The 55,670-nt window shown below is 68.2% G+C and carries 53 protein-coding genes and 1 tRNA gene (2 of these 54 cut by a window edge); 14 read left to right on the top strand and 40 right to left on the bottom strand.

All coding sequences use genetic code 11. The annotated features are described in order from the left end of the window. The 3 genes in view from thrC to Q0599_RS07395 are tightly spaced (at most 11 nt apart) and all read right to left on the bottom strand, a layout consistent with a single transcriptional unit that may run on beyond the window. On the bottom strand, nt 1-260 hold the 5' portion of the coding sequence (gene thrC / locus Q0599_RS07405; protein ID WP_298827803.1) for a threonine synthase. It extends 1,147 nt beyond the left edge of the window; the window shows 260 of its 1,407 coding nt (coding positions 1-260); the start codon lies at nt 258-260; its stop codon lies off the left edge, out of view. Continuing rightward, nucleotides 257-1,567 (bottom strand): homoserine dehydrogenase, encoded by a 1,311-nt coding sequence (locus tag Q0599_RS07400; RefSeq protein WP_298827800.1) that lies wholly within the window; start codon nt 1,565-1,567, stop codon nt 257-259. The genes thrC and Q0599_RS07400 overlap by 4 nt, the downstream gene beginning before the upstream one ends. An 11-nt stretch (nt 1,568-1,578) precedes the next feature. After that, a complete protein-coding gene (locus Q0599_RS07395; RefSeq protein WP_298827797.1) occupies nt 1,579-2,805 on the bottom strand; it encodes a pyridoxal phosphate-dependent aminotransferase in 1,227 nt (408 codons plus the stop codon). A gap of 46 nt (nt 2,806-2,851) precedes the next feature. On the opposite strand from Q0599_RS07395, the gene Q0599_RS07390 reads away from it, so the two are divergent. The 3 genes from Q0599_RS07390 (at nt 2,852) to Q0599_RS07380 (ending at nt 5,623) form a co-directional block, all read left to right on the top strand. After that, a complete protein-coding gene (locus Q0599_RS07390) occupies nt 2,852-3,232 on the top strand; it encodes an Mth938-like domain-containing protein (protein ID WP_298827793.1) in 381 nt (126 codons plus the stop codon). A gap of 94 nt (nt 3,233-3,326) precedes the next feature. Then, nucleotides 3,327-3,794 carry a peroxiredoxin gene (locus Q0599_RS07385; RefSeq protein WP_298827791.1) on the top strand — a complete coding sequence of 156 codons (468 nt, stop codon included), beginning with the start codon at nt 3,327-3,329 and terminating at the stop codon, nt 3,792-3,794. 167 nt (nt 3,795-3,961) lie between these two features. Then, nucleotides 3,962-5,623, top strand: coding sequence for a PhoH family protein (locus tag Q0599_RS07380; protein ID WP_298827789.1), 1,662 nt, complete (start codon nt 3,962-3,964; stop codon nt 5,621-5,623). 183 nt (nt 5,624-5,806) lie between these two features. Here the strand turns inward: Q0599_RS07380 and Q0599_RS07375 are convergent, their stop codons facing one another. Beyond that, nucleotides 5,807-7,744 carry a propionate--CoA ligase gene (locus Q0599_RS07375; RefSeq protein ID WP_298827834.1) on the bottom strand — a complete coding sequence of 646 codons (1,938 nt, stop codon included), beginning with the start codon at nt 7,742-7,744 and terminating at the stop codon, nt 5,807-5,809. A gap of 32 nt (nt 7,745-7,776) precedes the next feature. Beyond that, nucleotides 7,777-8,757, bottom strand: coding sequence for an MDR family oxidoreductase (locus tag Q0599_RS07370; RefSeq protein ID WP_298827787.1), 981 nt, complete (start codon nt 8,755-8,757; stop codon nt 7,777-7,779). 128 nt (nt 8,758-8,885) lie between these two features. Between Q0599_RS07370 and Q0599_RS07365 the strand changes: the two genes are divergently transcribed. The 6 genes from Q0599_RS07365 (at nt 8,886) to panC (ending at nt 14,379) form a co-directional block, all read left to right on the top strand. Continuing rightward, complete coding sequence (locus tag Q0599_RS07365) at nt 8,886-9,554, top strand: C40 family peptidase (RefSeq protein WP_298827784.1); 669 nt, start codon at nt 8,886-8,888, stop codon at nt 9,552-9,554. A gap of 75 nt (nt 9,555-9,629) precedes the next feature. Continuing rightward, the gene (gene moaA, locus Q0599_RS07360; protein WP_298827782.1) at nt 9,630-10,754 is read left to right on the top strand and encodes a GTP 3',8-cyclase MoaA; all 1,125 of its coding nucleotides are present in this window, start codon (nt 9,630-9,632) and stop codon (nt 10,752-10,754) included. A gap of 61 nt (nt 10,755-10,815) precedes the next feature. Continuing rightward, on the top strand, nt 10,816-11,352 hold the full coding sequence (gene mobA / locus Q0599_RS07355) for a molybdenum cofactor guanylyltransferase MobA (RefSeq protein ID WP_298827831.1): 537 nt from the start codon (nt 10,816-10,818) through the stop codon (nt 11,350-11,352). A 40-nt stretch (nt 11,353-11,392) separates the two neighbouring features. After that, complete coding sequence (gene glp, locus Q0599_RS07350; protein ID WP_298827780.1) at nt 11,393-12,679, top strand: gephyrin-like molybdotransferase Glp; 1,287 nt, start codon at nt 11,393-11,395, stop codon at nt 12,677-12,679. Continuing rightward, nucleotides 12,666-13,517, top strand: a complete 852-nt coding sequence (gene panB, locus Q0599_RS07345; protein WP_298827778.1) for a 3-methyl-2-oxobutanoate hydroxymethyltransferase — start codon at nt 12,666-12,668, stop codon at nt 13,515-13,517. The genes glp and panB overlap by 14 nt, the downstream gene beginning before the upstream one ends. 25 nt (nt 13,518-13,542) lie before the next feature. Beyond that, a complete protein-coding gene (gene panC, locus Q0599_RS07340; protein WP_298827776.1) occupies nt 13,543-14,379 on the top strand; it encodes a pantoate--beta-alanine ligase in 837 nt (278 codons plus the stop codon). A 7-nt stretch (nt 14,380-14,386) separates the two neighbouring features. Here panC and ppsA read toward each other — a convergent pair whose 3' ends face one another. Continuing rightward, on the bottom strand, nt 14,387-16,795 hold the full coding sequence (gene ppsA, locus Q0599_RS07335; protein ID WP_298827774.1) for a phosphoenolpyruvate synthase: 2,409 nt from the start codon (nt 16,793-16,795) through the stop codon (nt 14,387-14,389). A gap of 228 nt (nt 16,796-17,023) precedes the next feature. On the opposite strand from ppsA, the gene Q0599_RS07330 reads away from it, so the two are divergent. After that, nucleotides 17,024-17,842: a pyruvate, water dikinase regulatory protein gene (locus tag Q0599_RS07330; protein WP_298827773.1), complete on the top strand. Its 819-nt coding sequence runs from the start codon at nt 17,024-17,026 to the stop codon at nt 17,840-17,842. Here the strand turns inward: Q0599_RS07330 and Q0599_RS07325 are convergent. The 16 genes from Q0599_RS07325 to rpsB all read right to left on the bottom strand — a co-directional run bounded on the left by Q0599_RS07325 (nt 17,839) and on the right by rpsB (nt 32,856). After that, nucleotides 17,839-18,615, bottom strand: a complete 777-nt coding sequence (locus Q0599_RS07325) for an RNA methyltransferase (RefSeq protein ID WP_298827771.1) — start codon at nt 18,613-18,615, stop codon at nt 17,839-17,841. The genes Q0599_RS07330 and Q0599_RS07325 overlap by 4 nt on opposite strands. Before the next feature lie 3 nt (nt 18,616-18,618). Further along, nucleotides 18,619-19,239 (bottom strand): ribonuclease HII, encoded by a 621-nt coding sequence (gene rnhB, locus Q0599_RS07320; protein WP_298827769.1) that lies wholly within the window; start codon nt 19,237-19,239, stop codon nt 18,619-18,621. Next, complete coding sequence (lpxB, locus tag Q0599_RS07315; protein ID WP_298827767.1) at nt 19,211-20,353, bottom strand: lipid-A-disaccharide synthase; 1,143 nt, start codon at nt 20,351-20,353, stop codon at nt 19,211-19,213. The genes rnhB and lpxB overlap by 29 nt, the downstream gene beginning before the upstream one ends. Before the next feature lie 8 nt (nt 20,354-20,361). Then, nucleotides 20,362-21,150 carry an acyl-ACP--UDP-N-acetylglucosamine O-acyltransferase gene (gene lpxA / locus Q0599_RS07310; protein WP_298827764.1) on the bottom strand — a complete coding sequence of 263 codons (789 nt, stop codon included), beginning with the start codon at nt 21,148-21,150 and terminating at the stop codon, nt 20,362-20,364. A gap of 24 nt (nt 21,151-21,174) precedes the next feature. Continuing rightward, on the bottom strand, nt 21,175-21,612 hold the full coding sequence (gene fabZ / locus Q0599_RS07305; RefSeq protein WP_298827828.1) for a 3-hydroxyacyl-ACP dehydratase FabZ: 438 nt from the start codon (nt 21,610-21,612) through the stop codon (nt 21,175-21,177). 2 nt (nt 21,613-21,614) lie between these two features. Continuing rightward, a complete protein-coding gene (gene lpxD, locus Q0599_RS07300) occupies nt 21,615-22,655 on the bottom strand; it encodes a UDP-3-O-(3-hydroxymyristoyl)glucosamine N-acyltransferase (RefSeq protein WP_298827761.1) in 1,041 nt (346 codons plus the stop codon). A 17-nt stretch (nt 22,656-22,672) separates the two neighbouring features. Continuing rightward, nucleotides 22,673-23,194 carry an OmpH family outer membrane protein gene (locus tag Q0599_RS07295; protein ID WP_298827758.1) on the bottom strand — a complete coding sequence of 174 codons (522 nt, stop codon included), beginning with the start codon at nt 23,192-23,194 and terminating at the stop codon, nt 22,673-22,675. Next, entirely contained in the window at nt 23,194-25,497 is a 2,304-nt protein-coding gene (bamA, locus tag Q0599_RS07290; RefSeq protein ID WP_298827753.1) for an outer membrane protein assembly factor BamA, read from the bottom strand. Before bamA ends, Q0599_RS07295 begins: the two co-directional genes overlap by 1 nt. Nucleotides 25,498-25,506: 9 nt before the next feature. Next, a complete protein-coding gene (rseP, locus tag Q0599_RS07285; RefSeq protein WP_298827750.1) occupies nt 25,507-26,874 on the bottom strand; it encodes an RIP metalloprotease RseP in 1,368 nt (455 codons plus the stop codon). Then, complete coding sequence (gene ispC, locus Q0599_RS07280) at nt 26,871-28,070, bottom strand: 1-deoxy-D-xylulose-5-phosphate reductoisomerase (RefSeq protein WP_298827747.1); 1,200 nt, start codon at nt 28,068-28,070, stop codon at nt 26,871-26,873. The genes rseP and ispC overlap by 4 nt, the downstream gene beginning before the upstream one ends. Before the next feature lie 7 nt (nt 28,071-28,077). Continuing rightward, complete coding sequence (locus Q0599_RS07275; protein ID WP_298827744.1) at nt 28,078-28,914, bottom strand: phosphatidate cytidylyltransferase; 837 nt, start codon at nt 28,912-28,914, stop codon at nt 28,078-28,080. 2 nt (nt 28,915-28,916) lie between these two features. Beyond that, nucleotides 28,917-29,651: a polyprenyl diphosphate synthase gene (gene uppS / locus Q0599_RS07270; RefSeq protein WP_298827742.1), complete on the bottom strand. Its 735-nt coding sequence runs from the start codon at nt 29,649-29,651 to the stop codon at nt 28,917-28,919. 56 nt (nt 29,652-29,707) lie between these two features. After that, nucleotides 29,708-30,268 (bottom strand): ribosome recycling factor, encoded by a 561-nt coding sequence (frr, locus tag Q0599_RS07265; protein ID WP_298827739.1) that lies wholly within the window; start codon nt 30,266-30,268, stop codon nt 29,708-29,710. Nucleotides 30,269-30,293: 25 nt separating this feature from the next. Further along, on the bottom strand, nt 30,294-31,004 hold the full coding sequence (gene pyrH, locus Q0599_RS07260; protein WP_298827736.1) for a UMP kinase: 711 nt from the start codon (nt 31,002-31,004) through the stop codon (nt 30,294-30,296). An 82-nt stretch (nt 31,005-31,086) separates the two neighbouring features. Continuing rightward, nucleotides 31,087-31,983 carry a translation elongation factor Ts gene (gene tsf, locus Q0599_RS07255; RefSeq protein ID WP_298827733.1) on the bottom strand — a complete coding sequence of 299 codons (897 nt, stop codon included), beginning with the start codon at nt 31,981-31,983 and terminating at the stop codon, nt 31,087-31,089. A 129-nt stretch (nt 31,984-32,112) separates the two neighbouring features. Beyond that, complete coding sequence (rpsB, locus tag Q0599_RS07250) at nt 32,113-32,856, bottom strand: 30S ribosomal protein S2 (RefSeq protein WP_298827730.1); 744 nt, start codon at nt 32,854-32,856, stop codon at nt 32,113-32,115. Between the two features lie 161 nt (nt 32,857-33,017). Between rpsB and Q0599_RS07245 the strand changes: the two genes are divergently transcribed. Genes Q0599_RS07245 through Q0599_RS07235 form a run of 3 tightly spaced genes read left to right on the top strand, consistent with a single transcriptional unit; the run spans nt 33,018 to nt 37,209 of the window. After that, entirely contained in the window at nt 33,018-34,352 is a 1,335-nt protein-coding gene (locus tag Q0599_RS07245) for an amidase (protein WP_298827727.1), read from the top strand. A gap of 2 nt (nt 34,353-34,354) precedes the next feature. Then, entirely contained in the window at nt 34,355-35,698 is a 1,344-nt protein-coding gene (locus Q0599_RS07240) for an FAD-dependent oxidoreductase (protein ID WP_298827724.1), read from the top strand. 14 nt (nt 35,699-35,712) lie between these two features. Continuing rightward, entirely contained in the window at nt 35,713-37,209 is a 1,497-nt protein-coding gene (locus tag Q0599_RS07235) for an NAD(P)H-hydrate dehydratase (RefSeq protein ID WP_298827722.1), read from the top strand. Nucleotides 37,210-37,216: 7 nt separating this feature from the next. Here Q0599_RS07235 and rnr read toward each other — a convergent pair whose 3' ends face one another. Continuing rightward, on the bottom strand, nt 37,217-39,496 hold the full coding sequence (rnr, locus tag Q0599_RS07230; RefSeq protein WP_298827719.1) for a ribonuclease R: 2,280 nt from the start codon (nt 39,494-39,496) through the stop codon (nt 37,217-37,219). Between the two features lie 13 nt (nt 39,497-39,509). On the opposite strand from rnr, the gene Q0599_RS07225 reads away from it, so the two are divergent. Next, nucleotides 39,510-39,594: transfer RNA gene (locus Q0599_RS07225), tRNA-Leu, on the top strand. A 77-nt stretch (nt 39,595-39,671) separates the two neighbouring features. Here Q0599_RS07225 and Q0599_RS07220 read toward each other — a convergent pair. The 17 genes from Q0599_RS07220 to ndk all read right to left on the bottom strand — a co-directional run. Next, the gene (locus Q0599_RS07220) at nt 39,672-40,193 is read right to left on the bottom strand and encodes a phosphoribosyltransferase (RefSeq protein ID WP_298827716.1); all 522 of its coding nucleotides are present in this window, start codon (nt 40,191-40,193) and stop codon (nt 39,672-39,674) included. 42 nt (nt 40,194-40,235) lie between these two features. Continuing rightward, nucleotides 40,236-41,576, bottom strand: coding sequence for an adenylosuccinate synthase (locus Q0599_RS07215; RefSeq protein WP_298827712.1), 1,341 nt, complete (start codon nt 41,574-41,576; stop codon nt 40,236-40,238). Between the two features lie 43 nt (nt 41,577-41,619). Next, nucleotides 41,620-42,777, bottom strand: a complete 1,158-nt coding sequence (locus Q0599_RS07210) for an ATP phosphoribosyltransferase regulatory subunit (protein ID WP_298827710.1) — start codon at nt 42,775-42,777, stop codon at nt 41,620-41,622. A gap of 64 nt (nt 42,778-42,841) precedes the next feature. Beyond that, nucleotides 42,842-43,042 (bottom strand): DUF2065 domain-containing protein, encoded by a 201-nt coding sequence (locus Q0599_RS07205; RefSeq protein ID WP_298827707.1) that lies wholly within the window; start codon nt 43,040-43,042, stop codon nt 42,842-42,844. A 6-nt stretch (nt 43,043-43,048) separates the two neighbouring features. Further along, nucleotides 43,049-43,942 carry a protease modulator HflC gene (gene hflC / locus Q0599_RS07200; RefSeq protein ID WP_298827704.1) on the bottom strand — a complete coding sequence of 298 codons (894 nt, stop codon included), beginning with the start codon at nt 43,940-43,942 and terminating at the stop codon, nt 43,049-43,051. A 19-nt stretch (nt 43,943-43,961) separates the two neighbouring features. Further along, nucleotides 43,962-45,293: an FtsH protease activity modulator HflK gene (gene hflK, locus Q0599_RS07195; RefSeq protein ID WP_298827702.1), complete on the bottom strand. Its 1,332-nt coding sequence runs from the start codon at nt 45,291-45,293 to the stop codon at nt 43,962-43,964. After that, on the bottom strand, nt 45,290-46,540 hold the full coding sequence (gene hflX / locus Q0599_RS07190) for a GTPase HflX (protein WP_298827700.1): 1,251 nt from the start codon (nt 46,538-46,540) through the stop codon (nt 45,290-45,292). Before hflX ends, hflK begins: the two co-directional genes overlap by 4 nt. Further along, complete coding sequence (gene hfq, locus Q0599_RS07185; RefSeq protein ID WP_298827698.1) at nt 46,537-46,779, bottom strand: RNA chaperone Hfq; 243 nt, start codon at nt 46,777-46,779, stop codon at nt 46,537-46,539. Before hfq ends, hflX begins: the two co-directional genes overlap by 4 nt. Before the next feature lie 100 nt (nt 46,780-46,879). Beyond that, nucleotides 46,880-48,211 (bottom strand): ribosome biogenesis GTPase Der, encoded by a 1,332-nt coding sequence (gene der / locus Q0599_RS07180; protein ID WP_298827696.1) that lies wholly within the window; start codon nt 48,209-48,211, stop codon nt 46,880-46,882. A 16-nt stretch (nt 48,212-48,227) separates the two neighbouring features. Beyond that, nucleotides 48,228-49,358 (bottom strand): outer membrane protein assembly factor BamB, encoded by a 1,131-nt coding sequence (gene bamB / locus Q0599_RS07175; RefSeq protein WP_298827693.1) that lies wholly within the window; start codon nt 49,356-49,358, stop codon nt 48,228-48,230. Then, complete coding sequence (locus tag Q0599_RS07170) at nt 49,355-50,032, bottom strand: tetratricopeptide repeat protein (RefSeq protein WP_298827689.1); 678 nt, start codon at nt 50,030-50,032, stop codon at nt 49,355-49,357. Before Q0599_RS07170 ends, bamB begins: the two co-directional genes overlap by 4 nt. Before the next feature lie 37 nt (nt 50,033-50,069). Continuing rightward, complete coding sequence (hisS, locus tag Q0599_RS07165) at nt 50,070-51,353, bottom strand: histidine--tRNA ligase (RefSeq protein ID WP_298827688.1); 1,284 nt, start codon at nt 51,351-51,353, stop codon at nt 50,070-50,072. A 65-nt stretch (nt 51,354-51,418) separates the two neighbouring features. Next, on the bottom strand, nt 51,419-52,699 hold the full coding sequence (ispG, locus tag Q0599_RS07160; protein ID WP_298827686.1) for a flavodoxin-dependent (E)-4-hydroxy-3-methylbut-2-enyl-diphosphate synthase: 1,281 nt from the start codon (nt 52,697-52,699) through the stop codon (nt 51,419-51,421). Nucleotides 52,700-52,709: 10 nt separating this feature from the next. Then, nucleotides 52,710-53,576 (bottom strand): helix-turn-helix domain-containing protein, encoded by an 867-nt coding sequence (locus tag Q0599_RS07155; RefSeq protein ID WP_298827684.1) that lies wholly within the window; start codon nt 53,574-53,576, stop codon nt 52,710-52,712. Further along, nucleotides 53,569-54,381 (bottom strand): type IV pilus biogenesis/stability protein PilW, encoded by an 813-nt coding sequence (gene pilW / locus Q0599_RS07150; RefSeq protein ID WP_298827681.1) that lies wholly within the window; start codon nt 54,379-54,381, stop codon nt 53,569-53,571. Before pilW ends, Q0599_RS07155 begins: the two co-directional genes overlap by 8 nt. Next, the gene (rlmN, locus tag Q0599_RS07145; protein WP_298827678.1) at nt 54,378-55,523 is read right to left on the bottom strand and encodes a 23S rRNA (adenine(2503)-C(2))-methyltransferase RlmN; all 1,146 of its coding nucleotides are present in this window, start codon (nt 55,521-55,523) and stop codon (nt 54,378-54,380) included. Before rlmN ends, pilW begins: the two co-directional genes overlap by 4 nt. A gap of 10 nt (nt 55,524-55,533) precedes the next feature. Beyond that, nucleotides 55,534-55,670, bottom strand: the 3' end of a protein-coding gene (gene ndk / locus Q0599_RS07140) for a nucleoside-diphosphate kinase (RefSeq protein WP_298827675.1). It continues 289 nt past the right edge of the window; only the last 137 of its 426 coding nucleotides appear in the window; its start codon lies beyond the right edge, outside the window — the gene reads right to left on this strand; the stop codon is at nt 55,534-55,536.

The following is a 55,670-nucleotide window of genomic DNA, read 5'->3' as shown; positions in this document are numbered from 1 at the left end:
CGGGTGCCGAACACCTGCTCGGTGTAGGTCTGAGAGACCAGCCGCTTCAGGTCGGCCGCCGGGATGTCGTCGATGTAGAGCGACAGGATCTCGAAGGCCAGTTCCGCATAGGACAGGCCGCGCCAGCGCGACAGCACCGCGGCATCGACCTTCGGGTAGTGTGTCGGCAGGTACAGGCCTCCGTCCGGCGCCAGGCCCTCGAGCAGGATCTCGGAGAAACCGCGCGGCGTGTCGTCGCCGCGGGTGCTGATGTACTTCACTTCAGTTCTTCTTTCCTGATCCGCACGATCGGCGCCAGCACCGTCGGCAGCGCCTGCATCTGCGCCAGCGCCTCGTCCATCTTGCCCTCGACGGTGTCGTGGGTGAGGATGATCAGGTCGGTCTGCGCCTCGCCCTCGGCGGATTCGCGCTGCAGCACCGCATCGATCGAGATGCCGTGGTCGGCGAGGATGCCGGTGATGCGCGCCAGCACGCCGGTCTGGTCGGCCACCTGCAGCCGCAGGTAGAACGAGGTCACCACGTCGGCCATCGGCAGGATCGGCGTGTCCTGCATGGCGCCGGGCTGGAAGGCGAGATGCGGCACGCGGTGGTCGGGATCGGCGGTGTGCAGCCGGGTGATGTCGACGAGATCGGCGATCACCGCCGAGGCCGTGGGCTCCGCGCCGGCTCCCTTGCCGTAGTAGAGCGTCGTGCCCACGGCGTCGCCATGCACGACGACGGCGTTCATGGCGCCCTCGACGTTGGCAATCAGCCTCGTGGACGGGATCAGCGTCGGGTGCACGCGCAACTCGATGCCCTTTTCCCGGCGTTTGGTGATGCCCAGCAGCTTGATGCGGTAGCCGAGCTGCTCGGCGTAGCGGATGTCGGCCGCCTGCAGCCGGGTGATGCCCTCGACGTAGGCCCTGTCGAACTGCACCGGAATGCCGAAGGCGATCGCGCTCATGATCGTCGCCTTGTGCGCTGCGTCGATGCCTTCGATGTCGAAGGTGGGATCGGCCTCGGCGTAGCCCAGCCGCTGAGCCTCCTTCAGCACGACACCGAAATCCAGCCCCTTGGAGCGCATCTCGGAGAGGATGAAGTTGGTGGTGCCGTTGATGATGCCCGCCACCCACTCGATGCGGTTGGCGGTCAGGCCCTCGCGCAGCGCCTTGATGATCGGAATGCCGCCGGCCACCGCGGCTTCGAAGGCGACGACGACGCCCTTCTCGCGCGCGGCCGCGAAGATCTCGGTGCCGTGCACCGCCAGCAGCGCCTTGTTGGCCGTGACCACATGCTTGCCGGCGGCGATGGCCTCGAGCACCAGCGTCCTGGCAATGCTGTAGCCGCCGATGAGCTCGACGACGATGTCGATCGCGGGGTTGGCGATCACCTGGCGGGCATCGTTCACCACCTCGGCAGCATCGCCGACGATCTTGCGTGCCCGCTCGACGTCGAGATCCGCCACCATGCTGATGCGGATCTCGCGGCCGGCCCGGCGCCGGATCTCTTCCTGGTTGCGTTGCAGCACGGCGAAGGTGCCGCCGCCGACGGTGCCGATGCCGAGCAGGCCGACTTGGATGGGTTGCATGATCGTATGACTCAATGGGAATGCCGTTTGCGATAGTGATCAAGGAAGCGCGCGATGCGCCCGATCGCCTCGGCAAGGTCGTCGACGTTGGGCAGGAAGACGAGGCGGAAGTGATCCGGTGTCGGCCAGTTGAATCCGGTGCCCTGCACGATCAGCACCTTCTCCTCGGCCAGGAGTTCGTACGCGAACTGCTGGTCGTCCTCGATCGGATAGACCTTCGGATCGAGCTTCGGGAACATGTACAGGGCCGCCTTCGGCTTGACGACGCTCACGCCCGGAATCTGCATCAGCAGGTCGTACGCCAGGTCGCGCTGCCGGCACAGCCGCCCGCCGGGCGCCACCAAGTCCTTGATGCTCTGGTAGCCGCCGAGGGCCGTCTGGATCGCGAGTTGCCCCGGCGTGTTCGAGCACAGCCGCATCGATGCCAGCATGTTCAGACCTTCGATGTAGTCCCTCGCGTGCCGTTTCTCGCCCGAAACCACCATCCAGCCGGCGCGATAGCCGCAGGAACGGTAGTTCTTCGACAAGCCGTTGAAGGTCAGGCACAGCACGTCGTCGGCCAGTGAGGCAATGCTGGTATGGGTGTTGCCGTCATAGAGCGTCTTGTCGTAGATCTCGTCGGCCAGGATGATCAACTGGTGCGCACGCGCGACCTCGACGATCTGCTGCAGCACGCTGTCCGGGTAGAGCGCGCCGGTCGGATTGTTCGGGTTGATGACGACGATCGCCTTGGTGTTGCTCGTCACCTTGCGCCGGATGTCCTCGATGTCGGGCATCCAGTCCGACGACTCGTCGCAGAGATAGTGCACCGGCGTGCCGCCGGACAGCGCCACCGAGGCGGTGTACAGAGGGTAGTCGGGCGCCGGGATGAGGACCTCGTCGCCGGTATTGAGCATGGCGTTCAGGCTCATCGTGATCAGTTCGGAGGCCCCGTTGCCGAGGTAGACATCGTCCACCGTGACGCCGCGGATGTTCTTCTCCTGCGTGTAGTGCACCACCGCCTTGCGCGGCGCGAACAGGCCCTTGCTGTCGGTGTAGCCTGCTGTGTGGGGCATGTTGCGGATCATGTCCTGCACGATCTCGTCGGGCGGCTCGAGCCCGAACACCGCGAGGTTGCCGATGTTCAGCTGGATGATCTTGTGGCCCTCTTCCTGCATCTGCCGGGCCTTGTCGAGCACGGGCCCGCGGATGTCGTAGCAGACATTGGCCAACTTGCTCGACTTGGCGATGGGTTTCAAGGCGTCTCCCGGGGCGCTGCTGCGCTGCAAAACGTAGAATTTAACCATGAAGATGCAGGCCGACCGCGCGGAGGGAACGAATGCGATCACCCGCCACGCCCCCGAGGGCGTGATCGTCGGCGGCGTCGAACACCGCGCGAGCGTGATCGTTCCGTGGCGGGGCGAGGTGCTTCGCTGGCCGGTGGACAGCTTCGAGGCGTTGGACGAAGCGAGCTTCGACGCCGTCCTGGCGCTCGCACCCGAACTCGTGATCCTCGGCAGCGGCAGTCGCCTGCGCTTCCCGAAGCCGGGGCTGCTCAGGGCGCTGATGGCCCGCCGCATCGGCTTCGAGACGATGGACACGCCGGCCGCCTGCCGCACCTACAACGTGCTGCTGGCCGAGGGCCGTTCGGTCGTGGCCGCGCTGATCTTCGAACGTGGGGGTTGAGCCGGCGGGACAGGTGGCCCATCCGGGGGCGGCGGTCGCAAGCCTTATAATTTCGGGCTACGCCTGCCAGGGCGCAACCGAGCAGCATAACTCCATGACGCCAGCCCTCAACAAACCCCTTCCGGACTTTGAAGCGCTTGCCACGGGAGGCGTGAAGTTCACGCCGCAGGCCTTTGCCGGCAAGACCGTCGTGCTGTATTTCTACCCCAAGGACAACACCCCCGGCTGCACGACCGAGGCGATGCAGTTCCGCGATCACCACAAGGACTTCGTCAAGGCCGGCGCGGTGGTGTTCGGCGTGTCGCGCGACAACATGGCTTCGCACGAAAAGTTCAAGCAGAACCTCGAACTGCCTTTCGAACTCATCGCCGACACCGAAGAAAAGCTCTGCCACATGTTCGGCGTGGTCAAGAACAAGATCATGTACGGGAAGAAGGTCAAGGGCATCGAGCGCAGCACCTTCCTGATCGATGGCAGCGGCACGCTGCGTGCCGAGTGGCGCGGCCTGAAGGTCGCCGGCCACGTCGAGGAAGTGCTCAAGGCGGTCAAGTCCTTGAAGTGAAGGGGCGCCCGTCGCATCTCGTTTCCAGTCCGGCCGGCGCGTCGTTGAAGCGCCCGCCATCTTGTGCATAATATTTTCATGCACGTGAGTCGCGAGACACGTTCACCCGGAAAGCCGCACAGCCGACTGTGCGGCTTTTTTGTTTTCCAGCCGCACTGACCGCCTCCATGCCACTTCCGAAGCCGCCTGCCAAACGAGCCGCCCTCCTCACCCCCGCAGACTTCGAAGCGCAGGCCGCGCCTAAACCCGGCAAACGCACCGCCCCCCTCCGGACCGCCGCCGAGCCCGCCTCGCCGGCGGTGATGGATCTCTTCGACGGCACCGCACAGGCCTCTCCGGTGGTCGCCCGCGCCACGCCGACCACCGCCGCCACTCCGAAGCCGGTCCGTCCCGCGACACAGTCGCGCCCGCGGACACCGCGCGGCAGCGGCCCGGCCAGCCTGTTCGTGCTCGACACCAACGTGCTGATGCACGATCCGACCTCGCTGTTCCGCTTCGAGGAACACGACGTCTACCTGCCGATGATCACGCTGGAGGAACTCGACAGCCACAAGAAGGGCATGACCGAGGTCGCCCGCAACGCCCGCCAGGTCAGCCGCGACCTCGACGCATTGGCCGCCAGCATGCCCTCGCGCGACGCATCGGGCATGTCCACCGGCTTGCCGCTGAACGCGACCGGGCATCGCGAGGCCGGCGGCAAGCTGTTCTTTCAGACCAACCTGGTCGAGGTCAGCCTGCCTGCCGGTCTGCCGCAGGGCAAGGCCGACAACCAGATCCTCGGCGTCGTGCAGGCGCTGCGCCAGCAGCAGCCGGGACGCGAGGTGGTGCTGGTGTCCAAGGACATCAACATGCGCATCAAGGCGCGTGCGCTGGGTCTGCCGGCGGAGGACTACTTCAACGACAAGACGCTGGACGACGGCGACCTGCTCTACACCGGCGTTCTGCCGCTGCCGTCCGACTTCTGGGAGCGTCATGGCAAGACAATGGAGAGCTGGCAGCAAGGCGGCCTGACCTACTACCGCATCAGCGGTCCGATGGTGCCCGTGCTGCTCGTCAACCAGTTCGTCTACCTGGAGGCGCCGGGGGCAGCGCCGCTGTACGCCAAGGTCACCGAGATCACCGGCAAGACCGCCGTGCTGCGCACGCTGCGCGAGTACACCCACACGAAGAATGCGGTGTGGGGCGTGACGGCGCGCAACCGCGAGCAGAACTTCGCGCTCAACCTGCTGATGGACCCGGAGTGCGACTTCATCACGCTGACCGGCACCGCCGGCACCGGCAAGACACTGATGACGCTGGCCGCCGGCCTTTCGCAGGTGATGGACGACCGTCGCTACACCGAGATCATCGTGACGCGCGTGACCGTGCCGGTGGGAGAGGACATCGGCTTCCTGCCCGGCACCGAGGAGGAGAAGATGGGCCCGTGGATGGGCGCCCTCGACGACAACCTCGAGGTGCTGTCGCGCACCGACGGCGGCGCCGGGGAGTGGGGCCGCGCTGCCACGAACGACCTGGTGCGCAGCAAGATCAAGATCAAGAGCCTGAACTTCATGCGCGGGCGCACCTTCCTCAATAAGTTCGTCATCATCGACGAGGCGCAGAACCTCACCCCGAAGCAGATGAAGACACTGATCACCCGCGCCGGGCCGGGCACGAAGATCGTCTGCCTGGGCAACCTGGCCCAGATCGACACCCCCTACCTCACCGAGGGCAGTTCGGGTCTGACCTACGCGGTGGACCGATTCAAGGGCTGGCCGCACAGCGGCCACATCATGCTCGCCCGCGGGGAGCGCTCACGGCTGGCAGATTTCGCCTCCGAAGTGCTCTGAGTCACCGGACATTCGGACATCGGGACGCACGCGCGGCGAGTTCGCGCAGTGCGGCGCGGTCCGTTGGGGGACCGAAGGAGGATGTCGCTGGCAATGCTGCGCCGCTAGGACGCCGCCGCGCGCGGCAGCCAGGGCCGGATCCTACGCGTCACCCCGCCCCCTTCCGGGGTCCGTGCCATCGCATCACTTCGGTGTGACGAGGTCACGAACTTGCTGCAACGCCGTCGGGTCGTCCATCGTCGTCAGGTCACCCGGATCGCGCTGTTCGCACACCGCCTGGATCGCACGGCGCAGCATCTTGCCCGAGCGGGTCTTCGGCAGCAGCGTGACGAAATGGATGCGCGCCGGCCGCGCCACGGCGCCGAGTTGGCTGTCGACCGTCTTCATCACCTCGCCCTCGAGTTTCAGGCGCGCGGCCGGATCGGCCGCGAGGCTCGCGTCCTTCAGCACCGCGAAGGCCATGGCCACCTGGCCCTTCAGAGCGTCGGCCACGCCGACCACGGCCACTTCGGCCACCGCAGGGTGGCTGGAGATGCTCTCCTCGATTTCGCGCGTGCCCAGGCGATGGCCGGCGACGTTGATGACGTCGTCGGTGCGCCCGAGAATGAAAAAGTAGCCGTCCTCGTCCTTGATGCCCCAGTCGAAGGTGCTGTAGAGCATCTGGCCGGGGATGCTCTGCCAGTAGGTCTTCACGAAGCGGGCGTCGTCTCGCCACACGGTCTGCATGCAGCCCGGAGGCAGCGGGCCGGCGATCGCCACCACGCCCTTCTGGTTCGGTGCCTTGACCTCCTCACCGGTGGTCTCGTCGATCAGCCTCACGTCGTAGCCGTACATCGCCACCCCAGGACTGCCGAACTTGCTCGGAGCCTTCTCGACGCCGTTGGCAATGGTCAGGATCGGCCAGCCGGTCTCGGTCTGCCAGTAGTTGTCGATGATCGGCTTGCCCAGGCTCTCGGCGATCCACTTTGCCGTCGGCTCGTCCAGCGGCTCGCCGGCGAGGAACAGCGCCCGCAGGCTCGACAGGTCGTACTTGGCCAGGAAGGCCGGATCCTGCTTCTTCAAGACGCGCACCGCCGTGGGTGCGCTGAACATCGCCGTCACCTTGTACTTCTCGACCAGGCTCCACCAGATGCCGGCGTCGGGGCGTGTCGGCAGGCCCTCGTACATGATGGTGGCCATGCCTGCGATCAGCGGGCCGTAGATGATGTAGCTGTGGCCGACCACCCAGCCGATGTCGCTGGTGGAGAAGTAGGTCTCGCCGGCGTTGCCGCAGAAGATGTGCTTCATCGAAGCGGCCAGCGCCACCGCATAGCCGCCGGTGTCACGTTGCACGCCCTTCGGCTTGCCGGTGGTGCCGCTGGTGTACAGCGTGTAGCTCGGATGCGTGGAGTCGACCCACACGCAGGGCACGACGGTGTTCAGGTGCTTCTCGCGCAGCGCGGCATAGTCGACGTCGCGTCCGGCCGACTTCTCCATCGGGCTCAGGCCACGGTCGACCAGCAGCACCTTGGCAGGCTTGTGGTTGGCAAGCTTGATCGCCTCGTCGAGCAGCGGCTTGTATGCCACCACCTTGCCCGAGCGCATGCCGGCGTCGGCGCTGACGATCACCGTCGGCTCGGCGTCGTCGATGCGGCTGGCCAGGCTCACGCTCGCGAAGCCGCCGAACACCACCGAGTGGATCGCGCCGATGCGCGCGCAGGCCAGCATCGCGAAGGCTGCCTCGGCGATCATCGGCATGTAGATCAGCACGCGGTCGCCCTGCTTCACGCCCAGGTCCTGCAGCACTGCCGCCATGCGCTGGACCTCGGCGTGCAGTTCGCGGAAGCTGTACGCCTTCTCCTGCTCGGTCTCGGTGGAGACGAAGATCAGCGCGTTCTGTTCTGCACGCGTCGCCAGATGGCGGTCCACGGCGTTGTGACAGAGGTTGGTCCTGCCGCCGACAAACCAGCGCGCGAACGGCGGGTTGCTGTAGTCGCAGACCTTCTCGAAGGGCTGCTGCCAGTCGATCAGCCGGGCCTGCTCGGCCCAGAAGCCGTCGCGGTCGCTGATCGAGCGCTGGTGGAAGTCGGCGTAGCGCGTCATGGCATGTCTCCTGGTTTTTGTCGTCCGCTGGCGACGGATTTCAAGCGCAGGCTCTTACGAGGGTCTGACGCTCAGCCGATGGTGACCACGATGCGGCCACGAAGCTTGCCCGACATCAAGTCCTGCGCACGGTCGACTGCCTGCTCCAGCGGGATGTCGACGGCGATGGCGTCGAGCAGCGCCGGGTCGAGGTCGCGCGCCAGCCGCTCCCACGCCTGACGGCGCAGCGGCTGCGGCGCCATCACGCTGTCGACACCCGCCAGCGTCACGCTGCGCAGGATGAAGGGCATCACCGTGCCCGGCAGGTCACCCCCACCGGCCAGGCCGCACGCAGCCACCACGCCACCCCAGCGCGTCTGCGCACAGGCATTGACCAGCGTGTGGCTGCCCACCGCATCGACCACCGCCGCCCAGCGTTCCTTCTGCAGCGGCTTGCCGGGGGAGGCCAGCTCGGCGCGGTCGATCACCGCGCTCGCGCCCAGCCGCTTCAGGTAGTCGGCCTCGGCGGCCTTGCCGGTGGCTGCCACCACGCGGTGCCCCAGCTGGGCGAGCAATGCGATCGCCACGCTGCCCACCCCACCGGTGGCGCCTGTGACAAGCACCTCGCCGTCGCCGGGCTGGACGCCGTGACGCTCCAGCGCCAGCACGCACAGCATCGCGGTGTATCCGGCGGTGCCGATGGCCATGGCCTGCCGCGTGCTGAAGGCCGTGGGCAGTGGCACCAGCCAGTCGCCCTTGAGCCGCGCACGCTGTGCGAGGCAGCCCCAACGTGTTTCGCCCACGCCCCAGCCGTTGTGGACGACGAGGTCGCCCGGCTTCCATTGCGGGTGACTGCTCTCCAGCACCCGTCCGGCGCCGTCGATGCCCGCGACCATCGGCCAGCTGCGCACCACCGGGCCGCGGTTGGTGATCGCCAAGCCGTCCTTGTAGTTGAGCGTCGAATGTTCCACCGCGACCAGCACATCGCCTTCCGGCAGCGCCGATTCGTCGAGCTCGCGGATGCCAGCGCGAAAGCCGGCCTCGTCCTTTTCCAGCAGCAGGGCCTTGAACATGGTGTCTCCTCGTCAATGGCTGCGACGATAACGCAGCCGGGGCTACCTGAAGAAACTGCTGCAAGTACCCGTCATGCTTGAGTTTTTCCGGTTGACGTCAGGCAGGGCCTGACCTAAGCTGCGTGCCGATGCCCCAGCCGCCCCGCCCCCGTTGCCTCGTTGCAGCCGCCCTGCTGGCGCTGGCCGGTGGTGTGGTGCAGGCGACACCGACCGACGCGGCGTCCGATCCCCTCGGCCGCCTGCTCGCCGAGCGCGGCCTCGCCGAGCCCGACAAGCTCCCGCCCGCCGTGCCACCGGCTGAGTACGCCTTCGTGCGGACCATGCGCGACAAGGCCTCCGACATGGTGCTTAGCGCGATGAACTTCCTCGGCGTGCCCTACCGCCGCGGTGGCAACTCGGCCGAGCATGGTTTCGACTGCAGCGGCTTCACGCGCCACATCTTCGAGATGAGCCTCGGCCTGCTGCTGCCGCGCCGCGCCGACGAGCAGGCAAGCGCCCCCGGGCTCGTCAAGGTTCGACGAGACGAGCTGCGGCCCGGCGACCTGGTGTTCTTCAACACCCTGAAGCGCACCTTCTCCCATGTTGGCATCTACATCGGCGAAGGCAAGTTCATCCACTCGCCGCGCACGGGCGCCGAGGTGCGCATCGAGGACATGCGTTACGCCTACTGGAGCAAGCGCTTCACCGGCGCAAGACGGGCGCAGCCGCTGGCGGACGTGACGCCGACTTCGGCAGGCGCGGCCCGGCCCGCCGCGGCGCCGCCTCTCGACGCCGAGACCTTCCGCGTGCTGCACTGAACGCCGCGCGGAGCCCCCGCGCGCACCGGGGTCGTGCCGACTCGCGCCACGGCCGGGCGAGGGCACAATCTGCGCATGGGCGAAAAAGTCATCCCGCTGGCCGACCACCGCTACGCCGCCAGCGTTCCACGCATCCCCGAGCGGCTCGCACCGCCGACCGGTCTGGTCGGCGACCGCCTCGGCCGGCCGTTGCGCGATCTGCGCATCTCGGTGACGGACCGCTGCAACTTCCGCTGCAGCTACTGCATGCCCAAGGAGGTCTTCGACAAGCAGTACGACTTCCTGCCGCACTCGTCGCTGCTCAGCTTCGAGGAGATCACCCGTGTGGCGCGCCTGTTCGTCGCGCACGGCGTGAAGAAGATTCGCCTGACCGGTGGCGAGCCGCTGCTGCGCAAGAACCTCGACGCCCTGATCGCCATGCTGGCTGAGCTGCGCACCATCGACGACGAGCCGCTGGACCTGACGCTGACCACCAACGGATCGCTGCTCGCGCGCAAGGCACAGACTCTGAAGGACGCCGGCCTGCAGCGCGTCACGGTGAGCTTGGACGCGCTGGACGACACCATCTTCCGCCGCATGAACGACGTGGACTTCCCGGTGGCCGAGGTGCTCGAGGGCATCGCCCAGGCGCAGCGCGTCGGGCTCGGGCCGATCAAGGTCAACATGGTCGTCAAGCGCGGCACCAACGACCACGAGATCGTGCCGATGGCGCGCTTCTTCCGCGAGAACTTCGGCGGCCAGATCGTGCTGCGCTTCATCGAGTACATGGATGTCGGCGTCACCAACGGCTGGCGCATGGACGAGGTGCTACCCTCGGCCGAAGTGGTCGAGCGCATTTCGGCATCGTTCCCGCTCGAGCCGCTGCAAGCGCAGGCAGCGGGCGAGACCGCGCAGCGCTGGCGCTACGCCGACGGCGCCGGCGAGGTCGGCGTGATCTCCAGCGTCACACAGGCCTTCTGCGGCGACTGCAACCGCGCCCGGCTGTCCACCGAGGGAAAACTGTTCATGTGCCTGTTCGCCAGCCACGGCCACGACCTGCGCGCACTGCTGCGCGGAGGCTACGACGACGCGCAGATCAGCGGCGCCATCGGCGCCCTCTGGTCTGGCCGCGACGACCGCTACTCCGAACTGCGCGGTGCGATGCAGGCCGACACCGGCAGCGGCCAGCGCCGCGTCGAGATGCACTACATAGGCGGCTGACGTGACCATCGCACCAGAAGCCATCACCGGCCTGATCCTTGCCGGTGGCCGCGGCAGCCGCATGGGCGGCGTCGACAAGGGCCTGCAGAACCACCTGGGCATCCCGCTGGCGATGCACGCCGTGCTGCGCCTCGGGCCGCAGGTGGGCCAGTTGATGATCAATGCCAACCGCAACCTCGGCGCCTACGAGGCGATGGGGGTGCCGGTCTGGCCCGACGCCCTGCCCGACTACGCAGGCCCGCTGGCCGGTTTCCTCGCCGGCCTGGAGCATTGCGAGACGCCTTACCTCGTCACCGTGCCCTGCGACACGCCCGGCTTCCCGCTCGACCTGGTCGAGCGCCTGGCGAAGTCGCTCGACGAGACGGGCTCCGACATCGCCATGGCGGCGACGACGGAGAACGGCAGCATGCAGGTGCAGCCGGTGTTCTGCCTGATGAAGACCTCGCTGATGGAGAGCCTGGTCCAGTTCACGCAGTCGGGCCAGCGCAAGATCGACCGCTGGACGGCGCAGCATCGCTGCGTGGAGGTGCCCTTCGACGACGCACGGGCCTTTTTCAACGCCAACACACTGGCCGAGCTGCAGCAGTTGCAGGCCTGAGGCACGGCAGCGGCCTCGCCGCTCGTTACCATCCCCGCCCATGACCACGACGAACGCCACCCTCGCCGAGATCGCCTCCTGCGTCAGCGGCTACGACCCGAACGCTCTGCCGGTGGCGCAGGCGCAGGAGTTCATCTCCCGCCTCGTGCCGCGTGTGCAGGCGGTGGAGATGCTGCCGATCCGCTCGGCGCTCGGACGCGTGCTGGCGCGCGACATCGTCTCGCCCATCGACGTGCCGGCGCACGACAACTCGGCCATGGATGGTTACGCCTTGCGCGGCGCCGATCTCTCGGCAGATGGCGACAGCGTGCTGCAGGTGGCCGGCACCGGCTTCGCCGGCGCGCAGTTCGACGGTACGGTCGGTCCGGGGCAATGCGTGCGCATCATGACCGGCGCGGTGATGCCCGCCGGGCTCGACACCGTGGTGCCGCAGGAGTTCGCCAGGGTCGAAAGCGACCGCGTCAGCGTGCCCGCCGGCGTGGTGCGCCCCGGCGACAACCGGCGCCTTGCCGGAGAGGACCTGGCCCGGGGCGAGGCGGCGTTGAAGGCCGGCCGCCTGCTGCGACCGGCCGACCTCGGCCTGCTGGCTTCGCTCGGCCAGGCCGAGGTGCCGGTGTGGCGCCGCCTGCGGGTCGCCTTCTTCTCGACCGGCGACGAACTGCGCTCGATCGGCGAGCCGCTGGATGAAGGCTGCGTCTACGACAGCAACCGCTACACGCTGTGGGGCATGCTGCAGCGCCTCGGCGTGGACCTGCTCGACATGGGCGTGGTGCGCGACGACCCCGCCGCGCTGGAATCCGCCTTCCGGCACGCCGCCGAGAACGCCGACGCGGTGATCACCTCGGGCGGCGTCAGCGTCGGCGAGGCCGACCACACCAAGCAGGTGATGAAGGCGTTGGGCGACGTGCTGTTCTGGAGGATTGCGATGCGTCCCGGCCGGCCGATGGCGATCGGCAGGATCACCAGCCGCGGCCACGACGCCATCCTGTTCGGATTGCCGGGCAATCCGGTGGCGGTGATGGTCACCTTCTACGCCTTCGTGCGCGACGCGCTGCTGGCGATGAGCGGCGCCTCGCCGCAGCCGTTGCCAATGCTGCGCGCAGCCAGCACACAGGCGATCCGCAAGAAGGCCGGTCGCACGGAATACCAGCGCGGGATCGTGTCCCGCTCCGAGACGGGCTGGCAGGTGGAAATCACGGGCTCGCAGGGCTCGGGCATCCTGCGCAGCATGAGCGTGGCCAACGGTCTTGTCGTGCTGGACCACGAGCAGGGCAACGTGGCGAGGGGCGACCTGGTCGACGTGCTCCCCTTCGATGGGCTCGTCTGAGATGTACCCCACTCCCGCCCAAGGCGACGCCGCCGCACCGCGCAAGCCAATGACGCTGCACCGCCTTGCCGCGATGCGCGCGGCCGGCGAGAAGATCGCCATGCTGACTTGCTACGACGCCAGCTTCGCGCGGCTGCTCGACGACGCCGGCGTCGACGTGCTGCTGATCGGTGACTCGCTGGGCATGACGCTGCAGGGCCGCGACAGCACCCTGCCGGTCACGCTCGACGAGCTGGCCTACCACGTCCAATGCGTGGCACGTGGCAGCCGCCACGCCTGGATCGTCGGCGACCTGCCGTTCGCGACCTACCACACCGGCACCGAGCAGGCCCTGCTCAGCGCCGCGACACTGATGCGCGCGGGGGCGCACATGGTCAAGCTCGAAGGCGGCGGCTGGACGGCGCCTATCGTGCGCCACCTCGCCGAGCGGGGCATCCCGGTGTGCGCGCACCTCGGCCTGACGCCGCAATCGGTGCACGCGCTCGGCGGCTACCGCATCCAGGGACGCGACGAAGACGGCGCTGCGCGGCTGCTGCGAGAGGCGCGCGAACTGTCCGACGCCGGCGCGGCAATGCTGGTGGTGGAACTGATCCCGAGCGAGCTCGGCCGGCAGCTTGCCGACAGCCTGCCCATCCCGGTGATCGGCATCGGCGCCGGCCCCGGCTGCAGTGGTCAGGTGCTGGTGCTGCACGACATGCTCGGCGTCACGCGTGGCAAGCTGCCGCGATTCGTGCGCAACTTCATGGCCGGCGCCGACAGCATCGAGGCCGCGATCCGCGCCTACGTGGCATCAGTGAAGGACGGCAGCTTCCCCGACCCGGCCCTACACGGCTATTGAGTGGCATACAAAGGGAACCGCGCCCATGCAGATCGTCCACACCGTCGCCGACCTGCGCGCCGCACTGGCGGGCCACGACCGCACCGCCTTCGTGCCGACCATGGGCAACCTGCACGACGGCCATCTCTCGCTGGTCAAGCTCGCACGCCAGCACGGCGGGCCGACGGTGACGAGCATCTTCGTCAACCGGCTGCAGTTCGCGCCGCACGAGGATTTCGACACCTACCCGCGCACGCTGCAGCGCGACTGCGAGCTGTTGCGCCATGCCGGCAACGACATCGTGTTCGCGCCGTCGGAGAGTGACCTCTACCCCGAGCCGCAGCGCTACACCGTGCAGCCGCCGACCGAGCTGGCGGACATCCTCGAAGGGCACTTTCGCCCGGGTTTCTTCACCGGCGTATGCACGGTGGTGCTCAAGCTCTTCAACTGCGTCCAGCCACGTGTCGCGGTGTTCGGCAAGAAGGACTACCAGCAGTTGATGGTGCTCCGCCGCATGGTGGAGCAGCTTGCGTTGCCGATCACGATCGTCGCCGGCGAGACCAGCCGTGCCGGCGATGGCCTGGCGCTGTCCTCGCGAAATGGCTACCTCGACGCGGCGCAGCGCTCGGAGTCGGTGCAGCTGAGTGCCGCCCTGCGGCGCGTGGCCGATGCCATCGAGGGCGGCTCGCGCGACTGGGCCCGGCTCGAGGCGCAGGCCATGACATCGCTGGCCGAGCGCGGCTGGCAGCCCGACTACGTGGCGGTGCGGCGCCAGCGCGATCTCGGCGAGCCGGTGACGGGCGAGCCGCTCGTGGCGCTGGCCGCCGCGAGGATCGGCAGCACGAGGTTGATCGACAACCTCGAGCTGCCGGCGTGCGCCTGAGGACGGTCTAGCGCTTCGCGAGGCGCTGCCAGGTCTCGACCACCGTGTCGGGGTTCAGCGAGATCGACACGATGCCCTCGCGCGCCAGCCAGTCGGCGAAGTCCGGATGGTCGCTGGGGCCCTGGCCGCAGATGCCGACGTACTTGCCGACCGCCCGACAGGCGGCGATGGCGCGCGAGATCAGCGCCTTCACGGCCGGATCGCGCTCGTCGAAGTCGCGTGCCAGCAGCTCGAGGCCGGAATCGCGGTCCAGGCCCAGCGTGAGTTGAGTGAGGTCGTTCGAGCCGATCGACATGCCGTCGAAGTGCTCGAGAAACTGCTCGGCCAGGATGGCGTTGCTCGGCACCTCGCACATCATGATCACGCGCAGGCCGTCGGTGCCGCCGGCGGCGGCGCGCTTCAGGCCGCGCTCGGCCAGCATGCCCACCACGCGCTCCGCCTGCCCGAGGGTGCGCACGAACGGCACCATGATCTCGACGTTGGTCAGGCCCATGTCGGTGCGCACGCGCTTGAGCGCCTCGCACTCCATTGCGAAGGCCTCGCCGAAGCTCTCGCTGACGTAGCGCGATGCGCCGCGGAATCCGAGCATCGGATTCTCTTCCTCGGGCTCGTAGCGCGAGCCGCCGATCAGCTTCTTGTATTCGTTGCTCTTGAAGTCCGACAGCCGCACGATCACCGGCTTGGGCCAGAAGGCTGCGGCGATGGTGGCGACGCCCTCGACCAGCTTGTCGACGTAGAAGGCTCGCGGCGACGCGTGCCCGCGCGCCACCGATTCGACGGCCTTCTTCAGGTCGGCATCGACGTTCGGGTAGTCGAGGATCGCCTTCGGGTGCACGCCGATGTTGTTGTTGATGATGAACTCGAGGCGCGCCAGGCCGACGCCCGAGTTGGGCATCTGCGCGAAGTCGAAGGCCAGTTGCGGGTTGCCGACGTTCATCATGATCTTCACCGGACAGTACGGCAGTTCGCCGCGCTGCACGTCGCTGACCTCGGTCTCGAGCAGGCCGTCGTAGATGAAGCCGGTGTCGCCCTCGGAGCAGACCACGGTCACCAGCGCGCCGTCTTTCAGCGTCTCGGTCGCGTCGCCGCAACCCACGACCGCCGGGATGCCCAGTTCCCGGGCGATGATGGCTGCGTGGCAGGTGCGTCCGCCACGGTTGGTGACGATGGCGCTGGCGCGCTTCATGACCGGCTCCCAGTTCGGGTCGGTCATGTCGGTGACCAGCACGTCGCCGGCCTGCACCTGGTCCATGTCGGCCAGGCTGTGCACGATGCGCACCGGACCCGTGCCGATCTTCTGGCCGATTGCACGGCCCTCGGCGAGCACGGTCCCCGAGCTCTTGAGCTTGTAGCGCTGCTCAACCTTGCCCATCGCCTGGCTCTTCACCGTCTCGGGACGCGCCTGCAGGATGTAGAGCTGGTTGTCGCCACCGTCCTTGCCCCATTCGATGTCCATCGGGCGGCCATAGTGCTGCTCGATGATCAGCGCGTAGCGCGCCAGCTCGGCGACATCGGCGTCGGTCAGCGAGAAGCGGTTGCGGTGTTCGGGCGCGGTGTCGACGGTGCGCACCAGCTTGCCGGTCTTCGCCTTCTCCTCGGCCGGGGCGAACTCCATCTTGATCAGCTTGGAGCCGAGGTTGCGACGGATGATGGGCAGCTTGCCGGCCTTCAGCGCCGGCTTGTGCACGTAGAACTCGTCGGGGTTGACCGCGCCTTGCACCACCGTTTCGCCCAGGCCATAGCTGGAGGTGATGAACACCACGTCCTGGAAGCCGCTTTCGGTGTCGATGGTGAACATCACGCCGGCCGCGCCGAGGTCGGAGCGGACCATGCGCTGCACGCCGGCCGACAGCGCCACGTCGCCGTGGGCAAAGCCCTTGTGCACACGATAGCTGATGGCGCGGTCGTTGTAGAGGCTCGCGAAGACCTCCTTCATCTTCGCCAGCACTTCGTCGATGCCCACCACGTTCAGGAAGGTCTCCTGCTGGCCGGCGAACGACGCGTCGGGCAGATCCTCCGCCGTGGCGGAGGATCGCACCGCGAAGGAGGCACCGGGGTTCCCCGTGGTCAGCTTGGCGAACTCGGCACGGATGGCCGCCTCCAGCGCGGGCGGGAACGGCGTGGCTTCGATCCAGTGGCGGATCTGCGCGCCGGCTTCGGCCAGGGCGCGCACGTCGTCGGTGTTCAGCGTCGCCAGGCGCTCGGCGATGCGCGTCGCGAGTCCTTCGTGCTTGAGGAATTCCCGGAAGGCATGCGCCGTGGTGGCGAACCCTCCGGGCACCCGCACCCCGGAGGCTGCCAGTTGGCTGATCATCTCGCCGAGCGAGGCGTTCTTGCCGCCCACCGACTCGACGTCGGTCATCCTCAGCTGTTCGAACGGTACGACCAGGGCGGTCGCCAGTGCAGGGTTGGACATGGGAGAACTCCGTGATGTTGGTAAACCGGTGTCTCCCAGCCCCGCGTGCGGCGGCCCGAGTCAGGCTCGAGGGCGGCGGCAGGCCCCCACGCGGGCGCGCCACACTCTGGGAGTGCTCGGGGGCGTTGGGCGGCGTGCATCGGGCGGCGAGGTGGAAGTGTTCGGCTGGATTCTAAGGTTTGTCCCTATCATGCGGGCCGTCGCCCCCCAACCCGAAGGCCGCGCTTCATGCCCGATCGCACCGTCTACTTCGTCTCCGACGGCACCGGCATCACGGCCGAGACCTTCGGCAACTCGATCCTGGCGCAGTTCCCCGGCAAGCCGCGCCATGTGCGCCGGCCCTTCGTCGACACCCCCGACAAGGCCTACCAGGTGCTGCGCGAGGTGAACCACACGGCGGACACGGAAGGCCGCCGGCCGGTCGTGTTCGTCACGCTGGTCAATGCCGAGATCCTCGACATTCTCAAGCAGTCGCACGGCCTGGTGCTGGACATGTTCAACACCTTCATCGAGCCGCTGGAAGCCGAGTTCGGCGTCAAGTCCAATCACCGCATCGGCCGCTTCTCCGACATTTCGAAGAGTCAGGAGTACACCGACCGCATCGAAGCGATCAACTTCTCGCTCGCCCATGACGACGGACAGTCGTCCAAGAACCTGTCCGAGGCCGACGTGATCCTCGTCGGCGTGTCGCGCAGCGGCAAGACACCGACCTCGCTGTACCTGGCGATGCAGCATGGCATCAAGGCGGCGAACTACCCGCTCATTCCCGAGGACTTCGACCGCGGGCAGATCCCCTCGACGCTGGCGCCGTTCAAGCGGAAGTGCTTCGGCCTCACCATCGACCCCGAGCGGCTCAGCCACATCCGCAACGAGCGCCGCCCGAACAGCAAGTACGCCTCGATCGAGAATTGCCGCGCCGAGGTGCGCGAGGCCGAGGCGATGATGCGCCGCGAGGGCATTGCCTGGCTGTCGTCGACGCACAAATCGATCGAGGAGATCGCGACGACGATCCTGCGCGATCTTCGGCCGGACCGGCTGATGTACTAGGCCATGCGCTGCCGCGCGGATTCGTAGAGGCAGACTGCCGCTGCGGCCGCCACGTTCAGTGACTCCTCGCCACCGGGCTGCGGAATGCGCAGGGCCATCGCACAGCGCTGCTGGAGCGCCTCTGCCACGCCGCGCCCTTCGTGACCGAGCACCCAGCCGCAGGGCCAGGGCAGCGCCACTTGGTGGATCGCCGGTGCGGCATGTGGACTGGTCGCCAGCAAGGGCACCTGCAACGCGGTCAGCGCATCAGCCTCGACAGCTTCCACCAGGCGCAGCGCGAAGTGCGCGCCCATGCCGGCGCGCAGCACCTTGGGGGACCACAGCGCCGCCGTGCCCTTGAGCGCGATCACCTGCGCAAAGCCGAAGGCCGAGGCGCTGCGCAGGATGGCGCCGACGTTGCCGGCATCCTGCAGCCGGTCGAACACCACCGACGGCGCGTCAGGGGTGATCGCGGGCGCGGTGGGCGTGGCGACGACGAAACCGATCATCGGCGGCGACTCCAGCGTCGACAACCCCGCCATCAGCTCCGGCGGCAGGATGGCCACCGCCGCGGCATGCGACGCCAGATGGCGCAGGGCCGGCTGAGCCCAGCCGTCAGCCCGGACGATGGCATGAAGCGCTCGCCCGCCGCGCCGCACGAAGGCGTCGCAAAGATGGTCGCCCTCCAGCCAGACCTCGCCGAGCTTGCGATAGGCACCGGGGTCGGCGCCGAGCTTGCGCACGCGCACCAGCAGCGGGTTGTCCTTCGAGCTGATCGGACGCGGATCGGCCATGGTTCAGCCTTCCAGCACCTCGCGCACCGGCGCGAACGAGCGGCGGTGCTGCGGGCAGGCCCCGTGCCGGCGCAGCGCCGCGAGGTGCTCCGCCGTTGGATACCCCTTGTGGCCATCGAAGCCGTACTGCGGATGCTGCTCGTGCAACGCGAGGCAGAGGCGGTCGCGGTGCACCTTGGCGAGGATGGACGCCGCCGAGATCGCCTTGACCTTGGCGTCGCCCTTGACAATCGCCTCGGCCGGCACTTTCAGCACCGGGATGCGGTTGCCGTCGACCAGCACCTTGGACGGCTTCAGGCGCAGGCCCTCCACCGCGCGGCGCATCGCCAGCATGGTGGCCTGCAGGATGTTCAGCGCGTCGATCTCCGCCGCGCTCGCCTCGGCGATGCAGCAGCACAGCGCCTTGGCGCGGATTTCGTCGAACAGCGCCTCGCGACTGGGCGGGCTGAGCGCCTTCGAGTCGGCCAAGCCCCTGATCGGCTGCAGGTCGTCGAGGATCACCGCGGCCGCCACCACGGGCCCGGCGAGCGGGCCGCGGCCGGCCTCGTCCACGCCGGCGACCAGCCCCGGGGCGTCGAAGCTGAGCCCGAGCTGCTCAGCGGCCGAGAATCGACGCGATCGCATCGGCGGCGGCGCGCGCCGTGTCGCGCCTGAGTTCGAGGTGCAGCGCGTGAAAGCGCCTCTGGAGATCCGCGCAGCGCGGCGCGTCGTCGAGCCAGGACAGGGTTGCGTGCGCCAGCCGCTGAGGCGTGGCATCGCCCTGGATCAATTCGGGCACGGCGAAGTCGCGCAGCAGGATGTTGGGCAGGCCCACCCAGGGCTGGTACCGCATGCGCTTCATCATCTGCCAGCTCAGCGCGTGCATCGCGTAGGTGATGACCATCGGTCGCTTGAACAGCGCGGCCTCGAGCGTGGCCGTGCCGCTGGCCACCAGCGTGACGTCGCAGGCGGCGAGTGCCTCGTGCGAATGTCCGTCGAGCAGTTCGACCACGACGCGATCTGCGTGCAACCTGCGCAGCGGCTCGACAAGGTGGCGCAGGCCAGGCACCACCGGCAGGATGAAGCGCAGGCCGTGGCGAAGGCGACTCATCTCGACAGCGGCCTCGAACAGCCGCGGTGCGATGTACTGGATCTCCGATCGGCGGCTGCCCGGAAGCAGGGCCACGACCGTCTCGTCGCCGATGCCGAGGTCTTGGCGCGCTGCCGCGCGCGGGACCTCCAGCGGAATCGCATCGGCCAGCGGGTGCCCGACGTAGTGCGCGGCGATGCCCTGCCTGGCGTAGATCTCCGGTTCGAAGGGGAAGATGCACAGCACCGCGTCGACCGCCTTGCGCATCTTCTCGACGCGCTTGCCGCGCCACGCCCAGATCGACGGGCTGACGAAGTGCACCGTGCGGATGCCCCCTGCCTTCAGCCTCGCCTCGAGGTCGAGGTTGAAGTCCGGTGCGTCGACACCGATGAACATGTCGGGCCTCGCCGCCAGGATCCGCTCGGCGAGCCGGTTGCGGATGCCGGCGAGCTCGCGGTAGTGACTCAGCACCTCGACGTAGCCGCGCACCGCCAGCTTGTCGTGCGGCCACCAGGCGCTGAAGCCCTGCGCAGCCATCTTCGGTCCGCCGATGCCCTCTGCCACGAGGCCCGGCCAGCGCGCGCGCAGGCCGCCGAGCAGCAGGCCGGCGAGCAGGTCACCCGAGGCCTCGCCCGCGACCATCGCGAAGCGCGGTGCAGCCGCGTCCATGCGCTGCTTCAGCGCGCGATGCCGCGCGTCGCGCCCGCGAGGAAGGCAGTCATCAGCGCCACGTCGCCGGCGGCATGCGGCTGTTCGGTGGCCAGCGTCTCGATCGCCTGCTTGGCCTGCTCGAGGGTCTTGCCTTCGCGATAGAGCAGTCTGTGCATCTGCTTGACGGCCGCGATGCGCGGCGCATCGAATCCCCGGCGGCGCAAGCCCTCGATGTTGAAACCGCGCACGGCCAGCGGGTTTCCGTCGACCAGCATGTAAGGAGGCACGTCCTGCGACACCGCGCTGCCGAAGCCGACCATCACATGGGCGCCGATCTTCACGAACTGGTGGATGCCGGTCAGGCCGCCCACGGTGACCCAGTCGCCCAGCTGCACGTGGCCGCCCAGCGTGGTGTTGTTCGCCAGCGTCGCGCGGTCCCCGACCTGGCAGTCGTGCGCGATGTGCACGTAGGCCATGATCCAGTTGTCGCTGCCGATGCGCGTGACGCCGGCATCCTGGGCGGTGCCGAGGTTGAAGGTGCAGAACTCGCGCACCATGTTGCGGTCACCGATCACCAGTTCGGTCGGCTCGCCGGCGTACTTCTTGTCCTGCGGCACGGCACCGATCGACACGAACTGGAAGAAGCGGTTGTCGCGGCCGATCGTCGTGCGACCTTCGATCACGCTGTGCGGACCGATGATCGTGCCCTCGCCGATGCGCACCTGCGAGCGCACGATGCTGTAGGCCCCGACGGTGACCTTCTCGCCAAGCTCGGCGCCGCGCTCGACGATTGCGGTGGGGTGGATGCTCGCCATCTGAGGAACTCCCGGGGCGCAGCCTCAGGTGAAGCTGCGCATCGTACAGGTGAGGTCGGCCTCGACGGCCACCTCGGTGCCCACCAGCGCGCGCCCCTTGAACTTGAACACCGAAGCCTTCATGCGTTCGAGGGTGGCCTCGAGCACGAGCTGGTCGCCCGGCTCGACGGGACGCTTGAAGCGCGCATTGTCGATGCCGGCGAAGTAATAGACGGTGTTGTCGTCGGGCGACTGGCCCAGCGTCTCGAAGGCGAGCAATGCGGAGGCCTGCGCCAGCGCCTCGATCATCAGCACGCCCGGCATCACCGGCCGCTTCGGGAAGTGGCCGTTGAAGAAGTTCTCGTTGATGGTGACGTTCTTGATGGCCTTGATGCGCTGGCCCTTCTCGAGCTCGAGCACGCGGTCTACCAGCAGGATCGGGTAGCGGTGCGGCAGCTTCTTCAGGATCTGGTGAATGTCCATCGTCATGGTTGTCTCGGCGTGGTCTGGTTCTTTTCCAGTGCACGGATGCGCTCGCGCAGCGTATGCAACTGGCGCAGCGTGGCCGCGTTCTTCTCCCAGGCCGCATTGTCGTCGATGGGGAAGACGCCGCTGTACTGCCCCGGTTGGCGGATCGAGCGCATCACCACCGACGCGGCCGAGATGTGCACGTCATCGGCCAGCGTCAGGTGGCCCAGCACGATGGCGCCGCCGCCCACGGTGCAGCGCTTGCCGATCACCGCGCTGCCGGCGATGCCGACGCAGCCGGCCATCGCGGCATGTGCGCCGATGCGCACGTTGTGGCCGACCTGGATGAGGTTGTCGAGCTTGACGCCGTCCTCGATGACGGTGTCGTCCAGCGCGCCGCGGTCGATGCAGGTGTTGGCGCCGATCTCGACGTCGTCGCCGATGCGCACCGCCCCGAGCTGCTCGATCTTCTCCCAGCGGCCCCCGGCGGGCGCGAAGCCGAAGCCGTCGGCGCCGATCACCACGCCGCTGTGCACGATGCCACGCTCGCCGATGCAGCAGCGCTCCCCGACCGTCACGCGCGGTGCGAGCCGTGTCCGGGAACCGATCCTGGCCTCGGCGCCAATCACGCAGTGAGCCCCGATCTGCGCACCCTCGCCCACCACCGCGCCGGCCTCGACCACGGCCAGCGGGCCGACCGTGGCGCTCTCGGCGACACGCGCGGTCGGATGGACCAGCGCACTCGGGTGGACGCCGGGCAGCGCAGCCGGTCGCGTCCGGCTTGCCCACCACTGGGTCAGGCGCGCGAAGTAGAGGTAGGGATCGGAAGTGACGATCGCCGCTCGGCGATCGACCACGGCATCGCGCAGCGAAGGTGCGACGATCACGCAGCCAGCCAGCGATCCGGCCAGCTGGGATCGGTACTTCGGGTGAGCAAGAAAGGCGATCGTCTGCGCATCGGCGCCCTCGAGCGGACCGATGCGGTCGACGCGCAGATCCGCATCCCCGAGCAGTTCACCGCCGAGCTGCCCGGCGATCTCGCGCAGAGCAACTCGCATCGGCGTTGCCCCGGGGCTTACTTGCTGTTGCCGCTCTGGGCGTTCAGCGCCTTGATCACCTTGTCGGTGATGTCGATCCTCGGGCCGGCAAAGACAGCCTCCTGCACGATGAGGTCGTACTTCTCGGCGTCGAAGATCTGCTTCATCACCTTGTTCGCCCGCTCGACGACCGAGGCGAGTTCCTCGTTCTTGCGCTGCGTGAGATCCTCCTGGAACTCGCGCCGCTTGCGGTCGAAGTCGCGGTTCTGCTCGACCAGCTCGCGCTGCCGGCGCGTACGCTCGGACTCGGAGAGCGTCGGCGCATCCTTGTCGAGCTTCTCGCCCGCGGACTTCAGCTTGCCCGCCATGTCGGCGAGTTCCTTCTCGCGCTTGCCGAACTCGGCCTCGAGCTTCGCCTGCGCCGCCTTGGCAGGAGCGGCATCGCGCAGTACCCGATCGGCATTGACGTAGCCGATCTTCAGATCCTGGGCCTGCGCACCCAGGGCCGCGAACGCGAGAAGCGCCGAGCAGGCCGTCGACTTCAGGATGGAGGTATTCATTAGAACGCGGTCCCGATCTGGAATTGCAGTCTCTCGATTCTATCGTTCGGCTTCTTGCGGATCGGAGATCCGTAGCTGAGCTTCAGCGGTCCCACCGGCGAGATCCAGCTCAAGCCGATGCCGGCAGAGGCGCGCAGGCTGTCGACCGTGAGCTTTTCCGACTCGCCCCACACGTTGCCCACGTCCATGTAGCCGAACACGCGCAGCGTGCGGTCGTTGCCGGCGCCGGGCACCGGCACGTAGAGCTCGCTGTTCAGGTTGAGACGCCGGTTGCCGCCGATGTAGGCGCCGGTCACGTCGGGAGGTCCGAGCGAGCCCTGGTCGAACGCCCGCACGGTGCCCAGGCCGCCACCGTAGAAGTTCTTGAACACCGGGTACGGACGGCCGGCGAGACCCCGGCCATAGCCGACTTCGCCGTTGACGGCGAAGGTGAACTGGCGCGTGATCGGCCAGTAACGCTGGTATTGGAGGTTGGCACGCAGGTAACGCGTGTCGCCGGCGGGCGTCCAGTCGAGGTTGATGCGCTTGTAGCTGCCGTCGTTCGGCACCAGGGCGCTGTCCCGCTCGTCGCGCGTCCAGCCCAGCGTCAGCGGGAAGGAGTTGCTGACATCGCCGAACTGCAACCGGTACAGGTAGAGGTTGTTCGGCATCGCGCTCGTGCCCTTGATCTCGGTGCGCTCTGCACCGATGCCGAAGAAGACGGTGTCGAACTCGCTGAAGGGCACACCGAAGCGCACCGCCACGCCTGGCGTGACGAGCTGATACTGCTCGCCCTGGCTGTTGATCGGCTTGGCGGTGCGGTAATAGATGTCGAAGGACCGGGAGATGCCGTCGATCGTGAAGTAGGGATCGAGCGTGCTGAGCACCAGCGTGCGGCTGGAGCGGCTGGTGTTGATCTCCAGCCCGAGGTAGTTGCCCGAGCCGAACACGTTCTCCTGCTTGATCGATGCGGTGAGAGAGAGCTTGTCGGCGCTCGAGTAGCCTGCACCGATCAGCAGGTTGCCGGTCGGCTTCTCCTTGATGTTGAAGGTGAGGTCCACCTGGTCCTGCGATCCGGCCACCTCGGCGGTATCGACGTTGACCTCGGAGAAGTAGCCCAGCCGGTCGACCCGGTCGCGAGACAGCTTGATTTTCTGGCCGTCGTACCAGGACGACTCGAACTGGCGCAACTCCCGGCGAATCACTTCGTCACGGGTGCGGGTGTTCCCGGAGAGGTTGATGCGTCGCACGTAGACCCGGCGCGCAGGATCCGCCGCCAGCGTGACTGCCACCCGGCCATTGGCCCGATCGATCTCCGGGCGTGCGTCGATGCGGACGAAGGCGTAGCCGAAGGTCGCGAAGCGGTCGGAGAACTCCTTGGTCGTCTCGGTCACCGATTCGGCGCGGTAGGCCTCGCCCGGCTTGATCTTGACCAGTGTCCTGAAGTCCTCTTCCTTGCCGAGGTAGTCGCCTTCCAGCTTCACCGCGGTGACCGTGTAGGGCTGACCTTCGGTGATGTTGACGGTGACGGTGATTTCCTGCTTGTCCGGCGAGATCGCCACCTGGGTCGAATCGACGTTGAACTCGAGGTAGCCGCGGTTCAGGTAGTAGGCGCGCAACGTCTCCAGGTCGGCGTTCAGCTTCGAGCGCGAGTAGCGGTCGGCCTTCGTGTACCAATTCAGCCAGCCGCCGTCGTTGAGGTCGAACAGGCTCTTGAGGGTGCTTTCCGAAAAGGCCTTGTTGCCGAGGATGCGCAGCTCGCGAATCTTCGCCGCCGTGCCTTCGGTGACGGTGAAGACCACGTTGACGCGGTTGCGTTCCTGCGGCGTCACCGTGGTCACCACCTCGGCGCCATAGAGGCTGCGCGTCAGGTACTGACGCTTGAGCTCCTGCTCGGCGCGATCGGCCAGCGCCTTGTCGAACGGCAGGCCTTCGCCGATGCCGAAGTCCTTCAGAGACTTGACCAGCGTGTCCTTGTCGAACTCCTTCAGGCCGACGAAGTCGATCGCCGCGATGACGGCGCGTTCCTCGACGATCACGACCACCACGCCGTCGTCGATGTCGATGCGCACGTCCTTGAAGAGGCCGGTGGCGAACAGGGCACGCAGCGCCGCCGCACCCTTGTCGTCGTTGTAGGTGTCCCCGATGCGGAACGGCAGAGACGCGAACACCGTGCCGGCGTCGGTGCGCTGCAGTCCCTCGACGCGGATGTCCTTCAGCACGAACGGATCGACCGCCCACGCCACCCCCGTGTGGAGTGCGGCGGCGAGGGCGAGGCTGAGAACGGTGGGGCGGAAAGCGTGCGCGCGGCGTGAGGAAGGCATGCGTCGGGGTCAGTGCAGGCCCAGCAGGCGGGCCACGTCGTTGTAGAGAGCCAGGGACATCATCATGAGCATGATGGCCACCCCGCCACGCTGCAGCCGGTCCAGCCACAACTCGGAGACCGGCCGCCCCGTCACACCCTCGAAAAGATAATACATCAGGTGCCCACCATCGAGCATGGGCAGCGGCAGCAGGTTCAACACGCCAAGTGACACGCTGACCACGGCAAGGAAGCCGAGGTAGTACGCCAGGCCGAGTTGCACCGACTGGCCGGCGTAGTCGGCGATCGTCAGCGGCCCGCTGAGGTTCTTCAGCGACGCTTCGCCGATGAGCATCTTGCCGAGCATCTTCAAGGTCAACGTGGACATCTCCCACGTGCGGCCCACGGCGCGCGCCAGCCCCTCGAACACACCGTAGCGCACCGTCACTAGCTCTGGCGGCTGGCCCGGGTAGGCCTCGATGCGCCCGATGTGCTGGTCACGCTCGGCAACGACATTCGGCGTCACCTCCAGCTCGAGCACCTGCCCACCACGCTCGACACGCCACTGCATCGGTCGCGACGTGCCGTCGGCGCCACTTGCACGGATCAGTTCGCGAATGCGCGCCGCCTCCGCGATGAGTTGGCCATCGATGCTCAGCACGCGATCGCCGGCTCGCAGGCCTGCCGCGGCAGCCGGACCGCCCGGCTTGATCTCGCCAAGCACCGGCTCGCTGAAAGGTGCGCCCAGGCCGATGCGCTTCATGAGTTGCGCGTCCACTTCGCTCGCGCCAAGCGTATTCAGGTCGAGCACGACGCGGCGCTGGCCGCGCCCCTGTCCATCGCTCACCATCAGGTGCAGAGGCGCGCCGTGCAGCACCGCCTGCGTGACCTGCCAGCGCAGGTCGTTCATCGAGCGCAACTCCTCCCACTCCGCCCCGTCTTCGGACCAAGCCCGCGCCCAGTCGCCCGCACGCAGGCCGGCTCTCTCGGCGAGGCTGCCTGCGGCCGGCCCCGCCATCAGCGCCTTGGGCTCGTCCATGCCGATCCAGTGGGCCCCTGCGTACAGCAGCACCGCGAGCAGCAGATTGGCCAACGGGCCGGCGGCGACGACGGCGGTGCGCTGCCAGAGCGGCTTGCGGTTGAAGGCGCGATGCAGTTCGTTCGACGCCACCGGGCCTTCACGTTCGTCGAGCATGCGAACGTAGCCGCCCAGCGGCAGCGCGGAGACGACGAATTCGGTGCCCGACGCGGAGGACTGGCGACGCCAGATCACGCGGCCGAAGCCGACGGAGAAGCGCAGCACCTTCACGCCGCACGCCACCGCGACCCGGTAGTGGCCGTACTCGTGCACGACGATGAGCACGCCCAGCGTGAGGATGAACGCGAACAGCGTGATCATCGGGACAGATCCTTTATCAACTGCTGCGCCAGGCGCCGCGCCCGTTCATCGAGTTCGAGCAGACCTGCCAAGGACGTGGCGGAGTTCGGTTCCGGGATCACGTTTTCGACGGTCCCGGCGTTGACCGTGTGAATCTGGTCGAAGCGGATGGTTCCGGAGAGGAAGGCGGCCACTGCCTCCTCGTTGGCAGCGTTGAGCACCGCCGTGCTGCCCGGCGCGGCGCGCAGCGCTTCCCAGGCGAGCCCCAGACCCGGGTAGCGCACGAGGTCCGCCGGCTCGAAGCTCAGCGCCGCGAGGCTCGCGAAGTCGAGCGGCGACGCCCCCGACTCGATGCGCTGCGGAAACGACAGCCCGTAGGCGATCGGCACGCGCATGTCCGGCGTGCCCAGCTGCGCCAGCACCGAGTTGTCGCGGCACACCACCATCGAGTGGATGATGCTCTGCGGGTGGATGACCACGCGGATCTGCGCGGGCTCGAGGTCGAACAGCCAGCGCGCCTCGATCACCTCGAGCGCCTTGTTCATCATCGTCGCCGAGTCGACGGAGATCTTGCGGCCCATCACCCAGTTGGGGTGCGCGCAGGCCTGGTCCGGCGTCACGGCATGCAATGTGCTCGGATCGCGCGTGCGGAACGGCCCCCCCGAGGCCGTCAGCACGATGTGATCGATGCGCGACGCCCAGGCGCCGCGGTCTTCGGGCAGGCACTGGAAGATCGCCGAGTGCTCGCTGTCGATCGGCAGCAGCGTCGCGCCACCGGCCTTCACCGCGCCCATGAAGAGCGCACCGCCGACCACCAGCGCTTCCTTGTTGGCAAGCATCAGCCGCTTGCCGGCGCGCGCCGCCGCCAGACAAGGCGCGAGACCGGCAGCGCCGACGATCGCCGCCATCACCGCGTCCACATCCGGATGTTCGGCAAGTTGCTCGAGGGCCTGCGCCCCCGCGAGCACCTCCGTGCGCAGACCCTCACGCGCGAGAAGCTCTCGCAGCGCGGCGGCGCGGCTTGCGTCCGGCATGGCCGCGAAGCGCGGCTTCCAGCGCAGGCATTGCGCCGCCAGCTCGTCGATGCGGCTGGCGCCGGTGAGCGCGAACACCTCGAAGCGCTCCGGGTGGCGCGAGATCACGTCCAGGGTGTTCGCGCCCACCGAACCGGTGGACCCCAACACGCAGACACGAAGGGGCGACGGGGCTTGGTTCATGCGAGATTCAGCTCGAGGCGAGCGCCATCGCGATGGGGAACACCGGGAGCAGCGCGTCGACGCGGTCGAGCACGCCGCCGTGGCCCGGCAGCAGGCCGCTGCTGTCCTTCGCGCCGGCGCTGCGTTTGACCAGCGACTCGAACAGGTCGCCGACGACGCTCATCGCGGACAGCACCAGCACACCGACGAGCAGGCCAGGCAGGCCCCACACCTCGGCGATTCGGCTGTAGAGGCTGGGCGAATCGACAGGCTGCGAGCCATCGATCCAGCGCCATGCCAGCGCGAGCGCGACCACGGCTGCCATCCCCGACCACACGCCTTCCCAGCTCTTGCCCGGGCTGATGGTCGGCGCAAGCTTGCGCCGCCCGAAGGCGCGTCCACCGAAGTAGGCGGCAACGTCCGCCACCCAGACCAGGCAGAAGGTCGAGAGGATGAAGTTGATGCCGAGGTGCCTGGCGTTGGCGATCGCCAGCCACGCCGCCCAGAGCATGACCAGGCCGAGCAGCCAGCGCAGTCCGAGCGGCACGCCGGGCCAGCCCGCCGGCCCTGCGCGCAGCGCCAGGCCGCCGCCGATCAGCCACGCCAGAGTCACGGGCCACCACAGCCAGGCCGGCGACTTGGCGGCCCAGCCGAGCCAGATGGCGTCGGCGCACGCCAGCACGAGCAGCACACCCATGGCGATCGCCAGGCCGCCGGCAGCAGCATTCAGCTTGCCCCACTCCCAGCCTGCGGCACCGATGAGCACCAGCGTGAGCGCCGCAAATGGCCACGGCGAGTCTGCAAACAATGCGGGCAACAGCAACGCCAGCAGCACGATGGCGGTGACGACGCGCTGCTTGAGCATGATCAGGTGCCGGTGGCCGGAATCGGAACCGTCGTCGGCTTCACCAGACCGAAGCGCCGGTCACGCTTCGCGTAGGCGGCAATGGCGGCATCGAGCTCGGACTCGTTGAAGTCCGGCCACAGGCAATCGGTGAACACCAGTTCCGAATAGGCGGCCTGCCAGAGCAGGAAGTTGCTGATGCGCACTTCGCCGCCGGTGCGGATCAGCAGGTCGGGATCGGGCGCATCGCCGAAGGCCATGTAGCGACCGAGCGTGGCCTCGTCCAGATCTTCGGGCTTCACGCCTTCGCGCATCGCCTGCCGGCATGCCTGCACGATGTCCCAGCGACCGCCGTAGGCGAATGCCACCCACAACGTGATTCGCGTGTTCTGGCTGGTGCTCGATTCGGCGCGGTCGCAGGCCTGGCGCAGCCGCTCGGTGAGCTGACCTCGGTCGCCGATCATGCGGATGCGCACGCCCCTGGACGCCAGCTTGGCGAGGTACTTCTCCACCGCGACCAGCACGAGGCCCATCAGGAACGACACCTCTTCGGCGGGCCGCTTCCAGTTCTCGGACGAAAAGGCGAACACGGTCAGGTGCTCGACGCCACGGTCGGCACAGGCAAGTACGGTCTTGACCAGCGTATCGACTCCGGCCTTGTGGCCGAACACGCGCGGCATGAAGCGACGCTTGGCCCAGCGGCCATTGCCGTCCATGACGATGGCCACGTGGCGCGGAATACCGGAGTCCGGGGTCACGGAATGGATGGCGCGAGATGATCAGGCTGCAGGGCGTGGCCGACGGGATCGTGGCCTCAGACGGCCATGATCTCCGTTTCCTTGCCGGCCACGAGGCGGTCGATCTCGGCGATCGTGCCGTCTGTCAGTCGCTGCAGCTGCTCGAGCGCGCGGCGCTCGTCGTCCTCGGAGATCTCCTTGTCCTTGAGCAGCTTCTTCAGGTGATCGTTGGCGTCGCGGCGCAGGTTCCGCGTGGCGATGCGCGCTTCCTCGCCGGCATGGCGCACCACCTTGGTGAGGTCCTTGCGGCGCTCTTCGGTCAGTGCGGGCATCGGCACGCGCAGCAGGTCGCCCTGGGCCGAGGGATTCAGGCCCAGATCCGACTCGCGGATCGCCTTTTCGATCTTCGCGCCCATGCCCTTCTCCCAGGGCTGCACGCTGATCGTGCGCGCATCCAGCAGGGTGACGTTGGCCACCTGGCTGATCGGCACCATCGAGCCGTAGTAGTCGACGTGCACCTGGTCCAGGATGCCCGGGTGGGCCCGGCCGGTGCGGATCTTCTGCAACTCGACCTTGAACGCCTCGACGGTCTTGGCCATCTTGGTTTCAGCAGTCTTCTTGATGTCGGCAATCGTCATGTCGGGCCTCTCTCGGCAACAAGCTTCAGACGTGCACCAGTGTGCCTTCGTCCTCGCCCTGCACCACGCGCTTCAACGCGCCGGGCTTGAAGATGGAAAACACCTTGATGGGCAACTTCTGGTCGCGGCACAGCGCGAAGGCGGTGGCATCCATCACCTGCAGGTTCTTCACGATCGCCTCGTCGAAGCTGATCTGCGTGTAACGTGTCGCCCCCGGGTCCTTCTTGGGGTCGGCGCTGTAGACGCCGTCGACCTTGGTCGCCTTCAGAACGATCTGGGCGCCGATCTCGGCGCCACGCAGCGCGGCGGCGGTGTCGGTGGTGAAGAAGGGGTTGCCGGTGCCGGCCGCGAACACGACCACCTTGCCCTCTTCGAGGTACTGCAGCGCCTTCGGGCGCACGTACGGCTCGACCACCTGCTCGATGGCGATGGCCGACATCACCCGCGCCGTCATGCCTTCCTGGCGCATCGTGTCGGCCAGCGCCAGCGAATTCATCACGGTGGCCAGCATGCCCATGTAGTCGGCGGTGGCGCGGTCCATGCCCACCGAGCCACCGGCCACCCCACGGAAAATGTTGCCGCCGCCGATCACCACCGCCACCTCGCAGCCGAGCTGGGTCACCTCCTGCACCTCGCGCACCATGCGCACCATGGTGGCGCGGTTGATGCCGTAGGCATCGTCGCCCATCAGGGCCTCGCCGGAGAGTTTCAGCAGGATACGTTTGTAGGCGGGCATGCAGTGGGCTCCTGGCGCGGTGCTTTTCTCGTGGCTCGCAAGTCTAATCGGCCGGGGGTTCCTCTTCCCCCGGCAGACCGCCTCAGGCGCCCTTGGCGGCAGCGACCTGGGCCGCCACTTCCGCGGCGAAGTCGTCGACCTTCTTCTCGATGCCCTCACCCACCACGTAGAGCGTGAAGCCCTTGACCTCTGTCTTGGCCGCCTTGAGCATCTGCTCGACGGTCTGCTTGCCGTCGGCGGCCTTCACGAAGACCTGGTTGAGGAGACTGACCTCCTTGAGGAACTTCTGCACCGAGCCATCGACCATCTTGGCGACGATGTCGGCCGGCTTGCCGCTCTCTGCCGCCTTCTCGGCAGCGATCTTGCGCTCCTTTTCGACCAGATCGGCCGGCACGTCGGCCGACGACAGCGCGGCCGGCTTCATCGCCGCCACGTGCATCGCCACGTCCTTCGCCGCCACGGCGTCGCCGGCGTATTCGACGATCACGCCAATGCGCGTGCCGTGCAGGTAGTGCGCCAGGCTGCCGCCGCCGGCATAGCGCTTGAAGCGGCGGATCGACATGTTCTCGCCGATCTTGCCGATCAGGCCCTTGCGCACATCCTCCAGCGTCGGACCGAAGCCGTCCTGCGCGTAGGGCAGCACCGACAGCGCGGCGACGTCGGACGGATTGCTCTTGGCGACCAGATCGGCCGCCGCCTTCGCGAAGGCGAGGAAGGACTCGTTCTTCGAGACGAAGTCGGTCTCGCAGTTGATCTCGATGAGCGCACCGGTGCTGCCATCCACCGACGCGGCGATCACGCCCTCGGCGGTGATGCGGGCGGCGGCCTTGCCGGCCTTGTTGCCGAGCTTGACGCGCAGGATCTCCTCGGCACGTCCCATGTCGCCGTCGGCCTCGGTCAGGGCCTTCTTGCATTCCATCATCGGCGCGTCGGTCTTGGCGCGAAGTTCGGCGACCATGCTGGCGGTGATTGCGGGCATATCAGTTCTCCGTGAGTCTTGCCGCCGCGGCGCACCGGCCGCGGCAGTCTTATCGCTTGTCGGACATTGAAAAAAGGGGCTGTAGCAGCCCCTTTCTTGGCTTGAGCGGGCGAGTCGGGGTGCGCGGCCTCAGGCCGCGTTCTCGACTTCCACGAACTCGTCGCCGCCAGCGGCAGGCTGCGCCACCTCGGACGTGGCGTTGGCCTTGCCTTCCAGCACGGCGTCGGCCACGGCGCGGGCGTACAGCGCCACGGCCTTGGACGAGTCGTCGTTGCCCGGGATGACGTAGTCGATGCCTTCGGGCGAGTGGTTCGAGTCGACCACCCCGATGACCGGGATGCCCAGCTTCTTGGCTTCCGACACGGCGATCTTGTGGTAGCCGACGTCGATCACGAACAGCGCATCGGGCAGCGCATTCATGTCCTGGATGCCGCCGATGTCCTTCTCGAGCTTGGCCAGTTCGCGCTGGAACATCAGCGCTTCCTTCTTGATGCGGATCTCCGCGCCCGACTCGATCTGCGCCTGCATGTCCTTGAGCTTCTTCAGCGAACCCTTGACGGTCTTGAAGTTGGTCAGCATGCCGCCCAGCCAGCGCTGGTCGACGAAGGGCATGCCGCAGCGGTGCGCCTCCTGGTTGATGACCTCGCGCGCCTGGCGCTTGGTACCGATCATCAGGATGGTGCCGCGTCGAGCGCTGAGCTGGCGGATGAACTTCATCGCCTCGTTGAAGAGCGGCTGCGTCTTCTCGAGGTTGATGATGTGGATCTTGTTGCGATGGCCGTAGATGTACGGGGCCATCTTGGGATTCCAGAAGCGCGTCTGGTGGCCAAAGTGCACACCGGCTTCCAGCATTTCACGCATGCTGATCGTCATGGGGACTCCAAAGGTTGGTTCTAGAATCCGGCCTGAATCGCGGCGACACTTCTCGACGCAATGTCGTCGAAAGCGACGTCGCGACACCTTCAGTGGCCGGCTTCGCGAGTGATTCATCCGGGGTGAGCCCCCAGACAAACCCGAAGAGTGTACCACGCCACATGGTCGATGACCTTTGCGCCACCCGCGCGCTCCTGTCCGGCGGCAAGCTGACCGCCCGTGCGCTGATCGAGCGGAGCATCGATGCCGCCCGCAGCGACGCCTGCCGGCACGCCTTCCTCTCCACGTCCTTCGACGCGGCGCTCGCCCAGACCACGGCGGCCCCTGCCGACGCGCCGTTGGCCGGCCTGGCCGTGAGCATCAAGGACCTGTTCGACGTGGCGGGTGAGACCACCACCGCCGCCAGCCTCGTCCTCGCCGACGCCGCCCCGGCTGCGGCCGACTGCCCCGCGGTGGCTCGACTGCGCCGTGCCGGCGCCGCCTTCATCGGCCGCACCAACATGAGCGAGTTCGCCTTTTCCGGCGTGGGCATCAACCCGCACCACGGCACGCCGGCCAACGCGGCGACGGTGCGGCTCGACCCGACGCCGCGCATCCCCGGCGGCTCGACGTCGGGCGGCGCAGTCAGCGTGGCTGCGGGGGCGGCATGGGCCGCGCTCGGCTCGGACACCGGCGGCTCGATCCGCATCCCCGCTGCGCTGCACGGACTGGTGGGCTTCAAGAACACCGCGAGGCTGGTGCCGACGGACGGCGCCATTCCGCTGTCGACCACGCTGGACACCGTCTGCGCGATCACGCATTCGGTGCGCGACGCGGTGGTGCTGCACGAGGTGCTGGCACAGCGGCGCGTCGTGCCGGCGGGCAAGCCGCTCGGCGCCATGCACTTCGGTGTGCCGACCACGCTGATGCTGGATGCGCTGGAGCCTACAGTTGCAGTCGCATTCGAGCGTGCACTTGCCACCCTGCGGGGGGCTGGCGCCAGCGTCGAGGAGATCCCGTTGCCAACGCTCGGCGAACTCGCCGGCCTGAACGCGTCCGGCGGCTTCTCCGCGGCGGAGAGTTGGGCCTGGCACCGCCGACGACTGGCCACCGATGGCGATCGATACGACCCCCGCGTGGCGATGCGCATTCGTCGAGGTGAGCGCATGAGCGCGGCCGACTATGTCGATCTGCTGTGGGCGCGCCGCGACTGGATCGCCCGCACGGAGGCCGCCATGGCACGCTTCGACGCCATGCTCAGTCCGACCGTGCCCATCGTCGCGCCACCACTCGCGCCGCTGGTCGCCAGCGACGATGCTTTCTTCGCCGCGAATGCACTGCTGCTGCGCAACCCCAGCGCGATCAACTTCCTCGATGGCTGCGCGCTGTCGCTGCCCTGCCATGCTGCGGGTGAGATGCCGGTCGGGCTGATGGTGTGGGGTGCGGCGATGCGCGACGACGCGGTGCTGGCCGCCGCCCTGGGCATCGAAGCGGCCCTCGCGCCGCAGCGGCGCTGAGCATGCGGGTCGCAGTCGTCGGCGCCGGCATCGTCGGCGTCGCCACGGCGTACGAGCTCGCCGCCGACGGCCACGAGGTCACGGTGTTCGAGCGGCGCGGCAGCGTCGCCGCCGAGGCCAGCTTCGCCAACGCCGGCGTGGTCGCGCCCGGCTACGTCACTCCTTGGGCCGCGCCGGACATGCCGGGCCGGGTGTTGCGCACGCTGTTCAGCCAGCATGCCCCGGTGCGATTGCACGCCAGCCTCGATCCGGCGCTTCTCGCTTGGCTGTGGCGTTGGTGGCGCGCCTGCCGCACCGACACCTGGCGCGCCAATCGCACCCGCATGCAGCGGCTGGCCGCGTTCAGCCGCAGCCGCCTGCACGAGATCACGAAGGTGCTGCAGCTCGAGTACGAGCGGCAGCCCGGCTACCTGGTGCTGCTGCGCAACGAGACCGACCTTGCTTCGGCACGCCCCGGGCTGAAGCTCCTGACCGAACTCGGCGGCCGCTTCCACCTCGTCGACGCCGCGCGCTGCCGGGAGATCGAACCCGGCCTCAACCCCGACACCGAACTGCACGCCGGCGTCCACCTGCCCGACGACGAGGTGGGCAACTGTCGGCAGTTCGCCCATCTGTTGCGCGCCGAGGCACAGAAGCTCGGCACGCGCTGGTGCTTCCACACGCAGGTGCAGCGCCTCGTGCCCGGCCGCACACCGCAGGTCGTGCATCGCTACATGCCACCGGCGGAGTCGACGCAACTGCTGGTCGATCACACGCCGTCGAGCGGCGACGCCCCGGCCACCGAACCGGCACCGCTCGAACCCGTCCACGAGGACTTCGATGCCGTGGTCGTCTGCGCGGCGATGGGCGCGCCTGAACTGCTGCGCCCGCACGGCCTGCGTCTGCCGCTGCGCGCGGTGCATGGCTACTCGGTGACCGCGCCGCTGCGGCCAGACGACAACCCGGCCGAACGCGCGCCGCGCGCTGCGCTGATGGACGAGCGCTACAAGATCGCGATCAGCCGCATTGGCCAGCGCATCCGGGTGGCCGGCGGCGCCGAGATCGGAGGCTCAGTCCACAAGCACGACCCGCGCGCGATCGACACGCTCTACAAGGTGCTCAACGACTGGTTCCCGGGCGCCGGCCGCATGAGCCAGGTGCAACGCTGGAAGGGCGCACGTCCGATGCTGCCCGACGGCCCGCCGGTGATCGGCGCCAGCGGCGTCGAAGGCCTTTGGCTCAACCTGGGCCACGGCTCCAGCGGCTGGGCGCTTGCCTGCGGGTCGGCTGTTGCGCTGGCACAAGCAATGGCGGGCCGCGAGGCGCCGATCAGCCTGGAGGGCCTGGGGGTGGCGCGCCTGCGCTGATACGCTCGCGGCTGATGCGACGCCTCGACACCCACACCCCCGACCTGCCGCTCTTCGACGTGGCGCACACGCGCCGCATCGAGGCCGCGGCGTTGACCGTCTTGCCGCCCCATGCGCTGCTGCAGCGCGCCGGCGCCGCGGTGGCGCGGCTGGCCCTGGCCCTCGCGCCGCATGCGCGCGTCGTGCGCATCCTGGCGGGCGTTGGCAACAACGGCGGTGACGGGCTCGATGCGGCGATCCGGCTGCAGCATGCCGGCAAGCCCGTCGAGGTGGTGCTGCTCGGCGAGCCGCAACCGGACGACGCCCGCGACGCGCTCGCCCGAGCTCACGATGCCGGCGTGGCGGTCAACCCGACCGCGCTCTCGGCGCTGGGACCGCAGGATCTCGCGATCGACGCGCTGCTCGGCATCGGCGCGAGCCGCGCAGCCGAAGGCATGCTTCGCGAGGCGATCGTCGGGTTGAACGCCCTGCCCTGCCCGGTGCTCGCCATCGACCTTCCGTCCGGGCTGGCGGCGAACACCGGTCAGCCGCTCGGCGACGCGGTGCGCGCGCAGCACACGCTCAGCCTGCTGACCGTCAAGCCGGGTCTGTTCACCGCCTCCGGCCGCGACCATGCGGGAACGGTGTGGTTCGACGATCTCGGCGTGGACACCTCGCAGGAGTCGCCGGAGGCTTGGCTGGGCGGCGCGCGATCGGCCGCCCTGCACCGACGCCGGCACGCGCAGCACAAGGGCAGCTTCGGCGACCTCATGGTCGTCGGTGGTGCACCGGGCATGGGCGGCGCGGCCCTGCTCGCCGGCCGAGCCGCCCTCGCGGCCGGAGCCGGGCGTGTCTTCGTGGACCTGCTGGACCCGCAGGCACCGGCGCTCGATGCCGGACGCCCCGAGCTGATGCTGCGCTTCGGCTGGTCGCGCCAAGCCGACGCCGAGGCGCTGGCGCGCAGCACCGTGGTCTGTGGCTGCGGCGGCGGCGATTCCGTGCGCTCCGTGTTGCCTCGCCTGCTCGGCGGCAGCGGACGGCTCGTGCTCGACGCCGATGCGCTCAACGCCGTCGCCGCGGACGGCCAATTGCGCAAGGCGCTGTGCGCGCGCGCCGGTCGCGCCCAGGCCACCGTGCTGACGCCGCACCCGCTGGAGGCCGCTCGCCTGCTCGGCCTCGGCAGCACCGAGGTGCAGGCGGACCGCCTCGCCGCGGCGCGGGAGCTCGCCGACGAGTTCGCCAGCGTCGTGGTGCTGAAGGGCTCGGGCAGCGTGATCGCCGCGCCGGGGCGCGCGCCGCGCATCAACGCGAGCGGAAACGTCGCGCTGGCCACGGCCGGCACTGGCGACGTGCTCGCCGGCTGGCTGGGTGGCCACTGGGCGCAACGCCCCGAAGCCGACGCCGCCGAGCGCGCCTGGCATGCCGCGGTGCACGCCGTCTGGCGCCATGGCGCGACTGCCGACGCGTGCGGCGCGCGGATCCTGCGCGCCGCCGACCTGATCGAGCAGATGACGAGATTCGACGACCGCTGAACCTGGCTCAGCGCCGCTTGGCGCCGCGCGGCGCGGCCGAAGTCTTGCGGGTGGTGGCCTTGGCCGCGCGCACCGGATGCGCGGCCTTGCCGCCGCCACGGGCCTTCGCCTTGGTCGCCGCCTTGGTGGCGCGATCGGTCGCCTTCACACGCACGAGTTCCTCGCCCGCGGCCTCGCGCTTGTCGTGGGCGCGCTCGCGCCGCGCACGGAGTCGCGTCGCGTCGTCCTCTCCTTCGCGCACCATGCGGAAGTCGATGCGCCGGCCATCGAGGTCCACACGGCTGACCTGCACGCGCACCCGCGCGCCGATTGCGTAGCGGATGCCGCTGCGCTCGCCGCGCAACTCCTGGCGTGCCTCGTCGAACCGGTAGTACTCGCCGCCGAGTTCGGTGATGTGCACCAAGCCCTCGACGTAGAGTGAGTCGAGCGTCACGAACAGCCCGAAGCTGGTCACCGCACTGACGGTACCGGCGAACTCCTCGCCGAGGTGCTCGCGCATGTAGCGGCACTTCAGCCAGGCCTCGACGTCGCGCGAGGCCTCGTCGGCACGGCGTTCGTTGGCACTGCAATGGGCACCGGCGGCCTCCCAGTGCTCCATCTCCTGGTTCGGCAAGTGCTTCGCCTTGCCGGCGTGGCGCACCTTCGGCGCGTCCTCGAACCTGCCACTGAGAAGGTGGTAGCGCTTGCCGCTGAGAAGGGCCTTGATCACGCGGTGCACCAGCAGGTCGGGATAGCGCCGGATCGGGCTGGTGAAGTGCGTGTAGGCCTCGTAGGCCAGACCGAAGTGGCCGGCATTGGTGCCGGTGTAGATCGCCTGCTGCATCGATCGCAGCAGCATGGTGTGGATCTGCAGCGCGTCGGGCCGGTCCTTGGTCGCCGCGGCGATGGCTTGGAACTCCTTTGGATGCGGCTCCTCGCTGACCGCCAGGCCGAGGCCCAGTGCCTTGAGGTAGTTCTGCAGCAGCGTGCGCTTCTCCGGCGTCGGGCCCTCGTGCACGCGGTACAGCGCCGGGTGTTTGGCGCGCGCGATGAAATCGGCCGAGCACACGTTGGCGGCGAGCATCGCTTCTTCGATCAGGCGATGCGCGTCGTTGCGCGTGCGCGGCACGATCTTCTCGATCCTGCCGTTCTCGTCGCAGACGATCTGCGTCTCGGTGGTCTCGAAATCCATCGCGCCGCGCTTGGTCCGCTCCTTGAGCAGTGCGCGGTACAGCTCGTGGAGGTGCAGCAGTTGCGGCACCAGTTCGACGCGCCTCGCCGCCTCGGGGCCGCGCGTGTTGGCGAGGATCGCCGCCACCTCGGTGTAGGTGAAGCGGGCGTGTGAGCAGATCACGGCCGGGAAGAACTGGTAGGCGTGCACCTCGCCCGACGCCGTGACCAGCATGTCGCACACCATCGCGAGGCGGTCCTCGTTCGGGTTCAGCGAGCACAGGCCATTGGAGATCTTTTCCGGCAGCATCGGGATCACGCGGCGCGGAAAGTACACGGAGGTGGCGCGTTCGTAGGCGTCTTCGTCCAGCGGTTCGCCGGGCTTCACGTAGTGGCTGACGTCGGCAATCGCGACGACGAGGCGCCAGCCGTTGGGCGATTTGGTGCGCCCGATCTTTGCCGGTTCGCAGTACACCGCGTCGTCGAAGTCGCGTGCGTCCTCGCCATCGATGGTGACCAGCGGCACATCGGTGAGGTCCATGCGGTGCCGACGGTCCGCGGGGCGGATCTTCTCCGGCAGCGCCGCGGCCTGCGCCAGGGTCTCCGGCGAGAAGCGGTGCGGCACCTCGTACTTGCGCACCGCGATCTCGATCTCCATGCCCGGGTCGTCGATCTCGCCAAGCACCTCGGTCACGCGACCGACCGGCTGCGAGTACATCGACGGCGGCTCGGTCAGCTCGATCGCGACCACCTGGCCCGCCGTCGCGTTCGCGATCGCGTTCTTCGGAACCATGATGTCCTGGCCGTAGCGCTTGTCTTCCGGCGCCACCAGCCAGATGCCGCTCTCGTGCAGCAGTCGGCCGATGATCGGCGACTTGCGCCGCTCGAGGATCTCGAGGACGCGGCCCTCGGGCCGGCCCTTGCGGTCATAGCGGATGATGCGAACCTTGACGCGGTCGCGGTGCAGCACCGCGCGCATCTCCTGCTGCGAGAGGTAGACGTCGGGCTGGCGATCGTCACGCACGAGGAAGCCATGTCCGTCGCGGTGACCCTGCACCGTGCCCTCGACTTCGCTCATCAGCTCGGCGCCGACAGCGGGGGGAGTTGAGTGTTGATTTGTTTTGATGATATGATCCAAGACTTCCTGAAATGCCCAGGTGGCGGAATTGGTAGACGCACTAGTTTCAGGTACTAGCGGGTAACACCGTGGGGGTTCGAGTCCCTTCCTGGGCACCAGATGATAGAGACAGTGAAGAGAAGGCCGGCGCCGATGCGCTGGCCTTTTTGTTTGTGCGCAGCCTTTCCAGACTCGCCTAGATGACGAACTTCTTCGCCAGTCCTTCGGGGCGAAGCTCGTCGTATTCCTCGAACGGCTGGTGGATCCACGGACTCGTGGGCAGCAGCTCGACGTAGTAGTCGGGCGTGTAGCTCGACACCCCCTTGGTCCAGATGACCGCCGAGCGCAGTTCGCTGATCGAGGGCATGCCGCGCAGTCGGTCCACGACGGCGCGCAGCGTCACGCCGGAATCGGCCAGGTCGTCGACCAGCAGCACGCGGCCGGCCAGTTCACCCTTGGGCAGCGTGATGTACTTGGCCATGTCCAGACGGCCCTGGATGGTGCCCGCCTCGGCGCGGTACGAACTCGTCGACATGATCGCGAGCGGCTTATCGAACACGCGCGAAAGCACGTCACCGGGCCGCATGCCACCGCGCGCCAGACAGAGGATCTGGTCGAAGTCCCAACCCGAAGCGTGGACCTTCAGCGCCAGGCGCTCGATCAGCATGTGGTACTCGTCCCACGAGACGTAGAGATGTTTGCCGTCGTCGGTCAGCATGGACGAACTCCAGGGAAATGAGGGCGGCTGCGCTGATTGCAGTCAGCCGCGGTACGGATGCTTCAGCAGGATGGTGTGCACCCGGTCCGGGCCGGTGGACACCATGTCGATCGGCGCACCGATGAACTGCTGCACGCGCTCGAGATAGCGGCGTGCGTTCAGCGGCAGCTTCTCCCAGTCGGTGACGCCGAAGGTGGTGTCGCTCCAGCCGGGAAAGGTATCGAAGATCGGCACGCAATCGGCCACGTCGTCGGCGTCCAGCGGCAGGATGTCGACGCGCTGGCCGCGCAGCTCGTAGCCGACACAGACCTTGATCTCATCCAGGCCGTCGAGCACGTCGAGCTTGGTGATGCACAGACCCGAGATCCCGTTGATGATGATCGAGCGCTTCAGCGCGGCGGCGTCCAGCCAGCCGCAGCGGCGCGGTCGCCCGGTGACCGTGCCGCGCTCTTGCCCCACCGTCGACAGATGGTGACCCACTGTGCCGGGCTCGTCCATCGGCAGCTCGGTGGGGAACGGCCCGCTGCCCACGCGCGTGGTGTAGGCCTTGGTGATGCCCAGGATGTAGTGCAGCATGTCCGGGCCCACGCCCGATCCGGCAGCGGCGTTGCCGGCCACGCAGTTGCTCGAGGTGACGTACGGATAGGTGCCGTGGTCGATGTCGAGCAGCGTGCCCTGGGCCCCCTCGAAGAGGATGTTGCCGCCTCGCCGGTTGATGGTGTGCAGCATGTAGCCGACGTCGGCCATCATCGGCCTGAGCGCCTCGGCGACCTTCATCGCATGGTCGTAAATCGGCTCGAACTCCAGCGGCTGCGACTTCAGGTAGCCGCTCAAAGAGACGTTGTGCAACGCGAGCAGCTCGCGCAATTTGGCGGCGAAGCGCTCGGGGTGCTTGAGGTCCTGCACGCGCAGCGCGCGGCGAGCCACCTTGTCCTCGTAGGCCGGTCCGATGCCCTTGCCGGTGGTGCCGATCTTGCCGGCACCGCTGGTCTCGCGCAGCGCCTCGCGCGCGCGGTCGACTTCGACGTGGAACGGCAGGATCAGCGGACAAGACTCGCTGATGAACAGCCGCGATCGCACGTCCAGTCCGATGCCCTCGAGTCGCTCGATCTCGGACAGCAGATGCGTCGGGTCGACGACCACGCCGTTGCCGATGCAGCAGGCCACGCCGTCCCGCATGATGCCCGAGGGGATCAGTTGCAGCGCGGTCTTCACGCCCTTGATCACCAGCGTGTGGCCGGCGTTGTGGCCGCCCTGGAAGCGCACCACCGCCTCGGCGTGGTCCGTCAGCCAGTCCACCACCTTGCCCTTGCCTTCGTCGCCCCACTGCGTGCCGACGACAACGACGTTGCGGCCGATCTCCGTGCTTGTCTTCTGCTGCATGTCTTGCATCACTCGATACTGCTGAATCCTCGGCGCTCCGCGCTCACAGCGCGCGCACCGCCCAGTGGCCGGCCACGGCGACCAGCTCGCGGTCGCACTCGAATTCCTGCCCTTCGTGCCCGTGGCCGGGCAGGATGCACACGACCGTCTCGCCCTGCTCGCGCAGTCGGCGCACGGCGGCGCGCAGGCCGGGATCCTCCGACCACGGCGCGCGCACGGCCGGACGAGCGCCGCGACCCGGCACCAACTCGGCCAGTTCCTTCAGGTCCAGGCTGAAGCCCACTGCAGGACGGTTGCGGCCGAAGATCGCGCCGACTTCGTCGTAGCGCCCGCCGCGCGCTATCGCGTCGCTCGACCCCTGCGCATAGATCGCGAAGCGCGCGCCGCTGTAGTAGGACGCGCCACCCACATCGGCGAGGTCGAAGCCGACCTGGACCTCGGGATGCGCCTGGCTCGCATGGCGCGCCAGCGTCGAAAGGTCGTCGAGGGCGGCACGCACGGCGTTGAGGTCGGGCAAGGCGCGTCGAGCAGCGGCAATCGCCTCGTCGTCGCCGTAAAGCGAAGGCAGACAGAGCAACGCCGCACGAACCGGCTCAGGCAGGCCGGCACAGAGCTCACCGAGCTCTGCAGAGTCCTTGGCCGCCAGTGCAGCGTGGATGTCGGCGTGGCGCGACCGCTCGACGCCATCCAGCAGCGCCCGCACGATGCGCGCATCCGCCAGGTCGATGGTCAGTTTGCCGAGACCGGCCCCACCCAGGCAATCGAGCGCGAGATCCTGCACCTCCAGATCGGCCTCCAGGCCCGCGTGCCCGTAGATCTCCGCACCGAACTGCAGCGGCTCGCGCGTTCCCTGCATGCCCGAGGGCCGCGTGTGCAGCACCGGTCCGCAGTAGCACAGGCGCGTGACGCCGGCGCGGTTCAGCAGGTGGGCGTCGATGCGCGCCACCTGCGGCGTGGCATCGGCACGCACGCCCAGCGTGCGGCCGCTGAGCTGGTCGACCAGCTTGAATGTCTTCAGGTCGAGGTCACGACCCGTGCCGGACAGCAGCGACTCGATGTGCTCCATCAGTGGCGGCATGACCAGCTCGCAGCCGAACGAGCGTGCGACGTCGAGAAGACCGCGCCTCAGCTCTTCGATGTGTCTGGCCTGCGCGGGCAAGACATCGGCAATGTGCTCGGGCAGCAGCCAAGCAGAAGACATGGGAAAGCGGTGCCGGATTAAAAACCGAATTGTACCGGCCGCACCGCCCGGTTCCGCGGCGCGCTCAACCCCAGAACAACAGCAGCAACACCACCCCGAGGAGCATGCTCGACAGGCCGAGGAAGCGGATCTGCCCGTCGGACAGCCTTGTCGCCTGCTCGAACAGTCGGCGCCATGCAGCCGGGCTGAAGAAGGGCAGCAGCCCTTCGAGCACGAGCATCAGCGCGCAGGCCGCGAGCAGCAGGTCCCAGACACCCGAGCCCACCGCGGACTACTTCTTCGCGGGCGCCGCCGGCGCCGGCGAGTTGCCGCGCATGGCACGGAAGAACTCGCTGCTCGGGTCGATCACCATCACGTCGCCCTTGTTGCGGAAACTGGCGCGGTAGGCCTCGAGGCTGCGGTAGAACTCGGCAAACTGCGGATCTCGGCCAAAGGCTTCGGCGAAGATCGCCGATGCCCGCGCGTCGCCTTCACCCTTGATCTTCTGCGCGTCACGGTAGGCCTCGGCGACGATGATCTGGCGCTGGCGGTCCGCATCGGCCCGGATCTTTTCGCCCTCGGCACCGCCGGTGGAACGCAGCTGGTTCGCAACCTGCTGGCGCTCGGAGCGCATGCGGCTGTAGATTGAATCGGTGATGTTGGCGACGAAGTCGACGCGCTTGATGCGCACGTCGAGAATCTCGATGCCGAAGGCCTTCGCGTCGTCGTCCAGACGCGCCCGCACGTCCTGCATGACCTTGTCGCGCTCGCGCGAGAGCACGCCGCCGACGGTGCGCTTGGTGACCTCCTCGTTGAACGCCGCGTGCACGACCGGCGCGAGGCGTGCCTCGAGGTTACGTATGTCGGTGCCGTTGTTGCGGATGAACTGGCGCGGTTCGGCGACGCGCCACTTGACCAGCCAGTCGATCACGAGGCTCTTCTTCTCGGCCGTGAAGATGGGCCGCGTGTCGGGGCTGTCCAGCGTCTGGATGCGCCGGTCGAGGAAGACGACGTTCTGGAACGGCGGCGGCAGCTTGACCTTCAGGCCCGGCTCGGTGATCACTTCCTTGATCTCGCCGAGCGCGTAAATGACGGCCACCTGGCGCTGGTCGACCACGAACAGCGTGGAGGCTGCGGCCATGAGCGCGAGCAGCACGAGTCCGACGATGAGTCCGATGCGATTCATGTTGTTGTGCTCCCGGTACTCAGCGGCTCTCGCGATCGCGGCTGCGCTGACCGTCGCGCGAGCGTGCGTCGGCACCCGCCGCGGCGGCGCTCGAGGCGTCGATCGGCGCGGCGCTCGTGCCCGCAGCCTGCGCGGCAGGCGCCGCGCCGGCCTGCTGCATCAGCTTGTCCAGCGGCAGGTAGAGCAGGTTGGAATTGCTGCGGCTGTCGATCATCACCTTGCTCACGTTCGAATAGACTTGCTGCATCGTCTCGATGTACAGGCGGTCGCGCGTTACGCCTGGCGCCTTCTGGTACTCCGCGAGCACGCGGGTGAAACGCTGCGCGTCACCTTCGGCCTGCGCCACCACGCTGGCCTTGTAGCCCTCGGCCTCCTCGCGCAGCCGTGCGGCCGTGCCCTGCGCCTTCGGGATCACATCGCTGGCGTAGGCCAAGCCTTCCTTCTTCAGGCGATCACCGTCCTGGCCTGCCTTGAGTGTGTCCTCGAACGCCGCCTGCACCTGCTCGGGAGGCTGCACGCTCTGCAGGTTCACGTTGGCGATGATGACCCCCGTCTTCAGCCGGTCGAGCTGGCTCTGGATCGACTTCACCAGTTCGGCCGCGACGGCATCGCGCTGCTCGTAGAGCACCGAGTCGATGTTGGTGCGACCGACGATCTCGCGGACCGCCGACTCTGCGGCCAGCGTGACGGCCTCTTCCGGGTCGCGGTTCTCGAACAGGAAGGCGCGCGCGTCCTTCAGGCGGTACTGCACGGTGAAGCGGATGTCGATGATGTTCTCGTCCTGCGTCAACATCGACGAATCGCGCAGCCCCGTGGCCTGCACGACCGCATTGCGCCCGACCTCGCGCGAGCGCAGTTGCGTGACGCTGACCGTCTCATGGGCCTGGAAGGGATACGGCATGCGCCATTGGAAGCCGGCATCCGCCGTGTGGCTGTACTTGCCGAAGGACGTGACCACCGCTTGCTGGCCTTCCTGGACGATGAAGAAGCCGCTGCCCAGCCAAATCAGCGCCACCACGCCGCCGATCAGGCCAGCGCCGATTCCGGCGCTCTTCATGTCCGGCGGGAAGTTGCCCGGCCCGCTGCCGTCGTCCGACGACCCGCCCGGACGCTGGCCTCCGCCCTTGCCGCCGAACAGGCCGCCGAGCTTGCGATTGAAGTCCCGCCACAGTTCGTCGAGGTCCGGCGGCCCGTCGTTGCGGCCGTTGGACAAGCTCAGGTCGGCGCCGGCCGGACGCAAGCTCTGCCGGGTCGCGGCGAAGGCGCCCGCCAGCAGCGCACGTGCCGCCTGCGCCGCGGCGCGGAGCCGGGCCCGCAGGCCGGCGGATGAGGGACTCGCTTGATTCATCATGATGCGAACGAATCGTGGGTTCCGGTGGAAGGGGCCTCGAGCGGCGTGGCGTCGGTCTCGACAAGCGAGTCCGCCTCAAGTGAGGTCCGCGTCTCGGCATTCAAGTCTGGCAACGAGCCGTCGACAGCTTCGGTCAGCACCTGCCGCAGTTCGGCCAGGCCGGTACCGTCGAGGGCACTGACGAAGACGCGCGGCACGCGCTGACCGCCGTCGCGCTCGATCACGTCGCGCAGCAGACGCGGTCGCTGGCTCGGCTCGAGCCGGTCGACCTTGTTGAAGACCAGCACCTGCGGGATCCTGCCGGCGCCGATCTCCTCGAGCACGCGCTCGACTTCGGCCATCTGCTCGTCGAGCACAGGACTCGCGCAGTCGACCACATGCAGCAGCAGATCGGCGTCGGCGGCTTCCTGCAGCGTCGCCTCGAAGGCCTCGACCAGCTTGTGCGGAAGGTCGCGGATGAAGCCGACCGTGTCGGACAGCGACACGGCCCGGCCGGCCTCCTCGAGGTAGAGCTGCCGCGTCGTGGTATCCAACGTCGCGAAGAGCTGGTCTGCGGCAAAGCTTCGAGCCTTGACCAACGCGTTGAACAGCGTCGACTTGCCGGCGTTGGTGTAGCCGACCAGGGAGACGCGGAACGTCTGGTTGCGCTCGCGCGCGCGGCGCTGCGTCTTGCGCTGCTTCTTCACGCGCTCGAGCCGAGACTTCACCGTCTTGATGCGATCGTCGATCATGCGCCGGTCGAGCTCGATCTGCGCCTCTCCCGGACCGCCGCGCGTGCCGATGCCGCCCTGCTGGCGCTCGAGGTGGCTCCAGCGACGCACCAGCCGCGTGGCGAGGTACTGCAGCCGTGCCAGCTCGACCTGCAGCTTGCCCTCGTGGCTCTGCGCGCGGGCGGCGAAGATCTCCAGGATGAGCATGGTGCGGTCGGCGACCGCCACGCCCAGGAACTGCTCCAGGTTGCGCTGCTGCGCCGGCGACAGTGCCTGGTCGAACAACACCGCCTCGGCGCGATGGCCTTCCACCAGCGCCTTGATCTCGTCGGCCTTGCCCGAGCCGACGAACAGCGCCGGGTCCGGCGCCTTGCGACGCGCGATGACGCGCGCCACCGGCGCATCGCCGGCGGATTCGGCAAGCAGCGCGAGTTCGTCGAGCGACTCGTCGAACGGGCCGCGGCCGCCGAAGTCGACGCCAACAAGGATGGCCCGGGCCGGGGCGCTGCCCGGGCCGATGGCTTGCGTGGAACTCAAGCCTGCTCGGGCGCTTCGTTGGCGTGGAAGTTCACTGCGCGGCCGGGCACGACGGTGGAGATCGCGTGCTTGTAGACCATCTGCGTGACGGTATTGCGGAGCAGCACCACATACTGATCGAAAGACTCGATGTGGCCCTGCAGCTTGATGCCGTTGACGAGGTAGATCGACACCGGCACATGCTCCTTGCGCAGCAGGTTCAGAAACGGGTCTTGTAGGAGTTGCCCTTTGTTGCTCACGATATGCTCCGTGATGAAAGTTCGTAGAACGCTGACGTTAACACAGCGCTTTCGCGGGCTGATGGAATCCCCGCATTGACCTTGTGATCAGGAAATCCGACTACTTCTCGTCGAAGGGGTTCCGCGACGAACGCATTTCGATGCGCAAGGGGGTGCCGACCAGCTTGAAGTGTTCACGGAAGCGCCCTTCCAGGAAGCGCTTGTACGAGTCGGTCACGTGCTCCAGCGAGTTGCCATGGATGACGATGATCGGCGGGTTCATGCCGCCCTGGTGGGCGTAGCGCAGCTTGGGCCGGAACATGCCGGCGCGCTTGGGCGCCTGGTGCTCCACCGCCTCGTGCAGCAGCCGCGTGAGCACCGGCGTGGGCATCTTGCGCGTGGCCGAGGCGTGCGCATCGGCGATCGCCTTCCACACCGGGCCCAGACCCTGGCGCTTCTTCGCCGAGATGTGCAGCAAGGGCGCGAACTTGAGGAAGGCCAGTCGCTGCTCGATCGAGCGCTGCAAGGTCTGCTTCTGGTAGTCGTCGACCGCATCCCACTTGTTGACGGCCAGCACCACCGCCCGGCCGCTGTCCAGGATGTAACCGGCGATGTGCGCGTCTTGGTCCGTGACGCCCTGGGTGGCATCGAGCAGCAGCAGCACGACGTTGGCGTCGGCGATCGCCTGCAGCGTCTTGACCACGGAGAACTTCTCGATCGCCTCGAACACCCTTCCCTTGCGGCGCAGGCCGGCGGTGTCGATCAGTTCGAACTTCTGGCCCTGACGCTCGAAAGGCACGTGGATGGCGTCGCGCGTCGTGCCCGGCAGGTCGAAGGCGACGAGGCGCTCCTCGCCCAGCCAAGTGTTGATCAGCGTCGACTTGCCGACGTTCGGTCGGCCGGCCACGGCGAGGCGGATCGGCCTGTCGGCCTCGTCTTCGGCGTCCGCCTCCGCGTCGAACGCGAAATCGGCGAGTGCCGCCTCGATGAGGCTGCGCACGCCCTGTCCGTGCGCGGCCGACACCGGGTGCGGCGTGCCCAGGCCCAATTCGTAGAACTCGCCGAGTGCCGGCGAATCGGCCATGCCCTCGGCCTTGTTTGCCGCCAGCAGCACCTTTTTGCCGGTGGTGCGCAGGAATCTTGCGATGTCGTGGTCCTGCGCCGACAAGCCGCCGCGCACGTCGACGACGAAGATCACCGCGTCGGCCTCGGCCACGGCCTGGCGTGTCTGCTTGGCCATCTCCTTGACGATGCCCGACTCGGCGGTCGGCTCGAAGCCACCGGTGTCGACGACGATGAACTCGCGATCGCCGAGGCGGCCGTCGCCATAGTGGCGGTCGCGGGTCAGGCCGGCGAAGTCGGCGACGATGGCGTCGCGGCTCTTCGTCATGCGGTTGAACAGCGTCGACTTGCCCACATTGGGGCGCCCCACCAAGGCGATGACGGGCTTCATCGACGTGTCCGCGCGCTCAGTTGGGACGGAACGCGAACAGCCCGCCGTTGCGCGTGACGACGAGCAGCGTGGTGGCCGACACCGCCGGGGCGGCCGCCGGGCCGGAACTGTCGGTGCCCAGGCGCAGCAGGGGCTCACCCTTGTCGATCGACAACCAGTGCACGGTGCCTTCGGCATCGACGAAGGCCACGGTGGGGCCCACCACCAGCGGCGCGCTGAGGCTGCGGTAGAGCAGCGCTTCGCTGCTCCAGGCCACCTCGCCCGACGTGGTGCGCCAGGCGGTCAGGCGGTCCGATCCGTCGGCACCGACGACGAACTGCTCATTGCCCGACACGCCTTCGGTGCCGCCGACCGACTTGGTCCATTGCAGTGTTCCGCGCTCGGCGTTCACGCAGCCGACGGCCGACTGGAAGGCGCGCACGCACACGGTGTCGCCCAGTCGCACCAGCGGCGCCACCAGGTCGGCCAGGCGTTCGACTTCGTTGGTGCCGCGCGGCGAGGCGATCGGCACCTCCCAGCGCAGCGAACCGTTCAGCGGGTCGATGCCGGCCAGACGCGGCCCCTGCCCCACCAACAGCGTGTTCTTGAAGGGCGCGAGCACGCCACCCTGCGCCAGCGTCAGCGGCTCGCCTGGTCGCTGCACCGACCAGAGCTTGCGGCCGTCGAGCACGTCGAAGGCCATCACGCGCCGGTCCACGCCGAGCACGAACACTCGCTCGCCCGCCACCAGCGGCGCGGTCACCACCTTGGTGCCGATCGGCTTGCGCCAGACCTGCTTGCCAGCCTCCACCACGACGAGATCGCCCTCGCGCGTGACCACTGCGGCGAAACGCCCGTCGCTGCCCACGCCCGCCACGATGCGCCCGCCCGCGTCGGTGCGCCAGAGTTCGCGTCCGTCGTCCGCCTGCAAGGCGGCCACGGTACCGTCGGCGCTGGCCACGGTGAAGACACCCCCGTTGACCGCCACCGACAGCGGAAAATCGATGCTGCCCATGCGCTGAGACCAGACCTGTCGTCCGGCGATCGGCGTGGCGATCGGCTCCAGCGGCGTCGGTTTCGGCCGTTCCGGTGCGCTGGAGCAGGCGGCCAGCAGCAGCGCCAGCACGCCGGCCCCCAGACGGCCGGACAGCGTGCGGCTGCCACTCACTTGGCAGCTCCGGCAGTCTGCGGCACTTCGGCCGGCGGCGACGCGCCCAGCGACGTCAGCTTGGCATCGATCAGCCGGCGGTACTGCACCGTCGGATCCATGGTGTCCCAGGCCTTCCTGAAGGCGGCCTTGGCCTCCTCGGTCTTTCCCTGGGCAAGCAGGACGTCGCCGCGACGGTCGGCGACCAGCGCCTCGAACTCCTTGGCAGTGGCGCCGTCGAGTTGCCTGAGCGCCTCGTCGTACTTCTTCTGGTCGGCCAGCAACCCAGCCAGGCGCAGCCGCGCGACCGTCCGATACTCGTCTTCCTTGGCATTCTCGGCCACCCAGCCCAGGCTCGCGGCGGCCTCGTCGGCTTGGCCCTTCTCGAACTGCACCTTCGCGGCCAGCAGCCCCCCCTGCTGCGTGACGGCGGTGCGCGGGAAGCGTTCCTTCAAGTCTTTGAAGATACCGGCGGCCCTGCTCGCTTCGCCCGCCGTGGCAGCCTTCTCCAGTTCGTCGAACATCGCAGCGGCCTTGACGGCCTGGTCGCGCTGCCACCAGCCCCAGCCGTTCCAGGCCGCGAAGCCTGCCAGCACCAGGGTCAGGCTCCAGGTGATCAGGTTGCCCCACTGGTTCCAGAAGGCTTTGAGCTGGTCGAGCTGTTCTTGTTCTTCGAGGTCGAGATGCGTGGCCATGGCGGATGGGAAACGTGGATGACGTGCAAGGGGCGGATTATGCGTTGGCGAGGTCCGCGGCCCAGGTGGCCGCACCGGCCAGCGGCAGGCTGCGTTGCGAGGCGGTGGCGTCGCGCAGGTCCTTCAGCGCCACCTCGCCTCGCGCCACCTCGTCGTCGCCGAAGATCAGCGCGAAGCGGGCACCGCTGGCGTCGGCGCGCTTGAACTGCGACTTCATGCCGGCAAAGCCGGCGTTCATCAGCACGGCGATGCCGGCGGCACGCAGCGTCTCGAGCACCATCATCGCCGGCACCAGCGCGGCAGGCGATGGCACGACCGCATAGATTCGCGGCGGCGAGGTCGGCGGCGCCATGCCGAGCTCGTCGAGCAGCAGCAGCACACGCTCCATGCCGAGGCCGAAGCCCACCGCCGGTGCCGGCTTGCCGCCGAGCTGCTCGATGAGGCCGTCGTAACGGCCGCCGCCACACACCGTGCCCTGGGCGCCGAGCTTGTCGGTGATCCACTCGAACACGGTCAGGTTGTAGTAGTCCATGCCGCGCACCAGGCGCGGGTTGATGCGATAGGCCAGACCCGTCGCGTCGAGCACCGCGCGCACGGCATCGAAGTGGGCTCGCGATTCGTCGCCGAGGTAGTCGGGCAGCTTCGGCGCCGCCTCGATGAGCGGCTGCATCGCCGGGTTCTTGCTGTCGAGGATGCGCAGCGGATTGGTGTGCAGGCGGCGCTTGGCATCCTCGTCGAGCTGATCGGCATGTGCCTCGAAGTGCTTGATCAGCGCGGCGCGGTGTGCCAGCCGTTCGGCCGGCTGACCCAGGCTGTTCAACTCGAGCCGAACGTCGCGCTCTTCGACGATGCCGAGGTCGCGCCACAGCGCACGCAGCATCAGGATCAACTCGGCGTCGACGTCCGGTCCTGCATAGCCCAGCGCCTCGGCGCCGAACTGGTGGAACTGGCGCTGGCGCCCCTTCTGCGGACGCTCGTGGCGGAACATCGGGCCGATGTAGTACAGGCGCCGGCCGCCGTCACGCAGCAGCGAGTGCTCGGTCATCGCCCGCACCACGCCGGCGGTGTTCTCCGGCCGCAGCGCGAGGTGGTCGCCGTTCATCGTGTCGACGAAGGCATACATTTCCTTCTCGACGATGTCGGTCACCTCGCCGAGGCCGCGCACGAACAGCGCGGTGGGCTCGACGATCGGCGTGCGCACGTTGAGGTAGCCGTAGCGGTGCATCAGCGCGCGGATCCTGTCCTCGAGCCACTCCCACCGCGCCGAGTCCGGCGGGAGGATGTCGTTCATGCCCTTGACGGCGCGTATCGGTTCAGCCATGGGATGCAGTGCAGCGGATGGACGCTGCCGCCGTGACGCGGCAGGTCGTTGGGTAGGGTGACGCTTCAGGCCGGGTGGGTCGTGCCGAAGCGCTTTTCGATGTAGTCCTCGACGATGCGGTGGAACTCCTGCGCGATGCCCTCGCCGCGCAGCGTCATCGCCTTCTCGCCGTCGATGAACACGGGCGCGGCCGGGGCCTCGCCCGTTCCGGGCAAGCTGATGCCGATGTCGGCATGTTTGCTCTCGCCCGGGCCGTTGACGATGCAGCCCATCACCGCGACTTTCATCGTCTCGACGCCGGGGTACTTGCTCTTCCATACCGGCATCTGCGCGCGCAGGTAGTCGTCGATCTGCTTGGCCAGTTCCTGGAAGGTGGTGCTGGTGGTGCGGCCGCAGCCGGGGCAGGCTGTCACGCTCGGGTTGAACGAGCGCAGGCCGAGCGACTGCAGGATCTCCAGGGCCACCACCACCTCCTGCGTGCGTGCCTCGCCGGGCTGCGGCGTCAGGCTGACGCGGATCGTGTCGCCGATGCCCTCCTGCAGCAGCAAGGCCAGCGCGGCGGTCGAGGCCACCGTGCCCTTCGTACCCATGCCGGCCTCGGTGAGGCCGAGGTGCAGCGGGTAGTCGCAACGCCTGGCCAGCGCGCGGTAGACGCTCACCAGATCCTGCACGCCGGACATCTTGCACGACAGGATGATCTGGTCCGGGCGCAGCGCGATCTGCTGGGCACGCCGCGCCGACTCGACCGCCGACATGATGATCGCGCGGTACATGATCTGCTGAGGCTCGTGCGGATCGGGCAGCTTCGCGTTCTCGTCCATCAGCTGCGCGAGCAGTTCCTGGTCGAGGCTGCCCCAGTTGACGCCGATGCGCACCGGCTTGTCGTACCTGGCCGCCACCTCGACCATCTGGACGAACTGCCGGTCACGCTTGTCGCCCTTGCCGACGTTGCCCGGGTTGATGCGGTACTTGCTGAGCGTCTCGGCACAGGCCGGGAACTCGGTGAGCAGGCGGTGGCCGTTGTAGTGAAAGTCGCCCACCAGCGGCACGTCGATGCCCATGCGATCGAGCTGCTCGCGAATGTGCGGCACTGCTTGCGCCGCTTCCGGAGTGTTGACGGTGATGCGCACCATCTCCGAGCCGGCGATTGCCAGCTCCTTGACCTGGATGGCCGTCCCGATGACGTCGACCGTGTCGGTGTTCGTCATCGACTGCACGCGCACTGGCGCGCCGCCGCCGATGGTGACCTCGCGCGAGCCCCAGCGCACGGTCGCCTGGTGCGAGCGGCGCTGCGCCGGCCGCGCCGGCTCGATGAACTCCTCGAGTGAAACCAGCGGATCGCTCATGCCGTCCTCGTCACTTCAACTCCATGCGGGCGACGTTGTCGCGGTTGACGCCCGTGACCTGCACCGGCTTGCCACGGAACGTCACCTGCGTGGCCGAGGCGTTGCCAATGGTCAGTTTCAGCGGCGTCGCGCCGTCTACGCCGACTGCCTCGCCAGGCTGCAGCAGCCGCGAAAGCAGGATCTGCCCGCGCGCGTCGAGCACCTCGACCCAGGATTCGGCGTCGGCGCGCAGTCGCAGCGCGCCCGCGACAGAGGGCGCCGGCATCATCGCTGCACTGGCGGCATCATCGGGCGCAGCCGGCACCGCGTGCACCGTCTCCACCACCACCGACGCGGCCGGTTCGGCGGGGGCAACGACGGCGGCGTCGGCCGCCGGCGCCGAAGCCGGCCCGGCTGTGGTCGCGCTCAGCGCCGGCGCCGAGGCCGGCCCGGCCGTCGGCAGCGACACCGTGCCCGGCGGCAGGAAGTAGACGATGGCGGCGAGCAGCAGCAGCAGCAGCGGCGCCCACACCGCCGGCGAGCCGATCAACGACCAGTCGGCGCCCTGTGTCGCGACGGCCCGGTCGCGAAACGGTGCATTGATGCCCTCGCCCACCTGCTCAAGCCTGTGGCCGGGTGGCTTCGGGAGCAGCGCGAGCACCGGCCCCGGATCGACCTTCAAGGTCCGACACACCGTCTGCGCGAGAGCGCGCGTGAAGGTGGCATCGGGCAGTTCGTCGAAGCGGTCGTTCTCCAGCGCCTCGAGCTTGCGCTGCGGCACCTTGGTGGCCGCCGCGAGCATGGCGATGTGCATGCCCTGGGCCTGGCGTGCTTGGCGCAGCAGGCTGCCGGCGGTGGTTGCCGTCGGCACCGGCGCGTCGTCAGGCGTCTCACTCATCGAACTGTCCTCGCTCGAACGCGATCGCCTCCCGCGTCTCGCGATAGCGGCTCTGCAGCTGTCTGCCGAGCTCCTCCACGCCAGTCTTGTTGCCCAGCTTGTGTTCGATGCGCGCCGCCAGCCAGAGCGTCTGCGCGCTGACGTAGTTCGCGTTGGCGTTGACGCGGCGGATGTGAAAGCGCGCGCGGTCGGCCTCGCCGCGGCGCAGCAGCACCTCGGCAAGGTTCACCGAGGTCGACGGGTTGTTCGGTTCGAGCTGGTAGGCGCGCTGCAACGCGTTCTCGGCGTCCTCGAGCTGGCCGTTCAGCGCATGGCAGACGCCCTGGGCGAGCAGCGTGCGCGAGGTGTCGCGCCGCTGCGGCACCGACAACGCCTGCACGAATTGCGCGTTCGCCTCGCCGTAGCGCTTGTGCTGGCACAGGTACCAGCCGTAGTTCTGCATCGCGTCGGCATCGCGCGCATTGATGGCGAGGGCACGGCGGAAATCACTTTCCGCCGGCGCGTCCTTGCCGAGGTTGGCGTGGATCAGGCCGCGCAGGTTGTAGGCCGTGCCAAGGTTGGGATCGGCCGCGATCGCCCGGTTCACCTCCTGCAGCGCCACGTCCATCTGGTTGTTGCCGAAATAGGCCGACGCCAGTTCCAGGCGCACCTGCGCACGGCGTTTCGCGTCGCCGTCCTCCGGCGTCGCGGCCTGCACCGTGCGGACGTCGCTGATCGGCCCCGTCGTGGTGGTGGTCGTGGTGGTCGCGCAGCCGGCCAGCCCGGCGAGCACGACGAGCGAAACGAATCGGGCAACGCCCTTCATGCCTTGGTCTCCTGCAACGCCGCCCCTCGCCGCACCAGCCGCACCGGCGCGCGCACCAGCCGCTGCTGCACCCGCGTGCGGTCCTGTACCTCGCCAGCAAGCTGACCGCAGGCCGCATCGATGTCGTCGCCGCGCGTCTTGCGCACCGTGGTGACGATGCCGGCGTGCTGCAGCACGGCAGCGAATGCCTGCACGTTCTGCGGCGTCGAACGCACCAGGCCGGAGGCCGGGAACGGATTGAACGGGATCAGATTGAGCTTGCAGGACACCGACGTGGCCGGACTCTCGACGAGCAGCGCCACCAGCGCGCGGGCGTGCGCTTCGCTGTCGTTCACGCCGTCGAGCATGCAGTACTCGAAGGTGATGAAGTCGCGCGGCGCCGCGTCGAGGTAGCGACGGCACGCGGCGAGCAGTTCCGCCAGCGGATACTTCCGGTTCAGCGGCACGAGTTCGTCGCGCAGCGCGTCGTCGGGCGCATGCAACGAAACGGCCAGCGCCACCGGGCAGTCCTCGCGCAGGCGGTCGATCATCGGCACGACGCCCGAGGTCGACACCGTCACGCGACGGCGCGACAGGCCGTAGCCGTGGTCGTCGAGCATCGCGCGCAGCGCCGGCACCAGCGCGGCGTAGTTCTGCAGCGGCTCGCCCATGCCCATCATCACCACATTGGTGACTGCGCGTTCGCCGTCCTTCAGCCCGAGGCGCCGGCGCAGCTGGTGTTCGGCATGCCACAGCTGGGCGAGGATCTCGCCGGTCGACAGGTTGCGGCTGAAGCCCTGGTGGCCGGTGGAGCAGAAGCGGCAGCCTACCGCGCAGCCGGCCTGGGACGACACGCACAGCGTGCCGCGGTCCGACTCCGGGATGAAGACGGTCTCGACGGCATTGCCGCCGCCCACGTCGAACAGCCACTTCACCGTACCGTCGGCCGAGACATGCTCGCTGACCACCGGCAGCGCCTGGACCGTGGCACGCTCGCGCAGCTTGTCGCGCAGCGAACGCGCGAGGTCGCTCATCGCGTCGAAGTCGGACGCACCCTTCTGGTGGATCCAGCGGAACAGCTGCGTGGCGCGGAAGCGCTTCTCGCCGAGTTGCTCGACGAACGCGGTCAACCCGTCCCGGTCGAAATCGAGCAGGTTGACCATGCCGGGACGATCAGCGCGAGTAGACGTTCATGCCGGGGAAGAAGAACGCCACTTCCACGGCAGCCGTCTCAGGCGCGTCCGAGCCATGCACCGCATTGGCGTCGATGCTGTCGGCGAAGTCGGCACGGATGGTGCCCTTCTCGGCCT

The organism is uncultured Piscinibacter sp. (assembly GCF_937952055.1).
Classification (GTDB): Bacteria; Pseudomonadota; Gammaproteobacteria; order Burkholderiales; family Burkholderiaceae_C; genus Piscinibacter.
This window is presented reverse-complemented; position numbering and strand designations above follow the sequence as displayed.

Excerpts from the sequence above, each read along its gene's own strand:
- Q0599_RS07400 (WP_298827800.1), bottom strand. The coding sequence starts at position 1,567 with ATGCAACCCATCCAAGTCGGCCTGCTCGGCATCGGCACCGTCGGCGGC.
- Q0599_RS07390 (WP_298827793.1), top strand. The coding sequence starts at position 2,852 with ATGAAGATGCAGGCCGACCGCGCGGAGGGAACGAATGCGATCACCCGC.
- Q0599_RS07385 (WP_298827791.1), top strand. The coding sequence starts at position 3,327 with ATGACGCCAGCCCTCAACAAACCCCTTCCGGACTTTGAAGCGCTTGCC.
- Q0599_RS07380 (WP_298827789.1), top strand. The coding sequence starts at position 3,962 with ATGCCACTTCCGAAGCCGCCTGCCAAACGAGCCGCCCTCCTCACCCCC.
- Q0599_RS07370 (WP_298827787.1), bottom strand. The coding sequence starts at position 8,757 with ATGTTCAAGGCCCTGCTGCTGGAAAAGGACGAGGCCGGCTTTCGCGCT.
- Q0599_RS07365 (WP_298827784.1), top strand. The coding sequence starts at position 8,886 with ATGCCCCAGCCGCCCCGCCCCCGTTGCCTCGTTGCAGCCGCCCTGCTG.
- moaA (WP_298827782.1), top strand. The coding sequence starts at position 9,630 with ATGGGCGAAAAAGTCATCCCGCTGGCCGACCACCGCTACGCCGCCAGC.
- mobA (WP_298827831.1), top strand. The coding sequence starts at position 10,816 with ATGGGCGGCGTCGACAAGGGCCTGCAGAACCACCTGGGCATCCCGCTG.
- glp (WP_298827780.1), top strand. The coding sequence starts at position 11,393 with ATGACCACGACGAACGCCACCCTCGCCGAGATCGCCTCCTGCGTCAGC.
- panB (WP_298827778.1), top strand. The coding sequence starts at position 12,666 with ATGGGCTCGTCTGAGATGTACCCCACTCCCGCCCAAGGCGACGCCGCC.
- panC (WP_298827776.1), top strand. The coding sequence starts at position 13,543 with ATGCAGATCGTCCACACCGTCGCCGACCTGCGCGCCGCACTGGCGGGC.
- ppsA (WP_298827774.1), bottom strand. The coding sequence starts at position 16,795 with ATGTCCAACCCTGCACTGGCGACCGCCCTGGTCGTACCGTTCGAACAG.
- Q0599_RS07330 (WP_298827773.1), top strand. The coding sequence starts at position 17,024 with ATGCCCGATCGCACCGTCTACTTCGTCTCCGACGGCACCGGCATCACG.
- Q0599_RS07325 (WP_298827771.1), bottom strand. The coding sequence starts at position 18,615 with ATGGCCGATCCGCGTCCGATCAGCTCGAAGGACAACCCGCTGCTGGTG.
- rnhB (WP_298827769.1), bottom strand. The coding sequence starts at position 19,239 with ATGCGATCGCGTCGATTCTCGGCCGCTGAGCAGCTCGGGCTCAGCTTC.
- lpxB (WP_298827767.1), bottom strand. The coding sequence starts at position 20,353 with ATGGACGCGGCTGCACCGCGCTTCGCGATGGTCGCGGGCGAGGCCTCG.
- lpxA (WP_298827764.1), bottom strand. The coding sequence starts at position 21,150 with ATGGCGAGCATCCACCCCACCGCAATCGTCGAGCGCGGCGCCGAGCTT.
- fabZ (WP_298827828.1), bottom strand. The coding sequence starts at position 21,612 with ATGGACATTCACCAGATCCTGAAGAAGCTGCCGCACCGCTACCCGATC.
- lpxD (WP_298827761.1), bottom strand. The coding sequence starts at position 22,655 with ATGCGAGTTGCTCTGCGCGAGATCGCCGGGCAGCTCGGCGGTGAACTG.
- Q0599_RS07295 (WP_298827758.1), bottom strand. The coding sequence starts at position 23,194 with ATGAATACCTCCATCCTGAAGTCGACGGCCTGCTCGGCGCTTCTCGCG.
- bamA (WP_298827753.1), bottom strand. The coding sequence starts at position 25,497 with ATGCCTTCCTCACGCCGCGCGCACGCTTTCCGCCCCACCGTTCTCAGC.
- rseP (WP_298827750.1), bottom strand. The coding sequence starts at position 26,874 with ATGATCACGCTGTTCGCGTTCATCCTCACGCTGGGCGTGCTCATCGTC.
- ispC (WP_298827747.1), bottom strand. The coding sequence starts at position 28,070 with ATGAACCAAGCCCCGTCGCCCCTTCGTGTCTGCGTGTTGGGGTCCACC.
- Q0599_RS07275 (WP_298827744.1), bottom strand. The coding sequence starts at position 28,914 with ATGCTCAAGCAGCGCGTCGTCACCGCCATCGTGCTGCTGGCGTTGCTG.
- frr (WP_298827739.1), bottom strand. The coding sequence starts at position 30,268 with ATGACGATTGCCGACATCAAGAAGACTGCTGAAACCAAGATGGCCAAG.
- pyrH (WP_298827736.1), bottom strand. The coding sequence starts at position 31,004 with ATGCCCGCCTACAAACGTATCCTGCTGAAACTCTCCGGCGAGGCCCTG.
- tsf (WP_298827733.1), bottom strand. The coding sequence starts at position 31,983 with ATGCCCGCAATCACCGCCAGCATGGTCGCCGAACTTCGCGCCAAGACC.
- rpsB (WP_298827730.1), bottom strand. The coding sequence starts at position 32,856 with ATGACGATCAGCATGCGTGAAATGCTGGAAGCCGGTGTGCACTTTGGC.
- Q0599_RS07245 (WP_298827727.1), top strand. The coding sequence starts at position 33,018 with ATGGTCGATGACCTTTGCGCCACCCGCGCGCTCCTGTCCGGCGGCAAG.
- Q0599_RS07240 (WP_298827724.1), top strand. The coding sequence starts at position 34,355 with ATGCGGGTCGCAGTCGTCGGCGCCGGCATCGTCGGCGTCGCCACGGCG.
- Q0599_RS07235 (WP_298827722.1), top strand. The coding sequence starts at position 35,713 with ATGCGACGCCTCGACACCCACACCCCCGACCTGCCGCTCTTCGACGTG.
- Q0599_RS07220 (WP_298827716.1), bottom strand. The coding sequence starts at position 40,193 with ATGCTGACCGACGACGGCAAACATCTCTACGTCTCGTGGGACGAGTAC.
- Q0599_RS07215 (WP_298827712.1), bottom strand. The coding sequence starts at position 41,576 with ATGCAGCAGAAGACAAGCACGGAGATCGGCCGCAACGTCGTTGTCGTC.
- Q0599_RS07210 (WP_298827710.1), bottom strand. The coding sequence starts at position 42,777 with ATGTCTTCTGCTTGGCTGCTGCCCGAGCACATTGCCGATGTCTTGCCC.
- hflC (WP_298827704.1), bottom strand. The coding sequence starts at position 43,942 with ATGAATCGCATCGGACTCATCGTCGGACTCGTGCTGCTCGCGCTCATG.
- hflK (WP_298827702.1), bottom strand. The coding sequence starts at position 45,293 with ATGATGAATCAAGCGAGTCCCTCATCCGCCGGCCTGCGGGCCCGGCTC.
- der (WP_298827696.1), bottom strand. The coding sequence starts at position 48,211 with ATGAAGCCCGTCATCGCCTTGGTGGGGCGCCCCAATGTGGGCAAGTCG.
- Q0599_RS07170 (WP_298827689.1), bottom strand. The coding sequence starts at position 50,032 with ATGGCCACGCATCTCGACCTCGAAGAACAAGAACAGCTCGACCAGCTC.
- hisS (WP_298827688.1), bottom strand. The coding sequence starts at position 51,353 with ATGGCTGAACCGATACGCGCCGTCAAGGGCATGAACGACATCCTCCCG.
- ispG (WP_298827686.1), bottom strand. The coding sequence starts at position 52,699 with ATGAGCGATCCGCTGGTTTCACTCGAGGAGTTCATCGAGCCGGCGCGG.
- Q0599_RS07155 (WP_298827684.1), bottom strand. The coding sequence starts at position 53,576 with ATGAGTGAGACGCCTGACGACGCGCCGGTGCCGACGGCAACCACCGCC.
- pilW (WP_298827681.1), bottom strand. The coding sequence starts at position 54,381 with ATGAAGGGCGTTGCCCGATTCGTTTCGCTCGTCGTGCTCGCCGGGCTG.
- rlmN (WP_298827678.1), bottom strand. The coding sequence starts at position 55,523 with ATGGTCAACCTGCTCGATTTCGACCGGGACGGGTTGACCGCGTTCGTC.